This window comes from Pseudomonas sp. DC1.2 (assembly GCF_034351645.1).
Taxonomy (GTDB): domain Bacteria; phylum Pseudomonadota; class Gammaproteobacteria; order Pseudomonadales; family Pseudomonadaceae; genus Aquipseudomonas.
Map to the genome: position 1 here is coordinate 3220116 of NZ_CP133782.1, position 57671 is coordinate 3277786.

The following is a 57671-nucleotide window of genomic DNA, read 5'->3' on the forward strand; positions in this document are numbered from 1 at the left end:
TCTGGGTCTTCATGAAAAGTCTTTCTCCACATTTTTGTTGGTTTTATGGATAAGGCGTGACGCATTCAGTCAGCGGGCAAACGGACAATCGGTGCGCCTGGAATACAGCAGACCAGGGCGCCGTTGCGTTCAACGCACAGCAAGCGGGTAACGAACAGGAACGAGGCGCGAGGCAGGTCGCGAAAGAGGTGTTGCACAAGACGTGGAACAGGCAGAACGCAGTGGACGGTTTTCATCGACAGTACCTGGCTTTTGATTCTTGTTTTTGGTTCGTCCTGCACCCGCTCAATGTTGACTTGAGCGAGATTGGACGTTGATCGTCGGCAACCTGGAAATGACTTTATTGGAAAATAATTTCTATATCAACTCATTTTAGAATTTTATTCTGTTTTCATTCCATGGCTGTCAAACGAGGTCAACTCCATCACTTCTCCGTGCTCGAAGCTGAGTCGTGCGGCGTCCAGTACGCGAGTGGTTGCCAGTGCATCACGGGGCTCCACCGGCAGTGGGCCACCGCTCTGTAACGCGGTTTGTAGCTGCACATAGAACTGCTGCCAGCAACCCCGCTCGGAGGGCACGCGCTCGCGCACCTCGCCGTGTTCGAACCAGCCCCAACGCCGATGTTCTTCCACCCCCCAGCGTTCACCTTCAGATTGGGGTGACATCCCGGCCAGCGCCGAGGCTTCCTGCCCGTCCAGTCCATCGACGCTGTAGCAACCCTGAGTGCCAGTGACCCGAAAGCGCGGTCCCGGGATGTTTTGCAGGCAACTGCCGCCCAGGTGCGAGATCACGCCGCTGGCGTGGGTCAGGCACATAAAGAAACCGTTGTCGAAGACCTGATCTTTATCCAGGTAGTCCAGTTCGGCATAGACTTTTGCCACAGGACCGAACAGCAGCAGCGCCTGATCCACCAGATGGCTGCCGAGATCGCGCAAAAAGCCGCCGCCGCTGGCGTTGTTCACTGAACGCGGCGAGTAGCGTTCGACCCGCGACTCGAAACGAGTGATTTGCCCTAGCGCGCCCGACTCAATGAGTTTGCGCACGGTGAGGAAGTCCGAATCCCAGCGACGGTTCTGGTAGACGCTCAGCCGCACGCCCTGGCGTTCGGCCATGGTGATCAGGGTTTGCGCTTGTTGCGCATCGGCGGCGAACGGTTTGTCGCTGACCACGGCCACGCCGTGCTCGATAGCATCGAGCACCAGCGCCGGTCGGCCCTTGAGTGGCGTGGAAATCACCAGCACATCGATTCCGGCCTCCACCAGTTGGCCAATGCTGTCGAATGCCGGCACGCCGGGGTGTTCGGTGACCAGCAACTGTCGGCGCTCCGCTGAGCGGGTGACCACACCGACAAACGTGGCGCCCGGCAAACTGCTAATCAGCGGCGCATGAAAAAACCGGCCGCCATGGCCGTAACCGACAAGTCCGATACGCATGTATACATTCCTTCTTTTGATCGTTCCCACGCGCTGCATGGGAATGATCGGTTACGGGTTATTGGCACAGTTCGCGGGTTACGCGCTCCAGCATCATCCGGTTGGACTCGTCCGGCCGGTCTTCCCAGGCGAACACCGAGACCGTGGCGATACCGTCGAACTGGATGTCGCGCAGGGTGCCAAAAAACGCCTGCCAATCAACTTCGCCCTGACCGATGTCCAGGTGCTGATGCACGGTGGCGGTGACGCCTGGCGGGTTGACGATGTAGCGCAACCCCGAAGACGCCTTGTGGTTGTAGGTGTCAGCGATGATCAGGTGCGTCAGTTTCGAGCCGGCGTACTTGAGCATCGGGGCGACGTCACCGACGCCGTCGTCGTAGAAAAACGTGTGCGGCGCCGCGTAGAGGTAGTTGATCCAGTCGCGATCCAGCCCGCGGATGATGTCCACCGACTCGTTGTTGCGCTCGCAAAAGTCATACGGATGCGCCTGGATATCGAGTTTGATGCCTTCGCGCTCAAATTCGGGCATCAACTCGTCCATGGAGCGCATGAACTGGTTCTCGCACACCAGCGGGTTGTCCGACTGGCCGGTGAACTCGGTGTTGACCAGTTCGCAGTCCATTTCCACGGCGATCTGAATCGCCCGTTTCCAATTGCGTACTGCTGCAACTCGCAATCCTTCATCGGCCGCCGCCCAGTGGTACATCGGTAACAGCGATGAGAGTTTGACCCCGGCGTCGCTCAGGACTTTGCGAAACTCCCTGATCCGCGCCTTGTCGACCCGTGGCGCTTTGTAAAACGGCAGGAAGTCTTCACGGGGCGACAGTTCGATGTGTTCGTAACCGAGTTCGGCGACCTTATCGACCATCTTGCCCAGGGACAGGTTGCGATACATGTAGGGGTCTAGTGCGATGCGCATTGGTTGCTCTCCCTCACCTGACAATGATCATTCCCACGCGCAGCGTGAGAATGATCATTAAACGGATTAGCCGTAGAAGCGTGGGCGCTCCGGGAGGCCGACCTTGATGATCTGGCCACTGTTTTGCGCTTCGATACAGGCGTCTGCCGCGACGGCAGCGGCGAAACCGTCCCATGCGGACGGGCCACCCACCTGACCGGCTCGAACGCCGTCGATAAACGCCTGCAACTCGACGTCATACGCCGCGATAAACCGGTCCTTCCAGTCCATCAGAATGGCACTCGACAGCTTTGCCCCGCTGCGCATCTGTACCTGGGAAGGCTCAGGCAGTTTGGCAATGCCGGTCTCCCCTACCACTTCGCACTGGATGTCGTAGCCGTATTGGCAGTTAACGAACACCTCCACGTCGATGCGCGTGCCCTTGGCGGTTTCCAGCAGAACGATTTGTGGGTCTCTCAGGTGAGCATGGGCCTTGCTGGTCTTACGTGGAAACACCACCTGCACCGAGACGTAATCGTCGTTAAGCAACCAGCGCAGCACGTCCAGCTCATGGATCAGCGTGTCGGTGATCGCCATGTCAGTCTTGTAGTTTTCGCCCACGGTCGGGTTGCGATGCGCACAGTGCAGCATCAGCGGCTCGCCGATCTGGCCACTGTCGATCACCGTTTTGAGGGCGCGATAACCTTCATCGTATGGACGCATGAAGCCGACCTGCACCAAGCGTTTGCCGTGGGCCACTTCAGCTTCGACGATTTTGCGGCAGCCTTCGGCGGTGACGGCCAGGGGTTTCTCGCAGAACACCGGTTTGCCGGCGGCAATCGCAGCCAATACGAACTCTTCGTGGCTCGGGCCCCATGAGGTGACCAGGATCGCCTCGACTTCGGGCGATTTGATCAGCGCGTGGCCGTCAGGGTAAACCTCGGCCGTCAGCTTCAAATCAGCAACGACTTTGGCCGCTTGCTGCACGTTGATGTCGGTGACGGCAACGACCTGGCTATTGAGCAAGGTCTGGCTGCAACGACGGATATGGTCCTGGCCGATGGCTCCGGTGCCGATAACTCCCAGCTTCAAAGACATGTAGATTCTCCTGTGAAAAATTGTTGTTGGTTTTCAGGGGCAATCAGTACTGGCGGGCCTTGGCCAGTCGTTCGTTCAGCGTCTTGGCCACCGCGTCGGTGCGGGCGCTGGTGGAGACTTGCGCCACGCCGACCCGCCACCACGACAGGTATTTGTGAATCATCGTCTTGGGCAGAACCTTGATATCGATCAGCGTCGACACCGTCTGTAACCGCGCATCAGCCAGTGCTGCTTGCAGCGCTTCAACCGTATTCACTTTGTAAGTCTTGCAGCCATAAGCCGCCGCACTCATGGCGAAATCCACGGGGACGAAACCGCCATCGAGCTTTCCTGTTTCTGGATTGCGAAAACGGAACTCCGTGCCGAAGCTGTCCATGCCGTGTTCCATTTGCAGGTTGTTGATGCAGCCGAACGTCATGTTATCGAGCAGTACCACGTTGATCTTGCGTCGCTCCTGAATCGAGGTCGCCAGCTCCGAGTGCAGCATCATGTAGGAGCCATCGCCGACCAGCGCATAGACCTCACGCTCCGGTTCGGCGAGTTTCACGCCGAGAGCGGCGTTGACCTCGTAGCCCATGCACGAATAACCGTATTCGACGTGGTAGGTGTTCACGCCCTTACTGCGCCAACTGCGCTGTAAGTCCCCCGGCAGGCTGCCGGCGGCGGCAACGATCACCGCGTCGTCGGCCAGGGTTTCGTTGAGCACGCCGAGCACGCGGCTCTGAGTCAGGCAGGAACCGGTCAGCTCGATGAATTCGCGCAAGACTGCCGGGTCCATGTGGTCGTTGATTTCCGGGACAAAATCCTTGAATTGATAGTCGACTTGATAGAGCCGGTCGACCTCCTCCTCCAATTTCGCCTTGGCCTGGCGGGGTTGATCGCCCCAGCTTGAACGGTAATCACCCAGCGCTTCGCCCAGCGCCTGCAAACCGGTTCTGGCGTCTGCCAGCAGTTGCACGCCGTCCAGTTTCAGGGCATCGCACGGGCTGATATTGAGGTTGAGAAACTGCACGTCCGGGTGCTGAAACAGCGACTTCGATGCCGTGGTGAAGTCGCTGTAGCGGGTGCCGATACCGATGATCAAGTCAGCTTCTCTCGCCAGCAGATTGGCCGCCAGGCAACCGGTCTCACCTATGCCACCGACGTTCAGCGGATGACTGGACACCACCGCACTTTTGCCCGCTTGGGTTTCGGCGAACGGAATATCAAAGCGCTCGGCAAACGCCTGCAAGGCTGCGTTGGCACCGGAATACTTGACCCCGCCACCGCAAATGATTAGCGGTTTGCGCTTGCCCTCGATGAGCGCCAACGCATCCCTCAGCATCGCGTCTGTGGCCGGGCGACGCTCGATACGGTGAACGCGTTTTTGCAGGAAATAATCCGGATAGTCATAGGCTTCGGCTTGCACGTCTTGCGGCAAGGCCAAGGTCACAGCACCGGTTTCGGCGGGATCGGTGAGCACGCGCATGGCGTGGATCGCGGCGCTCATCAGTTGCTCAGGACGGTTGATGCGGTCCCAGTATTTGCTCACCGCTTTAAAAGCATCATTGGTGCTGATGCTGAGGTCGTGGAACTGCTCGATCTGTTGCAGCACCGGGTCCGGCTGCCGACAAGCGTAGACATCGCCAGGCAACAGTAACAATGGAATACGGTTGGCGGTGGCAGTCGCGGCAGCGGTCAGCATGTTCGCCGCGCCGGGACCGACCGATGACGAGCACGCGTAAATCTTGCGCCGCAGATGCTGTTTGGCGAAACCGATAGCGGCGTGAGCCATGCCTTGCTCGTTGCGACCCTGATGGACGATCAGGTCGCCGCTGTCCTGCTCCAGCGCCTGGCCCAGACCGAGTACGTTGCCGTGGCCGAAAATGGTAAAAAACCCGGCGACGAATTTGCTTTGAACCCCATCGACCTCGATGTACTGGTTATCGAGGAATTTCACCAAAGCCTGGGCCATGGTCAGTCGTGTTGTGGTCATAACCGATCCTTCAATAAACGAAGAAACCTCTGTGGAACAGGGCATCTTCATTAGCCTTGAGTTTTTTGCAGGTGATCCATGCTCGCGCCGATTGCCTGTTCGATATCCGCCAGACCCTGCACGCTGTCGGCAAACGGCTCGAACGACAGGTAGCCGCTGTAACCGCTGCCCAGCAAGGTTTCGATCTGCGCGGCGTTGCCAAGGATGTCGCCCTCACCCACCAGCACGCGGTGGCCGTCGCGGATGCTGTTGAGCGGCGCGTCGGCATCCTCGACACCCGAAATGTGCATCAGTCCGGTCAGCTCAGGGAAGAATTCCTGCTCGCTGGCCAGGTGATGGTGGAACGTGTCATGCACCAGCCGGAACACATCCAGCCCGCCGACGGCTTTGATCGCGTCCACCGCTGTGCGCTTGCGGCGCAGCGAGCACTCTTCGAAACCCAGTGGTTCGATGAAACCGAGAATCCCGTGGTCACGCAGGATGGGCGCCAACGCAGTCAACGCCGTGCGCAAACCCGAAGCGCGTTGCGCTTCGCCGCGCGTATCCGAACGGTCATTCAACGGGCACATAACCAGCCCCTGCGCGCCGCAATCACGGGCATACGCGGCAAGCTTCAAGGCCTGGGCACGGCGCTCGTCATTCCACACATCAAACGGGTACAACGCATTGATCGACAGCACGGTGATGCCTTTGGCCGCGCACAATTCACGCACCTTTTCAGGCGCGGTGCCGTCTTCGATCTCAACGCCTTTAAGGTCGTTGCGGATCTCGATGGCGTCGGCCTTAAGGCTCACCGCCAACTCGATGAACGCCGGCAGCGACAAACGGGGGGCGACCATACGGTTCAGGGCGAAACGCAGGGGCTTGCTCATTATTTTTGTTCTCCGCAGGGGTGAGTTAATGGGCGGTCGGCATGCTGAATTCCGGGCCTTTGGCGATGCTGTCGGGCCAACGCTGCATCACACTTTTGTAACGGCTGTAGAAACGAATGCCTTCTTCGCCGTAGGCGTGGTGGTCGCCGAACAACGAGCGCTTCCAGCCACCAAACGAATGCCAGGCCATCGGCACCGGAATCGGCACGTTGATGCCGACCATGCCCACCTTGATCGTGCGGGCAAACGCACGAGCAATGCCGCCGTCACTGGTGAAACACGACACACCGTTGCCGAATTCGTGGGCGTTGATCAACGCGACGGCACTGGCAAAATCTGGCACCCGCACGATGCCCAGCACCGGGCCGAAGATCTCTTGCTGGTAGATGCTCATCTCGGTCGTGACGTTATCGAACAGCGTCGCACCGACGAAGAAACCGTTCTCGGCGCCGGGCACCTTGAAATGGCGGCCATCGACAATCAACTGCGCGCCCTGGGCCACGCCTTGATCAATAAAACCCTCGACCTTGGCTTTGTGCTCGGCGGTGACCAGCGGCCCCATGTCGCTGTCACCCTGCATACCGTTGCCGACTTTCAGTTGATCAATACGTGGCAGCAGTTTGGCAATCAACTGATCGCCGACATCACCGACTGCGACGGCAATCGAGATCGCCATGCAGCGTTCACCGGCCGAGCCGTAAGCTGCGCCAATCAGGGCGTCGGCAGCTTGATCGAGATCGGCGTCGGGCATCACGATCATGTGGTTCTTCGCCCCGCCCAGCGCCTGTACGCGCTTGCCGCGAGCGGTGGCCTGCTGATGGATGTACTCGGCAATCGGCGTCGAACCGACAAAGGAAATCGCCTCGATGTCCGGGTGTTGCAGCAAGGCATCCACTGCGACTTTGTCGCCCTGAACCACGTTGAACACGCCGTCCGGCAACCCGGCTTCGGTGAGCAAGCGGGCCATCAGCAAACTGGCCGACGGATCACGTTCGGACGGCTTGAGGATGAAGCAATTACCGGTGACCAGCGCCAGCGGGATCATCCACAGCGGCACCATCACCGGGAAGTTGAACGGCGTTACCCCGGCGCAAACGCCCAGCGGCTGGCGCAGGTTCCAGTTGTCGATGCCGCCGCCGATGTTGTCGCTGAAATCGGTTTTCAGCAGGTTTGGCGCACCGCAGGCGTACTCGACGATTTCGATGCCGCGCGTCACTTCACCCTTGGCGTCGGAGAACACTTTGCCGTGTTCGCGGCTGATGATTTCTGCCAGCTCATCGTGATGGCGGTCGAGCAGTTCCTTGAACTTGAACATCACCCGCGAGCGACGCAGGGACGATTGCTCAGACCAGGCAGGGAAAGCTTTCAATGCTGAGGCAACCGCTTCGTCGACAATCTTTTGGCTGGCCAGACCGACGTGTGCCTGGACGGCGCCGGTGGCCGGGTTGAACACGCTGCTGAACCGCTCACTGCCGGTGTCTTGCACCTGACCATCGATGTAATGGCCTAAAACCGGGGCGTTGCTCATTGTTCTTGTTCTCCGTGCAAAAGGTCGAATTCAGAGATCCAGTAGCCAGCTGTGCTGCGGATCGTTATGGAACTGCCAAACACGTTTCGGGCCGGCCATCACGTTCAGGTAATACGACTCGTAACCGTAGGGCACGCTGACTGGGTGATAGCCTTTGGGGACGACCACAAGGTCGCTGTTCTCCACGGCCATGGCCTGATCGATGCTGCGGTCGTCGGTGTAGACCCGCTGGAAGACGAAGCCTTGGGGCGGGTTGACCTGGTGGTAATAGGTTTCTTCGAGAAAGCTCTGGTGTGGCAGGTTGTCGGTGTCGTGCTTATGCGGCGGGTAACTCGACGAATGCCCGGACGGCGTGCGCACTTCCACCACCAGCAGCGAATGAGCGGGCTCGGTGTCCGGCAGAATGTCGCAGACGTACCGAGTGTTGGCGCCCTTGCCGCGCACGCTACGCTTCATGGTTTCAGGCCTGATCAGACGCGGCCCGAGGTTTTCAGCGGTTGAGCCGGGGGCGGCGCAGACGGCGATTTGCACGTCACTCAGCGCAACCACTTGAGCGTGGCTGCCTGGAGGCAAGTAGGCGGCGAACGGGGATTTGTCCTCGAACACCGATTGGCGATCACCGAGGTTGTCCCAGTTGAACGCGCCCTGCCCCGGCGCTTCGCCGTGGACGCTGACGCGCCCGCTGAGTAGCACCAGGCACAGTTCTTTATCGCCCGCTGCAACCGGCAGGGTTTCGCCAAGACTCAGGCGATACGCGGCGAAGCCAACGTATTCCAGCTCATTTTCGCCCAACTCGACCATGGTCCGGCCTCGGGCATTGCTCTTGACCAGCAGGCTCATCACACACTCCTCGCGTCGAGCAACCCACGCAGGGTGTCGAAGCCTTTCTTGGCATAGGCATAGCTGGGGGCGACTGCCGGGTCTTGCTCGGCTTCAACCACCAGCCAGCCGTGATAATCAGCGGCCAGCAAGACGTCGAGCAAGGCGCCAAAATCGATATCGCCATCGCCGGGCACAGTGAAAGTGCCGTTAATGATGCAATCCGGGAAGCTCCAGAGGTTGTTGCGCGCCAGTTGCACCACCGGTTTGCGCACGTCCTTGAAATGCACGTGACAGATCCGTTCGATGTGTTTGCGCAGCACCTGCAAAGGCTCGCCGCCGCCCATGTAGCAGTGGCCGGAATCGAACAGCAGGCCGACTTCGCTGCCGGTCAGCGCCATCAACTTGTCGATGTCAGTCGGGGATTCGACGTAGGCGCCCATGTGATGGTGGTACGCCAGACGCACACCTTGGGACAGGGTAAAACGCGCCAGTTCGGTGAGTTTGTCGGCGTATTCCTGCCAGGCTAGCTCGGTGTGGAAACGCGGACGCTCAACCAGCGGAATGCGCTGGCCTTGAATCGAGTCAGCGACTTCGCCGTAGACCAATACCTTAGCGCCGTTCTTCGCCAGCAGTTCGACATGGCTGCCGATGGCGTCGATTTCCTCGGCCACCGAACGGCGAGCCAGACGGCTGGAGTACCAACCGGAAACCAACGCCAGACCGTAAGGCCGCAGCACATCGCCGACGCCTTGGGCGTCCTTGGGGAATTTGCCGTTGAGTTCAAAACCTTCGTAACCGATTTCCTTGCCTTCGCTGAGGGCGGTGCTCAGCGGCGTCTCGCCGCCGAGAGACGGCAGGTCGTCGTTGCTCCAGGAGATCGGGTTGATGCCAATTCGGATAGCGGGCATGGCTGCACCTATTATTGTTTTTACAAAGCTGTAAGACCGACACAGGCCCCTTGCGGGAACGAGCCTGCTCGCGCATGGGTTCAGGCCCGGGCTGCGCGCCAGGCATCGATCAGTTCGACAAACGTGCGCTGCACCTGATGAATCAGCGCCTCATCGTCGATTTCACCGGCCATCCAGGCGCGGCTCGGCTCCTGGAAAATCGTCCGGCCGACCGCGAAGCCACGGCACGTCTGGCTCTGGCTCGCTTGCTTAAAGCCTTCGGCCAGGGCCGCCGCCGGGGCATTCAGGCCCAGCAGTACGACGCCGCGGCAATACGGGTCGCGCTCCTGAATCAACGCGTCGAGCTGTTTCCATTGTTCGGCACTTTGCGCTTCGATCTTCCACCACGCCGGGTAGATGCCCAGGTTGTAGAGGCGTTTCAGCGCACGATAGAGCACCTCGGGATGGGCCGAAGGGTGATCCTTGGGCGGGATGATCTCCAGCAGCAGCTCATGACCACTGACCTGGGAAGCTTGATACAAACCCTTGATCTGCGCTTCCTGCTCCAGGCGCAGTAGCGGCTCGTCATCCGGGTGAAATTGCACCAGGCACTTGATGATTTGTTCTTGCGGCCAGGCAATCAGGTTGCTGCCAATGGAGCGCCCATGTTCAAAGGCTAACGGCCGCGAGCCTTGTACCTCAACCGGGCGCGCCACCCACCAGCCACGACCGGTGGCGGCGTTCAGCGAGTCCTGGCCGAAGCGTTGATCGGCCAGCAAGCCGACATCGGCATCGATGCCTTGACCGCGTAAATCGGCTTCGACCCGCTCCACCGCTTTGATAAAAAGCTGTTTGAGTTCACAGATACTGCTCAGATCGCGGCCGCCCTTGTGGGCCAGTTCGACCAATTGCCCACGATGATCGAAGGCAAAAATGAACAGCTGCTTCCACTGTTTACGCGCCACGCTAACCTGATGCAGGCGTTGCAGCGTGGCGTCCTGATCCGGTCGGGTGATCGGCTCCGGGCTGTTGAACAAGTAGTCGAGTTCGGCACGCGTCGGCATCGCCGGGGCACACGCATGACGCGACACCACCAGCCCGCCGCAGGCATTGGCCAACTGGCAGCAACGATCGTCGCTGGCGTCTTCAAGCCAACCGGCAAGAAAACCAGACATGAACGCATCGCCCGCCCCCAACACGTTGAGCACTTCCACACGAACGCCGGGATAGATCGCGCCGTCTTCGAGACGGACCGGAATCACCCCGTGAATCACCGTGCAACCTTGTGGACCGAGCTTGACCACCAGCGTGGCTGCGCTCATGCGCCGGATATTACGCAGCGCGGTGAGCAAATCCTCGGAACCGCCGGCAATCAGAAACTCTTCTTCGGTGCCGACAATCAGGTCGAAACGCGGCAGGATTTTCTGCACGTGCTGGCTGACGTTCTGGTCGGCCACAAAGCGCGTTTCGCCGTCCGCCTTGCCCACCAGGCCCCAGAGCACGGGGCGGTAATCAATGTCGAGAACGCGTTTGACGCCATGTTTCTCGGCGTATTCCAGCGCCTGGATGCTCGCCTTGTACACGCCGTCAGTGGAGAAGTGGGTGCCGGTGATCAGCAACGCTTTGCTGGAAGCGATGAACGCTTCACTGATGTCTTCGGCCCGCAGCGCCATGTCAGCGCAGTTTTCGCGGTAAAAGACTAAAGGAAAGGTTTCACGGTCTTTGAGGCCCAGCAGGACCATCGCGGTAAGGCGCTCCGGATCGACCTTGATGCCGCTGACATCGCAGCCTTCGCGGGCCAGAGATTCGAGGAGGAAGCGCCCCATGTGATCATCGCCCACCCGGCTCAGCATGGCTGATTTGAGCCCCAGGCGAGCGGTGCCGAAGGCGATGTTCGCAGAAGAACCACCGAGGTATTTGGCAAAGCTTGAGACATCCTCAAGCCGCGCCCCGACTTGCTGCGCATAAAGGTCGACGCCAAGGCGCCCCAGGCAAATCAAATCCAATTGACGCCCATTGGCAAAACGAGTCTGGCCCATGCTGGCTCCTGTTATTTTTATCAGCCTGCGTTCAGGGCGATGGCCGCGCCGAACGTTCTTGGTGGATGCAGACTAAAACGAGCAGGGCCGAATAATCAATATTTATTCTATATAATTTTTACGTGGAATATTTTTTCCAATAAGCCCCTGTGCGAGCGCTCCAGACGCGGTGCATCGATTCAGCAGGCGCAGCGCCCACTGCAAGCTCAAGATTTTATTCCGGCCTACCCTGTAGACTGCGCACAGCCCACCTATTGTCAGCGGATGAGCTGCTTGTCATTCCTGTGAGAACACGCCAGAAGGATTTTTTATGTCCCGCACCGATCAGCCGGCTACGACCGAGAACACGCCTGAGAGCGAACTCGCCAGCCCCCCGATCAATGCCGAGCGTCTGCTGCAACTGATCACCAACGAATACGAAAGCCTGCCGCGCCAACTCAAACGCATCGCCAGCTACATGAGCCAGCAGAGCGACCGGATCATGGTCGATCGCATCAGCGACATCGCCCGTGAGTGCGAAGTGCATCCTTCGGCGATCGTGCGTTTTTCCCAACGGTTCGGGTTCAGCGGTTTCAGCGAGATGCAGGCCTTGTTCCGCGAGGCCTACACCCACAAAACCACGCCGGTACAGAACTACCAGCAGCGCATTCGCAGCATGATTGCCAACAAGTCGCAGAAAGCCAGCGGCGGCGACCTGGCACGCGAGTGCATCGACGCCACCCTGTCGGGCATCGAGCGACTAGGGCTGGAGCTCGACGATGCGGCTTTCGACAAGGCCGTGGACCTTGTCGTCAACGCGGACAACATCTACGTGGTCGGGGTGCGCCGCTCGTTCGCCGTGGCCGATTACCTGGTCTACAACCTGCAACACACCAACAAGCGCATTCACTTGGTCTCCGGGCTTGGCGGCAGCTACCGCGAGCAGATGCGCAGCGTGCGCGCCAATGACCTGGTGATCGCCATCAGCTTCACGCCCTACGGCAAAGAAACCCAGCATTGCCTGCGCATAGCGCAACACCATCAGGCCAAAACCCTGATCATCACCGACAGCAACCTTTCACCGTTGGCTAAACGTGCGAGCACAGTGTTGCTGGTCAACGAAGGTAGCTCGTTTGCATTTCGCTCGTTAAGTGCGACGTTGTGCCTGTGCCAGGCCTTGTTTATCGCCGTGGCGTATCGACTGGAGTTAAAGGTCGATGAGATTCATGAACAGGTCGGTTTCGACGATTAGCGCCGTGGTTGCAGGTCCGTGAACCTCAGCTAAGGTCGTTCATCGCAACATCGCCAACGGAAGGAGAGGCTCTATGAAACTGATCGGCATGCTGGATTCGCCCTATGTGCGACGCGTGGCCATTTCTGCCAAATGCCTGGGCATTAACCTGGACCACGAGGCGGTTTCGGTGTTTCGGCATTTCCAGCAATTCCAGCAGATCAACCCAGTGGTCAAGGCCCCGACGCTTTTGCTGGATGACGGCAATGTGTTGATGGATTCGACGCTGATTATCGATTACCTGGAGGCGCTGGCAGGGCCCGGCAGGAGCCTGATGCCGAGTGATCTTCAGCAGCGGGTGCGGTCATTGCAGTTGATCGGACTGGCATTGGCCGCTTGCGAAAAATCGGTTCAGCTTTATTACGAACGCCACTTGCGACCCGTCGAGAGTCAGCACCAGCCATGGGTCGAACGGGTAGAAGGCCAACTGGCGTCAGCTTATTTAGCCCTGGAGCAAGCGCTGACAAAACACCCGCTGAAAACCGATGGCTCGATTGCTCAGGATGGCCTCACGGTGGCGGTGGCCTGGAGCTTCACCCGTTTGGTGGTGCCGGATCAAGTGGAGCCCGCGCACTTCCCGCAAATCAGCCAGTTCACTGCATATGCGGAAAAGCTTGAGGCGTTCCTCAGCACCCCTATGACCTGAGGCCCTGTGCATCGGACGCGAGCGCTAACCACTGCTGACACCTGAGCCACGGCATTGAAGAAAATTCAACACCAGCGCCAACACCTGCGACGCCGGTCAGCAGCGGGTTGGCGATTATCCCTGACGGTGTTTGACACCGGCGGCGGATCGCCACGGCAACATCCGCGCCAAGGTGTTATCACGCACCCAGTAGTGATGGAACAGTCCCGCCGCCGCGTGCAAACCGATCAGCCAGTAGCCGGTACTGCCGAGCAATTCGTGCCAATACTTGAGCTGTTTGGCCAGGTCCGGATCAACCGCCACTGGCGCCGGCAACGCGAAACCGAAATAGGGCATCGGTTTGTCTGCCGCTGCCAGCATCAACCAACCCAACAACGGCGTGGCAATCATCAGTCCGTAGAGCGCCAGGTGCATCAGGTGTGAAACGCCGGTTTGCCAGCTCGGTGGCGCCGGGGTAATCGGCGGACGCGGCGTCAGACGCCCAAGTAAACGGACCCAGACCAATACAAAAATGCTCACCCCGAACAGCCCGTGCAGCCCCAGAAACAGGGTTCTTGCGGCATTTCCACGGGGCAGCAGCCCTTTGATTTCGATGCAGGCGTAGACACCAACAAATAGCGCCAGCATTAGCCAATGCAAAGTCATCGACAGTTTTCCATAGCGTTGTCTTACTGAATCTCGGGTCATGAAGAGCCTCGTGAACGTTATTGCCGACTGCCGACTGATTCGCACAGCCTCGATCCGGCCTGTCACCGAACCGGCAGACGCTACCCTGCCCGCAAAGTCTTAAGGCAATCTGAAGAAGCCTCAACAGACTGCCAACGAACCGGAATATGATCGTTCGCCGGCCTCAGGCATTCGATAACGGACACCTTGAGCGCTGAAAAAAATCATCGGTGCAACGCTGTACTTGTGAGGTCACGCGCTCTACCGTTATCGGCGTTACGCCGCCGCACAGGTCAGCGCTGGTGCGGCTCGATGCCTGGAAAATCTCAACTGAGGGGCCGCTGTGCGTTTATTACTGATCGAGGATGACGAGGCGCTTGGCGAGGGAATTCAGCAGGCATTGAGTCGTGAGGGCTACACCGTCGACTGGCTGCGCGATGGCAGCAGCGCGTTGCACGCGCTACTCAGCGAAACCTTCGATCTGGCGGTGCTCGACCTCGGCCTGCCGCGCATGGACGGGCTGGAGGTGCTGCGCCGTTTGCGTGACAGCGGCTCCAACCTGCCGGTGTTGATTCTCACCGCACGGGATGCCACCGAAGACCGTATCGCCGGGCTTGATGCCGGGGCCGATGATTACTTGATCAAGCCCTTTGACCTGGCCGAGTTGAAAGCCCGGTTGCGCGCTCTGCTACGCCGCAGCGCCGGCCGTGCCCGCGTGGTGATCGAGCATGCGGGCGTTCGTCTCGATCCCGGCACGCAGCAGGTGACGTATCAAGACGAGCCCGTGGCGCTAACCCCTAAAGAATATCAATTGCTCTACGAGTTACTCTCGCCGCCGGGTCGGGTCATGACGCGCGACCATCTGATGCAGTTGCTCTACGGCTGGAGCGAGGAAGCGGAAAGCAACACCTTGGAAGTTCACATCCATAACCTGCGCAAAAAGTTCTCCAGCGAGCTGATCCGTACCATTCGTGGCGTCGGTTACCTGGTGGAGGAGCGTCGATGAGTTCGATCCGGCGTCGTACCCTGACGCTGATCATTGGCCTGATGCTCACCGGCCTGGCGGTGATCAGTGTGTTCAACCTGCACGACAGCAATCACGAAATCGCCGAAGTCTATGACGCCCAACTGGCCCAGAACGCCCGACTGCTACAAGGCGTGATGCGCATGCCGCTGGCCGGTAACGAGCACGCCAATCTGTATCAAGCGTTCAACGAGGCACTGGGCGAAGCCGAATCCAGGGCCGATGGCCATCCCTATGAAAGTAAAATTGCCTTTCAGGTCTGGAACGCGAAGGGCGAAGTGCTGGTACACAGCGCCAGCGCGCCCTCCTTCACCGTCCTTCCGACCACACCGGGCTTCAGTGATGTGGTGGACCTGAACAACCGTCACTGGCGCGCGTTTGTCCTGCAAGACCCACACAATGATCTGCGGGTCTGGGTGGGCGAACGCGACGACGTGCGTTCGGACCTGGTGGACCGCATCGTCAGCCACACGTTATGGCCCAACGTATTGGGCAGCCTGATCGTCGCCGTCATGGTCTGGCTGGCCATCGGCTGGGGACTCAAGCCGCTTGAGGACCTGGCGGCGACTCTGCGGGCACGGCACAGCGGCTCTCTGGAGCCGTTGCACATGGCCCCGCTGCCCAGCGAACTGGAGCCAATGCAAGCGGCGCTCAACCAGATGCTGGCGCAGATCCAGGAAGTTTTGGGCAGGGAGCGGCGTTTCATTGCCGACGCCGCCCACGAAATGCGCACGCCCCTGGCGGTGCTGCGGGTGCATGCACAAAACCTGCTGGAGGCCGGTACGGAACAGGAGCGCCGGGAGTCACTGCAATTTCTGATATCGGGCGTGGACCGTACCAGCCGCCTGGTTAACCAGCTCCTGACCATGGCCCGCCTCGAACCCAACGCCGTGGCGCCGTTACTGCGCACCATCGACCTGGTCGCCACCGTCCGCGACAGCCTGGTTCAACTCACGCCGTGGTTGTTGAGCAAGCACCTGGAACTGGCCTTCGACGTCAATGAACGACCGTTGCGGGTGGTCGCCGACGCGGCTGCAATCGATATCGCGCTGAACAACCTGATCACCAACGCCGCCAATTTTTCCCCGGAGCAAGGGGTTATCACAGTGCAGTTGAGCCACGCAGACGGGTTCTACTCGCTGAGCGTCGACGATCAAGGGCCAGGCATTGACGAAGCAGATCGAGACCGCTTGTTCGAGCGCTTTTACAGTCGTGGAAACGCTCGGGGTGCGGGGTTGGGGCTGACGATCGTCAATACCATTGCAAGGCGCCTGGGTGGGCGAATCACCTTGGTGAATCGCCCGGAGGGCGGACTGCGGGCAACCCTCGACATTCCCGACGGCTCACACCGCAGCCGCTTGGCAAACGAAACGTTGCCGCCCGCCCCGGAGCGTTATTGAGGCCCTAGGAGTAACGCTTGCTCGCGCTCACATAACGCCACCACGTAATCCCACAACACCCGCAGCCGCACCGACTTGTGCAACTCGCGCCGGGTGCTGATCCAGTAGCTGCGCTGAATACTCTCCTCAGGCAACAATGGCACCAGCCCCGGATCGGTGCTGGCCATGTAGCACGGCAGCACAGCAATCCCCAGGCCCGACCGTGCGGCTTGGTGCTGAGCAATCACACTGGTGCTGTGGAACACCACTTGGGGGTTGCGACAAAAGCTGTTGAGGAACATCAGTTCCTGACTGAACAGCAAGTCATCGACATAGCCGATCCAGGCATGGCGACCGAGGTCTTCACGACTGCGCAGCGGCGGCGCGTTGTCGAGGTAGGCCTGGCTGGCATAGAGCGCGAGGCGATAGTCGGTGAGTTTGCGGGTGACCAGCATGTCGGCGGCCGGGCGTTCCAGGTGAATACTGATCTCGGCTTCGCGGTTCAGAATGCTGACAAAGCGCGGCACCGCCACCAACTCGACTTCCAGCCCCGGATAACGCTCGAACAGGCCGTTCATGCGGCTGGCGAGAAACATGATGCCCAGCCCTTCGGTCACGCCAACGCGAATCTTGCCCAGTGGCGCAGTGGATTGGGTGATCTCCTCTTGCGCCAGCAGCGCAACGTTTTCCATGGCCTCGGCGTGTTTGAGCAACGCTTCACCGGCCGGAGTCAACTCGTAGCCTTGAGCATGCTGCACGAACAGCGCGGTGCCGAGGCTCTTTTCGACGGCTTCAATGTGTCGCGCCACGGTGGCGTGCGTGGTGTTCAAGCGGCGGGCGGCAGTGAGTAAGCGACCGCTGCGCTGCAATTCAAGAAAAAACCGCAGGTCATTCCAGTCGAACATGATTCATCCTTGGGACTAAGCTGTTTAAACGGCTGTCTAAAAACGCACAGCAGCTGAGCAAAAACTAACATTCTTTTGACGAAAGCTAACAACTAGGATGACCGGCAATAAGAACAACACTAAGAGGTCAGGGATGCAGACTTCCCTTGATGAGTACGACTACATCGTGGTGGGCGCCGGGCCGGCCGGGTGTTTGCTGGCCAATCGGCTGTCAGCCAATGCGCAACACCGAGTGCTGCTGCTCGAAGCCGGCGGCCGCGATAACTACCCATGGATTCACATTCCCGTGGGTTACCTCTTCTGCATCGGCAACCCGCGTACCGATTGGTGCTTCAAGACCGAAGCACAGCCGGGTCTGCAAGGCCGCGCCCTCAGTTATCCTCGCGGCAAAGTGCTCGGCGGCTGCTCCTCCATCAACGGCATGATCTACATGCGCGGTCAGGCCAGCGACTATGACGGCTGGGCGGCCGAGGGCAATCCTGGCTGGGCCTGGGAACAGGTGTTGCCGCTGTTCAAGCACAGCGAAAATCATTTTGCCGGCAGCAGCGAGTTCCACGGTGCCGACGGCGAATGGCGGATCGAGCGTCAGCGGCTGTCGTGGCCGATTCTCGATGCCTTCCGCACCGCCGCCGAGCAAAGCGGCATCGCGCGCATTGATGACTTCAATCAGGGCAACAATGAAGGCTGCGGCTATTTTCAGGTTAATCAGAAGGCCGGAGTACGCTGGAATGCAGCCAAGGCGTTTCTCAAACCGATCCGCAATCGCGCCAACCTCACGGTGCTGACCGACGTTGAAGTGGACCGCGTGCTGTTGGAAAACAGCCGGGCCTCGGCGGTGAGTGCGCGCTGGCAGGGTCAAGCGAAAACCTTCAAGGCACGCAAGGAAATCGTCCTGTGTGCCGGCTCCGTCGGCTCGCCGAGCATCCTGCAGCGCTCCGGTATCGGCCCTCGGCCATTGCTGCAAAAGCTTGGCATCGGCGTGGCCCACGAACTGCCGGGCGTGGGCAGCAACTTGCAGGATCATTTGCAACTGCGGCTGATCTACAAACTGGAAAACGCCCGCACCCTGAACCAGATCGCCGGCAGCCTGTGGGGGAAAATGAGCATGGGCTTGCGCTATCTGTATGACCGCAGCGGGCCATTGTCCATGGCGCCCAGCCAACTCGGCGCGTTCGCCCGTTCGGGGCCGGAGCAGACCTCGGCCAATCTCGAATACCACGTGCAACCACTGTCACTGGAGCGCTTCGGCGAACCGTTGCACGCGTTCCCGGCGTTCACCGCGTCGGTCTGCGATCTGCGGCCGCACAGTCGGGGTCGGGTGGAGATTCGCTCGACCGACCCACAGGACGCACCGTTGATTCAGCCCAATTACCTGAGCCACCCCGAAGACCTGCGCGTGGCGGCCGACGCCATCCGCCTGACCCGGCGCATCGTCGGCGCGCCGGCCTTGAGCGCTTTCAAACCGGTGGAATACTTACCCGGTGAGCACCTGCAAAGCGAAGAAGAGTTACGCGAAGCCGCCGCCCGCATTGGCACGACGATCTTCCACCCGGTGGGCACCTGCCGCATGGGCCGCGATGCACACGCGGTGGTCGACGCCGAGCTGAGAGTCCACGGCATACCAGGGCTGCGCATTGCCGATGCCTCGATCATGCCGCGCATTACCTCGGGCAATACCTGTTCACCCACGCTGATGATTGCCGAGAAGGCGGCGCAGCTGATACTCGACACCTCAGCAAGGCGTTTTGCAACGCCAGAAAAAGTACCTACCGCAGTCTCTTGACCGATGGAACAGCGGCACCGGCCCACAAGGCCGGTGCCGACAGTGGAACAACAAAAACAATCACTGTGAGGGATACCGATATGTCAGAACATGTTCAGCCTATGGGCGCTACGCGCAGCGTCGGCACCCGCAACGACACACAAAAAGTCATCTTCGCCTCCTCACTGGGGACGGTGTTCGAGTGGTATGACTTTTTCCTCTATGGCGCCCTCGCCGCCGTCATCAGCAAGCAGTTCTTTGCCGGAGTCAACGACACCACTGCGTTCATATTCGCGCTTATGGCGTTTGCCGCAGGGTTCATCGTGCGACCGTTCGGGGCGCTGGTGTTTGGCCGATTGGGAGACATGATCGGGCGTAAATACACTTTCCTCGCCACCATCATCCTCATGGGCCTGGCGACGTTTTGCGTCGGCTTGTTGCCGACCTACGCCAGCATCGGTATCGCGGCGCCGATCATCCTCGTGGTGCTGCGCATGCTTCAGGGCCTGGCCCTCGGCGGTGAGTACGGCGGCGCGGCGACGTATGTGGCTGAACACGCCCCCATCGGCAAGCGCGGCTTCCACACCAGCTGGATTCAGTCCACCGCGACCCTTGGCCTGCTGCTGTCGTTGCTGGTAGTGCTGGGGTGCCGCTACTTCACCGGCGACCAGTTCGAAGTCTGGGGCTGGCGCATTCCGTTTCTGTTTTCCATCGTGCTGCTGGGTATCTCGACCTGGATTCGCCTAAGCCTGCACGAGTCGCCGGCCTTCGTGAAAATGAAAGAGGAAGGCAAACTCTGCAAGCAGCCCCTGCGCGATTCGTTCGGTAAATGGGACAACCTCAAAGTGGTGCTGATTGCGCTGTTCAGTATCAACGCCGGGCAAGCCGTGACGTTTTACGCGGCGCAGTTTTATGTGCTGTTCTTCCTCACACAGTTTCTGAAAATGGACCCGGCGCTGGCCAATAGTCTGCTGATTGTCAGTGTGATCATCGGCGCGCCGTTCTTTATCTTTTTCGGCTGGCTATCGGACAAGGTTGGACGCAAACCGGTACTGATGATCGGCCTGTTGCTGGCCACGGCGCTGTATTTCCCGATCTTCAAAACCCTGGCCCACTACGCCAACCCGGCCATCGACCAGGCCAGCCGTCAGGCACCGATCACCGTACTCGCCGACCCGACCACTTGCACCTTCCAGTTCGACCCGGTAGGCAAGGCGAAATTTGACAGCCCATGCGACAAGGTCAAGACCTTCCTGATTAAACAGGGCCTGCCTTACAACAGTGCCGCCGCACCTGCCGGCAGCGGCGTACAAGTCAGCGTCGGCGACATAAAAATAGAGGGTTACGACGAAGCGGCCCTGCGCGGTGCAGTGACGTTGTCCGGGTATCCGTCGCAAGCCGATGCACAGCAAATCAACAAACCGATGATCGTGGCGCTGATTGTCGCGCTGATCATTATCTCGGCCATGTGCTACGGGCCACTGGCGGCATTGATGGTCGAATTGTTCCCGACGCGTATCCGCTATACCTCGATGTCCCTGCCCTACCACATCGGCAATGGCTGGTTTGGCGGGTTCCTGCCAACCGTGTCATTTGCGTTAGTGGTGTACACCGGGGATATTTTCTATGGGCTGTGGTATCCGGTGGTGATTACCGGGGTGAGCCTGGTGGTGGGGATGATCTGCCTGCGTGAGACAAAAAACGTGGATCTCGATACCAACTGACGGTTTGCCTGTGTGGTAAGGGGCGTGAGCGATCCCCTCGCCACGCTGCGAATCCCGGCACAACCACGGCGTTGTGCCTGGGCACTGAATTCGCTGAACGGACCTCTGGCGCACGCTTGTTTGGGGTGGAGTGAGGTCTGTCATCAATAGCAACGCCTTAACTGTACATCCATACAGATAAAGATTGCCCCTTCGCTCCTCACCCGCCATTCTGTTGACCTTTCGAACATTGATCGACGAGCGTGGTCATGCAGCTGTACCTCTGTGAAAAACCGTCCCAGGCCAAAGACATCGCGGCCGTACTCGGCGCCAAGCGTCGGGGCGACGGCTGCTGGCTGGGAACCAACGTCACGGTGACCTGGTGCATTGGCCATCTGCTGGAAACGGCGCCGCCAGACGCATACGACGCCAAATACAAGCGCTGGGTACTGGCGGACCTGCCGATCATTCCCGAAAAGTGGAAGATGACCGTCAAACCCCGTACCGCCAGCCAGTACAAAGCGGTCAAACGCCTGCTTGGCGAAGCCAGCGAGCTGATCATCGCCACCGATGCCGACCGTGAGGGCGAGATGATCGCTCGGGAACTGGTGGAGCATTGTCGGTATCGTGGACCGATCCGGCGCCTGTGGCTGTCGGCGCTGGACGATGCCTCGATCCGCAAAGCATTGGCCGCGCTCAAGCCAGGGGTCGAGACGTTCAGCCTCTATCATTCGGCGTTGGGCCGTTCAAGGGCCGACTGGCTGATCGGGATGAACATGAGTCGCCTCTTCACCTTGCTCGGGCGCCAATCCGGTTACCAAGGCGTGCTACCAGTCGGTCGGGTGCAAACGCCGACCCTGCGCCTGGTGGTGGATCGCGACCGCAGCATTGCCGACTTCGTCCCGGTGGCTTACTGGGCCATTGAGGTGCAATTGCTCCACGACGGTACGGTTTTCACCAGCCAGTGGCGCGCCGCCGCCGATGCCTGTGACGACCAGGACCGCTGCTTGAATCCAACGCTGGCACGTAACGCCGCTGAAGCGATGGGCGCCGCCGCGAGCGCACGGGTGATCAGATTACGCACCGAGCGGATGCGTGAAATAGCACCTCTGCCGTTTGACCTGGGCACCTTGCAGGAAGTCTGCTCGAAGAAACTCGGGCTAGGTGCCCAGGAAACCCTCGATATTGCCCAAGCGCTGTACGAAACCCACAAGCTCATCACCTACCCGCGCAGCGACTGCGGCTACCTGCCCGTGAGCCAGCACTGCGAAGCACCCGGTATTCTCGCGGCACTTCGCCAAGCCGATCCGAGTCTCAACGCCCTGCACGATCATCTGGAGCCTCAACGACGCTCAAGGGCCTGGAACGATGCCAAGGTCAGCGCTCACCACGGCATCATTCCCACGGCCGCGGCAAAAAATCTCGAGCGGTTGGCAGGTAAACAACGGGCGGTCTATACCTTGATTCGCGCACGGTATCTGGCGCAGTTCCTACCCAACCACGAGTTTGACCGTACCCAGGCCGATTTCGACTGTGCTGGCGAGGCCTTGCGCGCCGTGGGCAAGCAAATCGTCGAGCCGGGCTGGAAGCGTGCGTTGCCCGAGGCGCTGGCCCCGGCCAAGGGCCGCGAAGCGCCGGCCCCACAAACACTGCCGGCATTGGTCGAAGGACGCGACTGCGCCATCGCCGAGGTAAAGCTCAAGGACCTCTGGACCCAACCGCCCAAGCCGTTCACCGAAGGTGACTTGATCAAGGCGATGAAGAACGTCGCCAAACTGGTGGAAGATCCACTCCTGAAGCAGAAACTCAAGGACACCACCGGGATCGGCACCGAAGCGACCCGCGCATCAATTATTCAGGGTTTGCTGGATCGGGGTTACCTGATCAAAAACGCTAAAGCGCTGGCCGCGACCTCGGCGGCCTTCAGCCTGATCGACTCGGTGCCCAGGGCCATCGCCGACCCAGGCACCACGGCAATCTGGGAACAAGCGCTAGACATGGTACAAAGCGGCGAAATGAGCCTGGAAGAATTCGTGACCAAACAAGCGGCGTGGATGAGCAAACAGGTCGCCCGCTGCGCCGGCCTGAGCCTGACCATCAGCGGGGCGGCAAGCCCGGCCGGGAATGGCTCCGCGCCCTGGAAGAACAAACGCAAACCGAGTAAACGCAAGCCGTCGAGCAGCACCCAACGCGTCTCGAAACCGACCCGTAAAGCGTGAGGGCACTTCAATGAGGCCAGGATGGTCTAGTGTTCCTCAAGCCCCAGCGACCTCCCGACTTTTTAAAAGGCCTCGACCATGATCATCGTCCATCACCTGAACAACTCCCGTTCCCAGCGTATTTTGTGGCTGCTGGAGGAACTGTCCGTACCTTATGAACTGAAACTCTATCAACGCGACCCGAAGACCAACCTCGCCCCGCCGGAACTTAAAGCGATCAATGCCTTGGGCAAATCGCCGGTGATCGAAGACGGCCCACAGAAACTGATCGAGTCCGCCGCCATCATCGACTACCTGATTCGTCGTCATGGTCAAGGCCGCCTGCAACCTGATCCAGCCACTCCTGCCTACGATGCCTACGTGCAGTGGCTGCACTTTGCCGAAGGCTCGGCGATGTTGCCGCTGATGCTCAACTTGTACGTGGGCCGTCTCGGTGAGGCCGGCGCACCGTTACATCCTCGGATCAACTCGGAAGTGGCCAACTACCTTGGTTATCTGAACAACGCCTTGAGCCAGTCCGAATACTTGCTGGGCAGCGAACTCAGCGCAGCCGACATCCAGATGAGTTTTATCGGCGAAATTGCCAGGGCTCAGGGCAAACTTGCCGAGTACCCTCATGTCGCCGCCTGGGTTGCGCGCTTTCAGGCCCGCCCGGCCTACATCGCCGCGTTGGAAAAAGGCGGCAAATACGACTTTGCGCCCCACTGATGCATCTTGCGTTGGCCACGGACGGCCGACGGAATAGGGAGCCTGCCATGCCATCGATAGAGCTGCATGCCGCTCAACGTGAAGAATGGGACACGATTGAAAACCTGATGCAGTTCTACCTGTATGACTTCAGCGAATGGCTGCCGCTGAAACTGGGGGAGCATGGGTTGTTCAAGATACAGCCGAAACTGGACTACTGGCGCCAACCGGCCACGCAGCCGTTTCTTATCAAGGTCGCTGGCGAACTGGCCGGTTTTGTGACCGTGGATAATGAAACCCATGGGGAAGGCGCCGAGTTCAACATCGGCTATTTCTTTGTAAGCAGACGCTTTCGTGGCCAAGGCGTCGCGAGGTTTGTCATTTCCACCCTCTTGAGCCGATTACCCGGTCAATGGCAAATTTTCCACATCGATGACAACAAGACTGCCCGGTTATTCTGGGCCAGCGTAATACCCGATCTCAGCGGCGGCGACTTCACCGTTCGTTCGCTACCGGTGGATGGCTACCCCTGCACCCTCTACCGCTTCCATAGCGCTTCCTAATGCCCAAAGCACTTTGTCCGACAATATGTAGTGCCAAAAAATAATCACTACATAATCGTTGACGTCTCCGATTTGCCCTTGCATGATGCGGACGTCTCCCCGATCGGGAGTACCCGCAACACGCTTGAGCAAGCTCGTCTGACCGCCGAGCTGTTTTTCCCGGATACACGCTGCCCACAAGGCAGATTGAAGAAGCTGACCTGGCCAGAACGTCCAGTACAAGGACGAGAAACGCCGGCGAAAAGTTCTCATGAAGCTTGTGGCCGACCCTGAAAACGTCGGCAGTGGCCTCCAGGTTTTCGCCGCTTCTCTTCGTTGTGACGCTATTGCGTAGCAGTTATTCAGCACGACTACATGCAACAGATGCGAGACCCCGTCACTGCCGTTTTTAACAGCTGATGGCCACCGCGGATGTCCTGGTTTCGGTGCCAGGGATCAACTAACCGATGGGCTACCTGTATTAGCGAATCAACTTTGAAAGATCACCAAATGGTCAAGGGGCTTAACCATGAATCTGAACAATCAACCTACTATCGATGAACTGGCTCGTATGTTCGCTGCGCAGAAAGACAGCCAGGACAGCCATATTCTGTGGATCAGCAAGTCGGGCCAGGTACACATTGACTGCCTGTCCCCACACGCCCATGAAGAAGAGTTCGACAAGAACAACCATAACCTGCTGGCCCGACTGAAGATGTACCGTCGCGGCCAAGGCTATGTCGGCAAAAAAGCCGCGGCGGACAAGGATTTCATCGGTCGTGTTCTGCAAACACTGAAACACGCATGGGCTTCGATGCAGAACCAGAATGAAGTTCGGGTGATTGATCAGCTCTACTGAGTTACATGGTTCAACACTAAACTAAGCGCCTCACAAAAAAGGGCCTGCTCCAGATAAGGAGCAGGCCCTTTTTTTAATCCAGTGACCGACGGATGACGCTTGCGCCAGACGTCACTGTTGCGTGGACTTAGGCACCGTAAACCGAAACTCCGTGCCATTACCGAGTTCGCTCTCAGCTTCAATGCGCCCGCCGTGCGCCTCAACAATACCTTGCGTGATGTAGAGCCCCAGCCCAATACCGGTCGGGTTACCCTCCTTGACCGTCCAGTAGCGATCAAACACATGAGGCAACTGATCTTGCGGAATGCCTTCACCGGTGTCACGAATGCTGAAAACAATGTCATCGCCCGCCGACATCGCCGCCACGCCGACTTTGCCCAGCCGCGGTGTGAACTTGATGGCGTTGCCGACCAGATTCGACAGCACCTGAAACAGTCGCTCGGGGTCGGCCTGGATCTTCAGTTGCGGCTCGGCGTGGAAGGAAATTTCGATGTCCTTATCCATCGCTAACGGCGAGAGCAGCGAATAGGCTTCTTCAAAAATTTGCCCGACATCCAGCGGCTGCGGGCTGATGGTGTAGCGTCCAGCGTCGATTTTCGAGGTGTCGAGCAAATCGTCCAACAGCGTATTCATCCGGCCAGCGGCCTGTTGCAGGGTGTCGATAGCCGTGGAGATGCGGCGAGAGGTGTGCGCGCCCTCAGAGCTGAAGGACTTTTGCATCATTGCGCAGAGCATCGAAATAACGGTCATTGGGTTACGCAGGTCGTGAGACACCACGGCCACCAGTTCATCTCGGGCCTGTACCGCTCGCTGCTCACGCGCGACCTGACGCGCCAGGTCGTTTTCCAGCGCCGACCGTCGCAGGTCGTTGGCGGCGAACAGGTCGCCATGGCTCCACTTCGCGCAAATACCCGTCATCTCGACTTTCCAGATCTCGAACGAGGCCCTCGGTCGCAGACGCAGGCCGGCATCGGAGTTCTCAAGGTCCAGCGGCTTTTTCGGATCGCCACTCCATTGAATGTTTTCTTTTACTTCAGGGCGAAACCACAGCACACCGTTATCCACCGGTTTGGGCAAACTCATGGCAAGCACGCCACTGGCGACCTGTTGATAGGCCTGCGCCGGCGGATACTGCGACGACAACTCGTGGCTGGCAAACACAGGCTGGGGGCACGCTTGCAGCCACTTATGCAAAGCGCGGATCTGCTCCGGCTCGGGGCACTGGCCATAGCGGTGCAATTGCTTGTCCTGAATGATCGCAACGCCCCCGGCATCGGTCAGCGCCATCAGCACCTCTGGCTGATGCGTCAGGCCGTCGAGCACGTTTTCCGTTGAATCGACCATGGCCTGATGCAGCACCGTCAACGCCTCGACCTTTTCGTCGCGCTGGCGACTGACCTCTAGCGCTTCCATCGCGCTGATCTGCAACGACAGCACTTGGCCGATGGTCTGGCAGGCACTGCGCAGCGCATGAGGCACATGCAGCGGCTGACGGTTGCCGCAACTGATCAAACCCCACAGCTTGTCGCCCTTGAGCAGTGAAATGCTCATGGAAGACAGCACGCCCATGTTTTTCATGTACTGACAATGAATCGGCGACACACTGCGCAGGCTGGCATAGCTCAGGTCGAGCGGCTGCCCGGTGTCGGGCCGCAACGTGGGCACCAGAGGCACCGGTTGATAATCGGCGTTCGGGATGATCCGCAACCAGTTAGTGCGATACAGCTCCCGCGCCTGTTCAGGAATATCGGACGCAGGGAAAAACAAACCCTGGAACGCCTCCATGGATGCAGACGAGGCTTCGGCGATTACCTGGCCGTGCCCTTCCTCCTCAAAGCGATAAATCAATACCCGGTCGTAACCGGTAAGCGCCTGGATTTCCTGAACACTGACTGCGTACAGCGCTTGCAGGCTCTTCGCCGCTTGCAGACGTTGCAACATGCGCCCCAGGCTGTTGATGTTGCCCGTGCGCGGCTCATTGTCTTTGGCCTGAACTTCCAGCTCCAGCAACAGCACGCCGTCGTGCCGATGGATAAACCCTTCGAACATTGCATGGTTAAGCGTGAACCGCATGTCGGCGACATCCAGCGGATTTTCCTGCCGGGAAGCCTCACGTACCACCTCGGCATTAATCTCCCCAATCAAGCTGTGCAGCGTTGCACCTACCACCTCGCCGGGCGTGCGACCCAGCAACGTTTCGACATTGGTACTGACCTGCACCACGCAAAAGTCCGGCTCGGACAGCGTCAGAAGCACACCGTGAGGCTGGATCGCGCCGGGCGTGCGAATCGGCTCGTCGGCACAGTTGGCCAGCAGTTCTTCAAAGGCTTCTTTGTCCAGCGGGTTCATAGCAGCACCTCAGCGCGGTCTAGCCAGCGTTCGAAGCAGGAGAATGTGTCTTGTGCGGCGCTCACTGCGGCGTGCCGTTCGCCAGCGTCCAAACGTTGAGCGCACAGATAGTCCGTGAATTCGCGCCAGAATCGCCCCGTGGCGGCGCCATAAATCTCCAGAAACGCAGCGCCTGTGTCGGCATCAAGGTGCAATCGGGCCGCGATCTCACGACGCAAAATCTGCCCGCCAAGCGTCGCGCCTTCCAGCACATACAGCACGCCCAGGCACGAGCCGGTCGAGACAATCGCTGGCAGCACCTGGCACACCGGCAGCCTCGCGATGACGTCATCCGCCAGGCCCAATGCCTGCAAGTCTCGGCGCAGGGTCGCCGTCTTTAGCCGCTCGCTCAAATCGAAGTCGTGCGGTATCAGGCCGCTGGCTTCGAGGCGTTGTTCAAGGACGTGGTAAAAGCCGTAATAGGCTTGGATCAGAAGCCGGTAATGGCCGGTGTTCAGTGTCGCAGAGAAGAACGGAAGGCGTTTTTCCAGCGCGATGTGCAACTGGGCTGTCCCGGCCCGAAGGTCCTGAAGCAGCAAGGGCACATCAACGCTACGGGCCTTTGAATGCATGTAGATAAGCTCGAGCAGTGGGCCGGTAGAGGGCCGTGTGGTTCAGTATGAAAAAACTGGGGGACATCGAGGACGATTTTCTAAGAGCCGAGCGATTGCCAAAAAGTTCGGTAATTTTGAGGCCGCTGAAGTGAGTAAAGCGGCCAAAGCAATCCATGCGCCAGCACCAGAAGCGACTCAGGAAACGTCTACGGACGGCCGTTTTCTTAAACACCCACGTGACAACAACGCCATCACGAAAAGAGCATACGTCGGCTTCTCATTGTTATTACTCAAAACTTACAGGAATTTTATGTTTTTGTAACATTTCGAAACGTATAATCACCCGCGCCCAACCGGTACATCGGCGCCAGACTCAATCCTCCCTGCACGCAGGGCCCGATGGCATCATCAGGCTCCCAGTCCAAATACGTATTTCAACCTGCCAAAGGAGCCTCCGCCCATGGATCCCGCCCATTCTCGGTGGGTCATGCAGACAGAAGCTAAGCTCAAAAAAGCCGCGCGCAGTGTTTACCCGGTAAGTAGCCTTATCGATTAAACGTAGTGTTTGTGCTTCTACCTTTAGCGTTCGCTTGCGTGACCTCACTCTGCTGTTTTGCCAACCCTCAAGAGTGTGCCGTGCTGTCGCCGCGTACTGAGCTTAATCAGACGTGCACGCTCAAGAAAGTATTGACTTGTGGTCATGCCCTTCCACTCAGAACGCTGCTGGAATCACTGCTTATGAACAAAGTGTTCCGTCACTACATCCCGGCCACGACGCTGCGGTTGCTGCCCAACCGCTGGGATTTGATCGCCTTACCGCTGGTGATCGGCTTTTTGCTGTTCTTCTCGATCGGTGCGCACGAAACCTGGGCACCGATTTCAACGTTGCAGAGCGAAGAAATATCGCTCGATCCGGCTAACCTGCCTGAATATGCAATGCGCACCACCCTGCGGATGCTCGCGGCGATGGTCGCATCCTTGGTGTTCACCCTGATTTACGGCACGCTCGCCGCCAAGAGCCGGCGCGCTGAAAAGCTGCTGGTCCCGGTGCTGGACATCCTGCAATCAGTGCCCGTACTGGGCTACATCTCGTTCACGGTGACATTTTTCCTGCTGCTGTTTCCGGGCCGGGTACTCGGTGCTGAGTTCGCCGCGATTTTTGCGATCTTTACCAGTCAGGCCTGGAACATGACGTTCAGCTTCTACCAGTCACTGCGCATGCTGCCCAGCGATCTGGAAGAAGTGTCCAGCAACCTTCAACTGTCCGGCTGGCAAAAGTTCTGGAAGCTCGACGTGCCTTTCGCCATACCGGGGCTGGTCTGGAACATGATGATGAGCATGTCCGGCGGCTGGTTCTTCGTGGTGGCCTCCGAAGCCATCACCGTCGGTGACAAGAGCGTCATGCTGCCTGGGGTCGGTTCTTACCTGGCGATCGCTATCCAACAGCAAGACCTGCACGCCGTGGGCTACGTGATTGTGGCAATGGTCGCGGTCATCCTGATCTATGACCAATTCCTGTTCCGGCCTCTGGTGGCCTGGGCCGACAAATTCCGCATGGAAACCACCGCGTCCCAGTCCGGCGCGCCGGAGTCCTGGGTGTTGAAGCTGATCCAGCGCACCCGGATGGTCCAGCGTATCTTGCGGCCGATCACCCGCACCATTGGCCGAATCGGCAATAAGCGCTTCAGCCTGCCGCGTTCAACGTTCAAAGGCATACCCTCCAGCCCAGCCACTTCGCGGGCGATTGATTGGGTCTGGGGATCGCTGATTGCAGCACTGACGCTGTACGCGCTGTACCACATTGCGCGCTACGTCGGCAGCGAGGTCACACTCGCCGAGGTCGGGCATGTGATCGTTTTGGGCCTGATAACCCTGTTACGGGTGGTGCTGTTGATCGTGGTGGCTTCATTGATCTGGGTGCCGCTGGGCGTGCTGATCGGCTTGCGCCCGCATTTGGCGGAAAAAATCCAGCCACTGGCCCAGTTCCTCGCCGCCTTCCCGGCGAACCTGCTGTTTCCGGTGTTTGTCATCGTGATTCTGCGTTATCAGTTGAACCCGGATGTCTGGCTGAGCCCGCTGATCGTGCTGGGTACTCAGTGGTACATCCTGTTCAACGTGATTGCCGGGGCGAGCGCGTTCCCGAATGACTTCCGGGAAGCGGCGGCCAACTTCCGCATCCGCGGCTGGCTGTGGTGGCGCAAGATCATGCTGCCGGGCATCTTCCCCTATTACGTGACCGGTGCAATCACGGCCTCTGGCGGTGCGTGGAACGCCAGTATCGTTTCCGAATTCGTTTCATGGGGCCAGGACAAAGTCGTCGCTCACGGTTTAGGCGCCTATATCGCCCAGACCACCGCTGACGGTGATTTCCCGAAAATCACGCTGGGCGTGGTGGTGATGTCGATCTTTGTCGTGGCTTTCAATCGATTGGTATGGCGGCCGATGTACGCCATGGCCGAAAACAAACTCCGTCTGAATTAATGGGATTCGATTTCATGAATACCTATACCGAACACACCGCTGCAACCCCCGAGATCTACTCGCTCAATAATGTGAATCGAGCGTTTGGCAAAGGCAAAGACGAGTTGCAAGTGCTCAGCGGAGTTGATCTGACACTGCGCGAAGGCGAGATCGTCGGCATGCTGGGCCGCTCCGGATCCGGCAAATCGACGTTGCTGCGCATTATCGCGGGCCTGATACAACCCTCATCCGGCGAGGTCAGGTACAACGGCTCGTTGCTCACCGGCCCGGCCGAAGGCGTAGCCATGGTCTTTCAGACCTTTGCACTGTTCCCTTGGCTGACCGTCCTCGAAAACGTGGAAGCCGGCCTGCAAGCGCTGCAAGTAGAGCGCAAGGCCTCGCGCCAGCGTGCCCTGGCGGCGATTGACCTGATCGGCCTCGACGGCTTCGAAAACGCCTACCCCCGAGAACTCTCCGGCGGTATGCGCCAACGCGTCGGGTTTGCCCGCGCCCTGGTGGTGAACCCTACCCTGCTGTTGATGGACGAGCCTTTCTCGGCGCTGGACGTATTGACCGCAGAAACGTTGCGCAACGACCTGCTGGATTTGTGGAGCGGTAAACAACTGCCGATCAAATCCATCCTGATCGTGACGCACAACATCGAAGAAGCAGTCCTGATGTGTGACCGTATTCTGGTCTTGTCATCAAACCCCGGACGGGTCGTGGCCGAAATCAAAGTACCGTTTGCTCATCCACGCAACCGGCTGGACCCAACCTTTCGGCAAATGGTCGATGACATCTATGCCTTGATGACCGACCGCCGCAGCGCTGACGCCAGCACCGGTAAAGCCGAGTTGAAGATGAGCAGCCCGCTGCCAGAGGTGTCCACCAACCTGATGGCCGGCCTGATCGAAACCCTCGCGGCCGAGCCTTACAACGGCGGTGCCGGGCTGCCGGATGTGGCAGAACGGCGCTTGCTGGAAGTCGACGATCTGTTCCCCGTAGCCGAGATGCTGGAGCACTTGGGCTTCGCCGAACTCAAGGGCGCCGACATCACCCTGACTGAGGCTGGCAAGCTGTTCGCTGACTATGGCACCCAAGAGCGCAAAACCCTGTTTGCCGAGCACCTGCTCAAACATGTGCCGCTGGCCGCACGTATTCGCCAGGTCTTGCTGGAACGCAACGGACACCGGGCACCACGGGTGCGCTTTGAGCAGGAGCTGGAAGACTCGCTCACTGAAGCGTTTGTGGAGAAAACCCTCGAAAGCGTGATCACCTGGGGGCGCTACGCCGAAATATTCTCGTATGACGACCATACCGAGACGTTCAGCCTGGACGACGTTGAGGGCAGCGTTTAACACCGCTCGCACGCGCCGTCCTACCGCGATAAACAAGCCCCGTCCTTCTAACAAGGGACGGGGCTTTTTTGCAGCCAAGGTCCTTGACGCCGGCAAACAGGACGGCGTCTTCACCGGCAACGACAGCTCGGGCTTCACCCCTCTTCAGCAGGCGCTTACTCGCAGGCCCACTGGATCAGCACCAAAACATTTCGAAACATAACCAGGCAGGCTTGATGAAGACCTCGCATAGGCGGGATGCCTGGTCCCACACATCAGGCTGGCGCGCTGTTAAAAGACAATGCCTATCAGCCCTGAATACTCATCCTATTAGCCGAGTCGTCCAGACGGGTCTAACCTCCTCCCCACTGCCACGCTGCCGGGAAGAGAGAAATGAGTGACCAATATCGTTAGTCCCGCAGCTTGGCCATTAATTTTGCTCGTCAATACTTAGAGCCCAAACAGGGCCCAATAACCTGATGAACACGACCCGAGGTAGCTAGCACATGGCAACTGAATCGAAATGTCCCTTCAACCACGCCGCTGGCGGTGGTACGACCAACCGCGACTGGTGGCCGAACCAGCTGAATTTGAAAATCCTGCACCAACACTCGTCACTGTCCGACCCGTTGGGTGAGGGTTTCAATTACGCCGAAGCGTTCAAGAGCTTGGACTTCGCGGCGGTCAAACAAGACCTGCACGCACTGATGACCGATTCCCAGGACTGGTGGCCAGCGGACTTCGGCCACTACGGCCCGTTCTTCATTCGCATGGCCTGGCACAGTGCCGGCACCTACCGTACCGCTGACGGTCGTGGCGGCGCGGGTTCTGGGCAACAACGCTTTGCACCACTCAACAGCTGGCCAGACAACGTCAGCCTCGATAAGGCGCGTCGACTGCTCTGGCCGATCAAGCAAAAATACGGCCATAACATTTCCTGGGCCGACTTGATCGTGCTCACCGGCAACGTTGCGTTGGAGTCCATGGGCTTCAAGACCTTTGGTTATTCCGGCGGTCGTCCAGACGTCTGGGAACCGGACGAAGACGTCTACTGGGGCTCCGAAAACACGTGGCTGGGCGGCGACGTGCGCTACGGAAAAGATAAACAAGCGATGCAAGCGCCTGGCGACGGCACACTTGTCGCCGAGCCGGACCTGCATGGCAGTGAGCAGAGCCGTACCGATCAGGGCCGTAACCTGGAGAACCCGCTCGCCGCCGTACAGATGGGCCTGATCTACGTAAACCCGGAAGGTCCGGAAGGTCACCCGGACCCGGTCGCGTCGGCAAAAGACATCCGTGAAACCTTCGGTCGCATGGCAATGAACGACGAAGAGACCGTCGCGCTGATTGCCGGTGGCCATGCCTTCGGCAAGACCCACGGCGCAGGTCCGGCTGACCACGTCGGTCCCGAGCCTGAAGCCGCCGGCCTGGAACTGCAGGGCCTGGGCTGGAAGAGCACGTTCGGCACCGGCAAGGGGGGCGACGCAATCACCAGCGGCCTGGAAGTAACCTGGACTTCTACGCCAACGAAGTGGAGCAACGAGTACCTGGAGAACCTGTTCGGCTTCGAGTGGGAGCTGACCAAGAGCCCGGCGGGCGCTCACCAGTGGACGCCTAAAAACGGCGCTGGCGCCGGCACTATTCCGGATGCCCACGACCCGTCCAAACGACGCAACCCGACCATGCTGACCTCTGACCTGGCGCTGCGCTTCGACCCGGCCTATGAGCAGATTTCGCGACGTTTCCTGGCCCATCCAGAGCAGTTGGACGATGCATTTGCCCGCGCCTGGTTCAAGCTGATACACCGCGACATGGGGCCGCTCTCGCGCTACCTCGGGCCAGAACTGCCAAGTGAAGTCCTGCTGTGGCAAGACCCTATCCCGGCGCTTGACCATGAACTGGTCAACGACGGCGACATCGCCGCACTCAAAAGCAAATTGCTGGCTTCGGGGCTGTCGGTCTCGCAACTGGTCTCCACGGCGTGGGCGGCGGCGTCTACCTTCCGCGGCTCCGACAAACGCGGCGGTGCGAATGGCGGGCGCCTGCGTCTGGAACCACAGAAGTCCTGGCACGCTAACCAGCCAGAACAACTGGCGCACGTGCTGGCAAAACTCGAGGGCATCCAGCACGCGTTCAACAGCGGTGGCAAAAAAATCTCGATGGCCGACCTGATCGTGCTTGCCGGCAGCGCGGGCATCGAACAAGCCGCGAAAAATGCTGGCCACAGTGTCACGGTCCCCTTCACACCGGGACGTATGGACGCCACGCAAGAACAGACGGACGTCGAGTCTTTCGGCTTCCTGGAACCGATTGCCGATGGCTTCCGTAACTACCTGAAAACCCGTTACCGCGTACCGGCCGAGAAACTACTGATCGACAAGGCGCAACTGCTGTCGCTCACTGCGCCGGAAATGACCGTACTCATCGGCGGCTTACGTGTACTCAATACCAACGTCGGCCACGCCCAACATGGCGTCTTCACTCAGCGTCCCGAAACGTTAACCAACGATTTCTTCACCAACCTGCTCGATATGAGCGTGGAGTGGAAACCGACTTCGGATACTCAGGAGACGTTTGAAGCGCGAGACCGCAAAAGTGGTGCGGTGAAGTGGACAGGCACCCGCGTGGACCTCGTCTTCGGCTCACACGCGCAGTTGCGTGCCTTGGCGGAAGTCTATGCAAGCAGCGATGCCCAGGAAAAGTTCGTTAAAGACTTCGTCGCAGCATGGACCAAAGTCATGAACCTGGATCGCTTCGACATGCGGTAACGGGTACGTTAGACCGTCTGACAGCCCACTGCACCGATCACGGTCAGTGGGCTTTTTTTTCTTTACGCGTTGACACGTTACGGGGCGACTTCACTCCTTCGCTAGACGTCTTTCTCATCAGGCAATACACGCGGTAAAAGACTTGACGCGTCACCTCGCAAAGTGGGAAAACAGGCGCGGCCCAAACCGGTGACTCAAATCACGAGCTGGGTCACTTCGAGAATCAAGGAAGACTCATCGACGCCATGAAAACTTTAGTGTGTTTACTGATCGCCACCCTGATTGGCAGGGTATTGCAGTACGCCGGTGTCCCGCATGGCCTTCTGTTGGGCTCGATACTCGCGACCGCCCTGATCGTCAGCAATCTGCGTTTTGCTCCCACGCTGCGTTTCGCACTGGGTTATGTGCAAATCGTGCTGGGCATCGCCACCGGCCTGATGTTCGAATCGTGGAACAGCCAAACGGCGGCGACCATGCTGCCCAGTCTCGGCATCATGTTGCTGTGCCTGAGCGTGCAAATCGTGGCGGGCAGTTTCTGGCTGTTCAGAGTCTCGGGATGGAACCTGAAGGACTCACTGTTGGCCGTCTACCCCGGCGCGCTCGCCGCTGTGTTCGACCTGCTGGAATCTGAACGCGCGTCAAACAAGGTCATCGTCGTGCATCTGGTTCGCCTACTGTCGATCACCCTTCTGGTCACCCTTCTGATTCCAGGCTCGACCGAGGTCGCCCTTGCCGAACCCCAACCGCTGGTGATGAGCACACTGCTGACACTGCTGTCGCTGATCGTCTTGTGCCTGGCGCTTGGCCGCGTGCTGCTACGCATCGGCGTCCCGGCACCGTTCATGCTCACGGCGATCGTCAGCACTGCCCTCTACATCAAGCTGGGCTATCTCCACGCCTTCCAGATGCCGCCCTTGAGCATCGAAGCAGCCACGATTCTGCTGGGTGTACTGATTGGCTCGAAATTCAAGGACATCACCTTCGCCGAGCTGATTCGTCATGGACGGGCTGGTCTGCTCGCCGTGGCGCTGATGTTGCTGATTGCAGCGACGTTTGCCGGTGTGGCCGGGCGGCTCATGGGCAATGATCCGCTGTCGTTGTGGCTGGCCTATATGCCGGGTGCCATAGAAACCATCGCCATCGTCGCGTTCAGTGGCGGGCTGAATGTGGTGTTCATCCTGACGCATCATCTGGTACGAATGGTTGCGCTGCACTTCGCGCCGGCATTGATCGTCCAAGCACGGCGCTGGCGGGTCGATGCCTGATCAAGCGCCCCAGCGTCGAGTGTTTCGCCCGTTCGCACAGCGATTTATTTGAGGCGAAACGCTATCTGCCGGTCACCAAAACGCCTCGCAAGGTGGAGGCGTTCTGCGTGTTGCTCATCGTAGAAAAATCTATACGGGAGAAATCGTGGCGAGGGCACCAATCAGAATGGTCAACACCAGAAATCCACCCAGAAAAATTGCCATCTTAGCCATCGGGCCTCCTACAAAATGAATGTGCGGTACAACCGCTAGCGCGACTGCTTAGTGTGCCGCCATTGTGAGCCGCGATCGGGGTGCATTACAGATGCACCTGACGACGAAAAATACGGTGCAGAACAGCCACAGCTCCTAACCAGGCAGGCACCTCTGAATTTTTTGGCGTCAAAACATAATTCTGTTGAGCGCTATTAAGCGCCGCATTCGCTAGCCGATATGGGATTAGGTTCCTTTAGTTTCGGGTCTCACTGGGGTGCGTCATGTTTAATAAAACTCTGAAAAGTGAACTGACGGCAAGGACAGCCGAAGTAGCGGTATACAAGGGATTGATTGGTGCTCTGGAGCGCTCAATGGCGGTGGTTGAATTTAGCCTGGAGGGTAAGGTTCTTCGCGCCAACGATAATTTTTTGAACACGATGGGCTATCGCGCAGACCAGTTGCCAGGAAAATCTCATCGCGACTTTTGTTTGCCGACGCTGACGCGTAGCACCGAATACAGTGAATTTTGGCGCCAGCTTCGCGATGGGAAATGCGTCTCTGGCACCTTCCAGCGTATCGGTGGCCAGGGACAAAATGTTTGGCTGGAGGCCAGCTATAACCCCGTGACGGATGAACACGGGCAAGTCTTTAAGGTGGTCAAGTACGCGCTGGACGTCACCACCCAAGTCGTACAAGAGGCTGAAACCCGTGGCAAGCTGGCGGCACTCGATCGTGCCATGGCGGTTATCGAGTTCGACCTGAATGGCAATATCCTGACGGCAAACGATAACTTTCTCACGACCATGGGTTACGCCATAACCGAGCTGAAGGGCAAGCACCATCGAGTGTTCTGTGAACCCAGCTTGGTAAACAGTGCCGATTACCTCGACTTCTGGCGTCGCCTAAACGCGGGGGAGTTCTTTAGCGGGCAGTTCAAGCGTCTCGCTAAACACGGTCGAATCGTATGGCTGGAAGCGACCTACAACCCTGTCTACGATGCCGAAGGCAAGTTGAGCAAAATCGTAAAGTTTGCGACTGACATCACCGAGCGAGTGGAAAAATTCGAAGAGGACTCACGCGGCGCTTCGCGTGCTTATCACATCTCCGCAGAAACAGAGAAAGTCGCCGAACAGGGCGCGCAGGTGATTCAGCAGACTGCGGCAGAGATGCGTCTGATCGCCGACAACATCGGCGCATCGGCGCGCCTGGTTGGGCAGCTAGGTGACCGCTCCGAACAGATCACCGCCATCGTCAATACCATTCGCGGCATCGCTGATCAGACCAATCTGCTGGCGCTTAACGCCGCGATTGAAGCGGCTCGTGCCGGCGATCAAGGCAGGGGCTTTGCGGTGGTGGCTGACGAAGTCCGGCAACTGGCAGGACGCACCAGCCGTTCGACCGCTGAAATTGCGGAAATGATCGGCAAGATCCTGTCCGAAACCCGCGATGCGGTGTCCAGCATGAACATCACGCAGGAAGGCGCACAACGCGGTGTCACCCTGGCCGACCAAGCCGGTTTGGTTATCTTGCAAATCCGCACTGGCACAAGTGATGCAGTGGCAGCGGTGAGCATGTTCGCCACCAAACTTGACGAGTCCGACGTGATTCCAAAAACGGCTGTCAGCTGGGTGGGCTGACGCACTCAGCGCGAACGAATACCCTGCGCTATTGCGCCTTGCACACTCAATTAGCACAAAAAAGCCCACTGACCGTTACCGGTTCAGTGGGCTTTTGACTGGGCCTCTGGTTACAGAGCCATGTCACTCGCAGCGTTTGGCTTTGCAGCCTTGGCTTTGTCAGCGTCAGCCGGAGCAGCAGCCGGAGCCGCCTGACCAATCACTGGTGGCGGAGTCAGCTGCAACACCTTGGCGGTGTAAGCCCACTCTTCAGCCACTTTCTGAGGGTTACCGTTCAACTGAGTGCCATAGCTCGGCACGATCTGGTGCAGTTTTTCCTGCCACGCAGGGCTGGCAACCTGATCCTTGAAGACTTTTTGCAGCACGGTCAACATGATCGGTGCGGCGGTCGATGCGCCTGGCGATGCGCCCAGCAGGCCGGCGATGGTGCCGTCTGCAGAGGCAACGATTTCAGTGCCCAGCTTCAGTACGCCACCCGCAGCTTCATCACGCTTGATGATTTGCACGCGCTGGCCGGCTTGCCACAAGCGCCAGTCTTCGGCTTTGGCGTGCGGGAAGTATTCCTTCAGCGCGTTCATGCGGTCTTCGTCCGACAGCATCAGTTGGCCTGCAAGGTACTCGACCAGCGGGTATTCCTTGATGCCGACTTTGGTCATCGGCCAGATGTTGTGGGTGGTGGTGCTGGTCAGCAGGTCCAGGTACGAGCCTTCTTTCAGGAACTTGGTGCTGAAGGTCGCGAACGGGCCAAACAGGATGACGCGCTTGCCATCCAGAACACGGGTGTCCAGGTGCGGGACGGACATCGGCGGCGCGCCAACCGACGCTTTACCGTAGGCCTTGGCCAAGTGTTGCTCGGCGATGGCCGGGTTATCGGTGACCAGGAACGAGCCGCCAACCGGGAAGCCTGCATACTCCTTGGCTTCAGGAATACCGGATTTCTGCAGCAAGTGCAGCGCACCGCCGCCCGCGCCGATGAACACGAACTTGGCGTCGGTTTCGGTTTTGCTGCCATCTTTCAGGTTTTTGTAGCTGACACGCCAGGTGCCGTCTTGATTCTTGGTGATGTCTTGCACTTCGCTAGACAGCTTCAAGTCAAACTTGGGTGTGGTTTGCAGGTGGGCGACGAACTGGCGGGTGATTTCGCCAAAGTTTACGTCGGTGCCGATCGGGGTCCAGGTGGCCGCGATTTTCTGGTTCGGGTCACGCCCTTCCATCATCAGCGGAACCCACTTCTTGATCACCGCCGGGTCTTCGGAATACTGCATGCCAGCGAACAGCGGGCTTGCTTGCAGGGCTTCGTAGCGCTTTTTCAAGAACTTGATGTTGTCATCGCCCCACACAAAGCTCATGTGCGGAGTGGAATTGATGAACGAACGCGGGTTCTTCAGAACGCCTTGTTGAACCTGCCACGACCAGAATTGACGAGAGATCTGGAACGCTTCGTTGATCTCGACGGCTTTCGGGATTTGCACCTTGCCGTTTTCGTCTTCCGGGGTGTAGTTCAGCTCGGCCAGGGCAGAGTGGCCCGTACCCGCGTTGTTCCAGCCATTGGAGCTTTCTTCGGCAACGCCGTCGAGGCGCTCAACCATTTCCATCGACCAGTCCGGTTGCAGCTCATTGAGCCACACACCGAGGGTCGCACTCATGATGCCGCCGCCGATGAGCAATACATCGACCTTCTTTGCCTCTTCCGCGTGAGCGGACGCGATCCCCATCGACAAAGCGAGCCCCAGAAGGGCCGTGTTCATTTTTTTAAACATCTATTGCACCTATGATAAAACGCCATCCGCCCTTCCATTCTCACGCGCGAAGCCCTGATTCACGGCACGCAGGCAGCATGTCGTGGGTCACCGCACATCAGAATTTTGGGTGGGCACACAAGGCCGACTTACCGCATCGACCGCAGTTTATATGTCCCTACTGAACTGACTTTTTATCATTATTGGCTTCAGCTACTGGAGCGACATTGATCCTGTCGGCACGCTTCAAGGACGTGCAAACTGAATAGGTCAAACCAAATTGGCGCGCAGAATATCACGACACGGCAAACCCGCGCGTCTGTTCCCGACTTGATGGTCTGTCTCCGTACCTGGTTTTATCGGCGGGCTGTTGCGAAACGTGACTGCAAAATGCGTTTGCCCGCGCCCTCGCCCGACCTCATCAGGATAGACACTGTCGATGAGCAGACCGGCACCGTGCGCCGCAAGGCATACGGCCTTTTCCAGAGACCTGACGGCGCTTGCAGACAAAACGGAACTAATAATAAGGGGCTCACCTCCTAAGCTATGCAGCCTTCCTTTTTGCATATTGCTGTTGGAGGAATTCATCATGCGCCGCCTGTTAGTGACTTCATCTCTTATCCTGTGCCTGCCTTTCGGCTCGGTGCTGGCCAGCGTTCACGCGAAAGATGTGGCAACCTCGGCCGGGGTTTCCGCGTCGCTTTACTCAACGTTTAAAGACCACAAGACAGTGATCGCGGCCAGAGACGATCTCTCTGCGTTTGTCGCCAGTGGCGGCGCCATTCGCGGGGTGTACCTGGAGTCGGTGCTACAAGAGATTCGCCAGCAGCGGCCCGGCCTCGACGCCAGCGACGAAGAGTTGGCCAACGCCATCCTCGTTCACTACGAGGCGCCAGCGGATCAGTAACCCAGTGGTGACTGTGAACGCCTGGCCATTGCTGATGCTGCCCCGCGCGCGGTGAATCGCACCATGGTCAAAACCGTGCGCGGGCCACTATGATTGGGCGCATGACAAACTCTGCGCCCATTCGCTCCCCCTGCCCGCCCGGCGCCTGTATCTGCGAGCGTGATTCATTGCTCCAAACGCCAGGTGCAGACGTGCGAATCCTGTGCCTGACCCGCCAGGAAGAAAAGCGCTTGCTTGATCGTCTGGAAAACCTGCAAAGCCTGGAAGACCTTGAGCGTCTGCAACAGAAGATGCTCCAGCAGTTGGGCATTCGCGTGTCGCTGGTGCCCGGCTTCAACGAGGTCAGAACCATGCGCGGCATCGGTATTCAAATCGAAGCGCTACCAGGTCTCTGCCGAAAAACCCGCGCCTCCATTCCGGCAGCGATTCGTCGTGGCCTGGAAAAACACCCGCAAATTGCCTATGAACTGCTCAACGCCAACGACTTGTTGCGTGACGCATAAGGCCGTTTTATGAAGTGCTAAGTACACGGTAGGCGTGGGCAATATTTTTGCGTTTTTCGACTAATCCCTCGTGCAGAAAATATATTCAGGCAGGCCATGATTCGCCTTTATTCCACAGAACTACCCCACCTCTATCAATAACTATTAGCGATAGACCTAATAATAAAATCACTCCACATCGATTCATTTAAACCCCTACTTTCTTCTGTATATCTGCACAACAAGACAACACTAAATCGCGTTATATCGCCGACCGACCATGAATAAAATTCCCGTTATTGTGCAAAACGTTGATTCGACTGTAACCCTTTTGAGACAAGGGATCCGAGCAAAAACTATTTACTGGCTAATTCATAATTCCTACCTACTCTCTTGCGTGGAGCAAACACTCTACAACTGGTCGGGGGGCCATACAGAAAACTAACGCGGGTGTACAGGAGCGCAACATGAACGGGACACTTCTATCCAGGGCATTCACGCTATCGGTACTGTTTTCGGCAATGCTTTTACCCATCATCACTCACGCGGCTGATAAACCCGCACCGAACATTGTCGTCATCATGGGCGACGATATTGGCTGGTCCAATATCGGTGTTTACAACCAGGGTTTAATGGCAGGCCGTACACCCCACCTCGATACACTCGCTAACGAAGGCATGCGCTTTACCGACTATTACGCCGAAGCCAGTTGCACCGCCGGGCGTGCCAACTTCATCACGGGTGAACTGCCTATTCGCACCGGCATGACCACCGTGGGCCAAGCCGGTTCGCCGATTGGCATTCCGGCCCAGGCCGTGACCATCGCCACCGCACTCAAATCCATGGGCTACGCCACCGGCCAGTTCGGCAAAAACCACTTAGGTGACTTGAATGAGTTTCTGCCGACCGTACATGGCTTTGACGAGTTCTTCGGCTACCTCTACCACCTCGATGCCATGGAAGACCCGGCGCATCCCAATTATCCGCAGGAGCTGCTGCCTACCATTGGCCCGCGCAACATGGTTCACAGTTGGGCAACGACGGTCGATGACCCGACCGTGGTGCCACGCTGGGGCAAGATTGGCAAACAGAAAGTCGAAGATGCCGGCACGCTTTACCCAGAGCGCATGAAAACCGTCGACGACGAAATCCAGGCAAAAGCCTTCAGCTTCATCGACAAGGCCAAGCAGGACAACAAACCGTTCTTCCTGTGGCTCAACCCGACCCGCATGCACATCGTCACGCACCTCTCCGACAAGTACGAAGCCATGCGCAATTCGCAAAATGGTTGGTCGGAACAGGAAGCCGGCATGGCACAACTCGACGATATCGTCGGGGATGTCATGGCCAAGCTGAAAAAAGAAGGCATGGATGACAACACCATCGTGGTGTTCACCACCGACAACGGTGCGGAAAACTTCACGTGGCCCGATGGCGGCACCACACCATTTGCCATGGGCAAGGGCACGGTCATGGAAGGTGGCTTCCGGGTTCCGGCCATTATCCGCTGGCCGGGCACTGTACCCGCCGGTCAAGTTGCCAACGGCATCATCTCCGGCATGGACTGGTTCCCGACCTTCCTCACAGCGGCCGGTAATCCAAACATCACTGCCGAACTGCTCAAAGGCAAACAACTGGGTGATACCACTTACAAGGTGCATTTGGATGGCTACGATCAGACGCCAATGATCACCGGCAAAGGCCCGTCAAACCGCCACGAGATCTTTTACTTCGGTGAAAGTGTGCTGGGCGCCATCCGTATAGATGACTTCAAGTACCGGTTTATCGATCAACCCGATGGCTGGCTCGGCGCCAAAGTCGCGATGGACATGCCGATCCTGACCAACCTGCGGCTCGACCCCTTCGAACGGATGGGCTGGACCGATAATCAGGCGGCCAGCGGTTCACTGTCCTATTTCGAATGGTTCAAGTATCAATTCTGGCGCTTCGTGTTTGTACAGGATCAGGTGATCAAACTGGCGCAGACAGCCATCGAATATCCGCCGATGCAAAAAGGCGCGAGCTTCAACCTCGATGCGGTCAAGGCGAAAATCGAAGCCGCTCGTGCGGCGATGGGCAAGTAAATCGCAAAGCGTCTATCGGGTGCCCTGAGGGGCATCCGTTTTCGTGTCGCTCCTTGATTGAGGTAACGCTATGCGATTGAAAAAATCCGCGCTGCCCGCCTTCACCCTCCTCGCCCTGTGCTGCCAACAGGCACAGGCTGGCGGCATTATCCTCTACGAAATCGGCACCGATAACGCCGGCCTGGCCAACGCTGGCGCCGCCGCTCGGGCGCAAGGCCCGTCCACCATCGCCAGCAACCCGGCGGGCATGAGCTATTTGTCGGGCACACAAGTCACCGGAGGTTTGCAGGTGCTGTACGGCAACCTGACCTTCAGCCGTGACGGCAACACCAATGGCTCCGGTACCGGCAGCGGCAATGCCCTTGACCCCATTCCCGGAGGTAGCTTTTTCATCACTCATCAGTTGGACGATAACTGGAGCGTCGGCTTCGGCGCTTACGGCGATTTCGGGTTAGCCGCCAACTATAAAAACGACTGGTCTGGACGCTACTTTGCGCAGGATGCAAGCCTCGGCGGTTTATCTCTGGTGCCCAGCGTGGCCTATCGCTTTAACGAGCAATGGTCGGTGGGCCTTGGTGTGAAAGCCATGTACGGCATGCTGCAAACCCAGACCGCCATCGACCGCTCGCCGTTTGGCCTGACTGATCGCAACGACGGCCAGTTCAAATACCAGGACACCACGTGGGGCTACGGCGCGAACCTGGGGGTGATCTACGCGCCACAGCCCGGCACACGCATCGGCCTGGCTTACACCAGCAAAGTCGATCTGAACTTCGAGGACAAGCTCAACGTCCACGGCGACGGCCCGTTGCTGCAACGCCTCGACGGGCTGAACACCAAGCTCGACATGCAAGTGCCTCAGACCGCGACCTTGAGCTTGTTCCAGCAACTCGACGCGCAATGGGCTTTCCTGGCGACGGTCAACTGGCAGGACTGGTCGCAGTTTGGGAATGTAGCCGTGCAAGTCGATACGACAGCGGTCGGCGCGCAATCGACTACAGTCAATGCTCACTACAAGGACACTTGGCAACTGGCCTTGGGCACGCAGTACCAGGCGACACCCAAACTGCTGTGGAACGCAGGCGTGGCGTATGACAGCAGCGCGGTGTCAGACGCCAACCGCACGTTTACCGCGCCCATGGGCGAATCCTGGCGGCTGGCGACCGGGGCGACTTATGCATTGAACAAGGACACCGACGTCAACGTCAGTTGGGCGCTGGTCTGGCTCGGTGACATGCCGGTGGACCAGACAAAATCCACATCGGGCATTAGAACCTCCGGCCAATTCGACAATGCCTGGATTCAAGCTATAACAGGCAACATGACGTGGCGCTTTTGACGCCACTTGAAGCAACTTACCCCCTGGAGCACACCACAATGAGCCTGTCTCGAAAACTGTTTTTCGGCGTTGCCCTTGCTAGCCTGGTATTGGGCGGTTGCACCTCTAAAGTCACCGAACGCGAACAGTACTCGGGCTTTTTGCCCAACTACAACAACCTTCAGGAAGTGACCACTGCCAGCGGCGAGAAAGCCATGCGTTGGGTGACCCCGTCCTGGAACCCCAACGCCTACGACACCGTGGCGTTCAAGCGTCTGGAGCTCTACCCGACGCCGCAGCCCAACGAGCGGATTAATCGCCAGACCCTTGATGAACTGCAGAACTACATGACCAATAACGCCAAAGGCGTACTCGGGCAGAAATACCGCATCGTGCCGAATCCTCAATCTGCCCCGGCCGGTTCGAGAACCCTGATTCTGCGCGCAGCCATCACGGGGGTCAGCGCCTCCAACGAAGGCATGAAATGGTACGAAGTGATTCCGGTCGCCGCCGTGGTCGGCGGTGTGTCCGCCGCCACCGGCCATCGCGATCAGGACACGGAGCTGTTCATCGAAGCCGAACTGATCGACGCCAGCAACAATCAGACGGTGGCCAAAGTGGTGCGCAAGGTCTTTGGGCAACAGTTGAAAAACGCCAGTCAGACCATCACCGCCAATGACTTCAAAGCAGCGATCAACAAGCTGACCAGCGATTTGCAGGCATTTATCCGCTAAAACACTGCACGTTTTTCAGCGCCATGCGTGGCGACAGTGATGGGTTTGAGCCCTGCGCATAGGGCTTGAACACCTCTAGGCCAGCTTGCTCATTCGCGCAGGCACCGAGCTTTCCCTCAAGCAACTGTCCATAAAGCCGACTGCACAGACACGGGAGCACCCAGCCCTCGGCGCTGATGTAGTCGGCTTACATCGCCAGCCACTGCCGGGGAGACAGCTTGGTCACCATCACCGCGACGATCACAAACATACCGGCAAACCCCAGTACACCCATCCAGAACCACTGGCGATAAATCGCGGCGTACTCGGCATCGAGTTTTTTTCCCGCCTCGACGGCGCTCACCGCCAGCACCTGCATGCGCTTTTGCAGTAGCAGCACCGGCAACCACAACGCCCCCACGCACAGCACGATCAGCAACGCGGTCACTACCCATTCGGTGGTCAGCGACACGCCAGCGACAGTCACCAGACCAAAACCTGTTGCGACCTGAATCAAGCCTGCCGGCGTAGTGATCCATGTGTCGAACCGCACCACCATTCGAGCCACATGAGCGATCACCAACGGATTGGCGGTGCGGCTAGCGGCAATCAGGTAAAGGTAGGAACCCATACCGAAACCGAACAAAAAAATCGCGGCAATGATGTGCATGTATTTCAGGCTGAGGTACAGCATGCTCAACGCTGCCCCTCTGAAAATCGAACCGACATCTGCAGGTTTTGTGAATCGTTGATCGCCGCCAGGTATTCATCGACAGTGATTTCGCCCACACAGGCACGTGCGCCGGGTGACGGCAAATAACCATTGAGCATCTTGATCGCCAGCGCCACCGATGCGCAGCTCGGAATTTGCGGCCCTTGGTCATTGAACGCGGTGAGTTGAACCGTCATCGACAGCGGTTGGTCATCCACGCCAACCCCCTCGACATCAAGGTACATGGCACTTTTCCCATCGCCCAGGCGCTCGAACCCGGTGCCCCAGCGATGCAGGCGCACCGCCCATGGCGTCGGGTCATTCACCCAACCGACTTTCACCGCTTGCGCTAACAGAAAATTGGCCACACCACCCAGTTTAAGGCCAGCCCCCGCCTTGAAACGCAAGGTATGGGCGCCGTAGCGGCCGGCGAAGATATCCATATCCGGCACATCGACATTGGCCAGCACTCGCCACCCCAGTGGCGGCATGCTGCGCAAGGTCAGGCCCTGCCACCCCAGCACCTCATGCACCTGCCCATTTTTGAGTTGTTTGATCGGTCTACCGGCGTATGCGAGTACCCCTTTAACGGTCGATAACCCAGGCATCTTGGCGGATGAGGAAATGCCATGCTCGATCGTGTCGATGCGTTTGAACCGGGCGCGGTGACTATCGACGATGGCGGACGACAACGTCGGCACCGAACTGCAACCGCTGAGGATTGATACTCCGGCGGCCTTCGCTTGCTCGTCGAGAACAGAAATAGCATTGACGAAGGTGCGGCAATCCGCCAAGTCGCAGTAGTTAGCACCGGCCTCGATACAGGCTTGCGCCACGGCATACGATTGCCCCTGAAAGGGGCCGCCCGTGTGAATAACCAGTTGAATGCCCCGCGAGGCCAACACAGCGTTGAAACCTGGCGCCATCGCATCGCCGCACCAACTTGCGCAGGGCACACCGGCCAAGGCATCCAACACATCGACCTGGCGCGACAGTTTGAGTGAGTCTCGACCCGAAATGACCAGACTGATGCCTGGAATGACAGCGAGGTGTCGGCAAACAATGCTGCCGAAGTTTCCATAGCCACCGATGACCAATACCCTAAGTGTCATTGACTGCTTCCCTGAAGTGTTTGCCCGCGTGGCGGATTTGGCCGGGGCACAAGCCTCCACGATTTCGATGGCACCGGCAAGATGGCGCGACGTCCTCCTTGAGTACCCGGTCCCACCCAGCGCACTATCGCCCTCGCCTTGGCAACCCTTGACCTTGATGGCCGTCGGCTGCGAGTGTTCAACCCTTGCCCAGCCACCACAGGACCAACCCACATGGAACTTCATCAGATCGTCGTCAGCGACGAGATCGACCCGCACGTGAGTCAACTCATCAGCGCCGGGCTCAACACCTTCAACGATCAGGTCACGGGGATCAATGATCGCCAAGCCTTGGCGGTGACCGTGCGCGATGCCCTGACTCAGCAGGTGCTGGGCGGTATTACCGGACGCACGTCTCTTGGTCTATTGTTTATAGAGTTGTTTTATTTACCTGACGCGTTACGCGGCTCTGGGCTAGGCTCGCGGCTGCTGCAAGCTTATGAAGAGGAAGGCCGAAAACGTGGCTGTCGTTCGGCAGTTCTGTATACCTTGAGTTTTCAGGCGCCCGGCTTTTACGAAAAAAACGGCTGGCAGCGATTCGGCGAAATACCGTGTGATCCCGAGGGCAGCAGCCGGGTGTTCATGAGCAAAACGTTGTAAGGGATTAGCAGCATCGCGAGGTGAACCTTATCCCCACAAACCCGGTCGATACCTGCAACCCGACCCCGTTTGCCGACGCCCCCCTGTAGAGGGCGATGACTGGCTCGCTTCACTTTATGGAGAACGCCCCCGTGATATCGACCGTACACATTGCCAGGCTAAAAGCCTGGGGCGCCCATGGTTTTACCGCCACCGGCGTGGTCACGGCCTTCCTGGCCACCCTCGCCCTGCTGGAAAACCAGCCGACCAATTGCCTGCTATGGCTGGGTGTAGCGCTGATCGTCGATGGACTGGACGGCGCACTCGCACGCAAGGTCAACGTGCAATCGGTCCTGCCCAGTTTCGATGGCTCGATTCTGGACCTGGTGATCGACTACCTTACGTATGTCTTCATTCCGGCGCTGTTCATCTATCGCTACGTTCCGTTGCCCGACTACACCCTGTTACTGACCGTGTCGCTGATTCTGGTGTCGTCGCTGTTTTGCTTCTGCAACGTCAACATGAAGAGCAAAGACAACTACTTCCAAGGCTTCCCCGCCGCGTGGAACGTGGTTGCCCTGTGTTTTTACATCATTGCCCCAACGCCCTGGATCACCCTGCTCACCGTGATTGGCCTGGCCCTGTTGACCGTGACCCGAATGAAATTCCTGCACCCGTTTCGCGTGCGCAAATTCATGCCGATCAACATTGCGGTTACCGCCATCTGGCTGCTGTGCAGCTTGTCGCTGGTGATCAACCATCCGGTCATCAACCCGCTGGTGATGGGGCTTTGGCTACTGATGTCAGCGTACTTTCTGGGGATCTGCTTCTGGCGCACGGCCATGGAATGGTTTGAAGGAACGCGGCTCAAATAGCCTGGCCCTGGAACGCCACCTCACGCCATGCAAGGCCGCACCATGACCCAGATAGTCGATTACAACAACGCCAGGCACCGCGCCTCAGTCACTGCGCTTTGGCACAACGCGTTCGGCTACGAAACGGCGCACAACAGCCCAGGACTGGCGATCGACAAAAAAGTGGCCTGCGGCGACGGGTTGTTTTTTGTGGCGCTGGCAGAGGATGTCGTCGTTGGCACCGTGCTGGCCGGTTACGACGGCCATCGCGGCTGGTTGTATTCGATAGCCGTACACCCGTCATTACGCAGGCAGGGGCTGGGCGCCAGGCTGGTTCGCCATGCCGAACAGGCGCTGACCGAGCGAGGTTGCATGAAGATCAATCTGCAAGTGGTCAGCAGCAATGAAGGCGTAACGGCATTTTATGAAACCTTGGGCTACTCGGTGGAGCCGCGTATCAGCCTGGGGAAAAAGATTGAGTCGAATATCCCGCGCTAAGGATTACGCGCAGAGTGGGCGTTTCAAGAATTGGCACACTGGTGGCCATTGCTACGCTGCGATCACTCATGCCACGTTGGAGTGTTGAAGATGCTCGACAGCCCCCTTCGCGAACAGCTCGACCGGTTGGTGCAACGAATGGCCGACCAACCCTTCGCGGCCCTGACCGGTGCGGGTATTAGCACCGCGTCGGGCATTGCGGATCACCGCGACAAAGAAGGTGTGCGCCGAGGCCGTTCACCGATGATGTATCAGGAGTTCCTCGCCACCGCGGAGTCGCGTCGGCGTTATTGGGCCCGAGCGATGCTCGGTTGGCCACGGGTGCGCGAGGCTCGGCCGAATGCGGCCCATGAAGCCCTGGCTGACCTGCAACGCGCGCAGCACATCAGCGCGCTGATCACCCAAAATGTCGATACCCTGCACGATCAAGCTGGCAGTCCTGACGTCATAGAACTGCACGGCAGCCTGCATCGGGTGCTGTGCCTGGACTGCTTGCAGCGCAGCGAGCGGGATGTGATTCAGCACTGGATGGAGGTGCATAACCCCTATCTTTCCGGGGTAGATGCCGTGCAGGCACCGGACGGTGACACCCTCCTTGATCCGGCCTTCGAAACACGCTTTCAGGTGCCACAGTGTCCACATTGCGCCGGTGATCGCCTGAAACCGGATGTGGTTTTTTTTGGTGAAAACGTCGCGCAACAGACGGCTGCCAGCGCGATGGCGGCGGTCAACAACGCAGCGGGGCTGCTGGTGATTGGATCGTCCTTGATGGCGTACTCGGCGTTTCGGTTGTGCAAAGCGATGGTGGATCAGGGCAAACCGGTGATTGCCATCAACTGGGGCAAGACCCGGGCCGATGATGTGCTGGAAATGAAGATAGAGGCCTCCTGTGAACAGCTCCTGCCGCTGCTGACGCAACGCCTTGGCGGCTGATCGCGCCCTGCCCCGCGCGAACACAACCCTGTGTGCGCGCTTAACGAGCGAGGGGAATGCTCAGGCGATCCTCCAGGTTTTGCTCCTTGAAAATATCGAATAACGCCTGGGCTGCCGCCGACAGTTCATGCCCCGGCTTGGTCAACACGCCAATCGCCCGTTCCACCACCGGGTCACGCAGGGTGATGCAGCGTGCCCCCAACTCCTGCATCTGCCCGGCACACAGCGCCGGCACCGCACTGACACCCAGTCCGCTGGCGACCATCCGGCCGACCGTCGCCAATTGATGGCTTTCAAACTCCACCGGCAATTTCATGCCACGGGCCTGTAAATGCTCTTCGAGCATCACCCGCACGGTGGAAGGTCGCTGCAAGGTGATGAACGGCTCCTGCAGCAGGGTTTGCCAGTCAATATCGTCAAGGGTGGCCAGCGGCGAATCTTGCGGCACCACCGCCACAAAGCGATCGATGTACAACGGGGTGAAGGCCAGAGACGAGCTTTGCGTTGGCTCAAACGACACCCCCAACTCCACTTGGCGATCACGGACCATTTCCAGCACCTGCTCGTTGATCACATCGTTTACCGTGACGTTGACCTTCGGGTAGCGAGCGCGGAACGTCTTGAGGATCGGCGGCAGCAAGTTACCGGCAAACGACGGCATTGCCGCCAGCGTCACGCGCCCGCGCTGCAGAGTGAAGCGCTGACGCATTTCGTCTTCGACGTTGTCCCAGTCCGCGACCAGCCGACGCGCCAGTGGCAGCAGCGATTCGCCCTCGGGCGTCAGCGCCACATTGCGCGTGTTGCGACTGAACAACCGTCCCCCGAGGCCCTCTTCCAGGGCCTTGATGGTCAGGCTCAGCGCCGATTGCGACAGGTGCAACCGCTCGCAGGCGACTGCAAAGCTCAGGCTGTGGGCCACGGCCAGGAAGGCGCGGATTTGCTTGACGGTCATGGTCACGTTGCTCCGGTGTTAAGCGACGAGCGATAGTCTGCAAGACAGGCATAGCGCTTTAATGAGCTTTATCAATCAATCGAAGCAAAAAAACAACTTAACAAATGAATACACCAGCGAGACACTCAACCCACACCGGCTAGCCAGCCGCCCATAAAGAATAAAAGAGGTGCATATGGCAGGTTTCGACAAGCGCGTGAGTTCCTACGAGGAAGCTCTTGCAGGACTTGAAGACGGCATGACCGTGATCGCCGGCGGTTTCGGCCTTTGCGGTATTCCGGAAAACCTCATCGCCGAGATCAAGCGTAAAGGCACCCGTGACCTGACCGTGGTGTCCAACAATTGCGGCGTCGACGGCTTCGGTCTCGGTGTGCTGCTGGAAGATCGGCAGATTCGTAAAGTGGTCGCCTCTTACGTCGGCGAGAACAAGATGTTCGAAGAGCAACTGCTGAGTGGCGAAATCGAAGTCGACCTGACGCCACAAGGCACTCTGGCCGAAAAAATGCGCGCTGGCGGCGCCGGCATCCCGGCCTTTTTCACCGCCACGGGCGTCGGCACGCCGGTCGCTGAAGGCAAGGAAGTGCGCGAGTTTCACGGTCGCCAGTACCTGATGGAAGAATCCATTACGGGTGACTTCGCCATCGTCAAAGGCTGGAAAGCCGACCATTTCGGCAACGTGATCTACCGCCATACCGCCCAGAACTTCAACCCGCTGGCGGCCACCGCGGGCAAGATCACCGTGGTCGAAGTCGAAGAAATCGTTGAACCCGGCGAGCTGGACCCGTCGCAGATCCACACCCCTGGCATCTACGTCGACCGGGTCATTTGCGGCACGTTCGAGAAACGCATCGAACAGCGTACCGTGCGCAAGTGACCCCCTGCCCCCTGGCTCGATAACGGAGAACAATCAATGGCACTTTCCCGCGAACAAATGGCTCAACGCGTCGCCCGCGAAATGCAGGACGGCTTTTACGTAAACCTGGGCATCGGCATTCCGACCCTGGTCGCCAACTACATCCCTGAAGGCATGGAAGTCATGCTGCAGTCGGAAAACGGCCTGCTGGGCATGGGGGCTTTCCCGACCGACGATCAGGTGGATGCGGACATGATCAACGCCGGCAAACAAACCGTGACCGCACGGATCGGTGCGTCGATTTTCTCCTCCGCCGAATCCTTTGCGATGATCCGGGGTGGCCACATCGACCTGACCGTACTCGGCGCTTTTGAAGTGGACGTGGAAGGCAATATTGCCTCTTGGATGATCCCCGGCAAAATGGTCAAGGGCATGGGTGGCGCGATGGACCTGGTGGCCGGTGCGGAAAACATCATCGTCACAATGACGCATGCGTCCAAGGACGGCGAGTCTAAACTGCTGCCGCGTTGCAGCTTGCCGCTGACCGGTGCGAGGTGCATCAAACGCGTCCTGACCGACCTCGCCTACCTGGAAATAAAGGACGGCGCGTTCATTCTCAAAGAACGCGCACCAGGCGTCAGCGTTGAAGAAATTGTCGCCAAGACCGCCGGCAAATTGATCGTGCCGGATCACGTGCCCGAAATGCAGTTCGCTGCCCAGTGAGGAATCATTCCATGCAAGACGTTGTTATTGTTGCCGCCACCCGTACCGCCATCGGCAGTTTTCAGGGTTCGCTGGCCAGTGTTTCTGCGGTCGACCTGGGCGCCGCGGTGATCCGTCAGTTGCTGGCGCAAACCGGCATTGACCCGGCGCTGGTCGATGAAGTGATCATGGGCCAGGTGCTCACGGCCGGCGCCGGGCAAAACCCAGCGCGTCAGGCGGCAATCAAGGCTGGCCTGCCCTTCGCTGTGCCGGCCATGACCCTGAACAAGGTCTGCGGCTCGGGCCTCAAGGCCCTGCACTTGGCGGCCCAGGCGATTCGCTGCGGCGATGCCGAGGTGATCATCGCTGGGGGTCAGGAAAACATGAGCCTGTCCAACTACGTCATGCCCGGCGCCCGCACCGGCTTGCGGATGGGCCACGCACAGATCGTCGACACGATGATCAGCGACGGCCTGTGGGATGCATTCAACGATTACCACATGGGCATCACTGCCGAGAATCTGGTGGAGAAATACCACCTGACCCGCGAACAACAAGACGCTTTCGCCGCCGCCTCCCAGCAAAAAGCTACGGCTGCCATCGAGGCCGGACGCTTTGTCGATGAGATCACGCCGATCCTGATCCCGCAGCGCAAGGGCGATCCGATCGCCTTCCAGGTGGATGAGCAGCCTCGCGGCGACACCACCGAGGCCTCCCTGGCCAAATTGCGTCCGGCCTTCAAAAAGGACGGTAGCGTCACCGCCGGCAACGCATCGTCGCTGAATGACGGCGCGGCGGCAGTGTTGCTGATGAGCGCGGCAAAAGCCAAGGCCCTGGGCCTGCCGGTGCTGGCGAAAATCGCCGCATACGCCAACGCGGGCGTGGACCCGGCCATCATGGGCATCGGCCCGGTCAGCGCCACTCGCCGCTGCCTGGACAAGGCCGGCTGGGCCATCGACCAACTGGACCTGATCGAAGCCAACGAAGCGTTCGCCGCGCAATCACTGGCCGTGGCCAAGGACCTGGAATGGGATACCCGCAAGGTCAACGTCAACGGCGGCGCCATTGCGCTGGGTCATCCGATTGGTGCATCGGGTTGCCGGGTACTGGTGTCGTTGCTGCATGAAATGATCAAGCGTGACGCCAAAAAAGGCCTCGCAACGCTGTGCATCGGCGGCGGTCAAGGCGTGGCACTGGCCATCGAAAGGGCGTAAGCCAGCCGCGTTGAACAGGCGGCACGGGGACCCACGAAGAACCGTCCACCGCCTGGCAACGCACACGCGGCAACTTACCTCACAAACTCCAGGATCAACCAGCCGTTCGCACCGCTGATCACCACAAACAAGCCCCACGCCAACACGCGGGTCGGTAGACGATTGACAAAAGGCCCCATGAGTTGGTGATCGTTGGTCATGCGAATCAACGGATACAGCGCAAACGGCAGTTGTAGGCTCAAGACCACCTGGCTCAAAACCAACAGCTTGCCAATCGCGCTATCGCCCATCAGCCAGACCCCGATGAACGCCGGAATCAGCGCCAGCCCTCGCGTGATTAAACGCCGCTGCCAGCACGGAATGCGCAGGTTCAGGTAACCCTCCATGATCACCTGCCCGGCAATGGTCCCGGTGAAGGTCGAACTCTGCCCCGAAGCCAGCAATGCCACGCCGAACAACACGCTGGCCAACGTCCCGCCAACCAGCGGATCGAGCAGGTGGTAGGCATCCTGGATCTCCACCACGTCGGTGTGCCCGGTTTTGTAGAACGCTGCCGCAGCGAGGATCAGGATCGCGGCGTTGACCAACAACGCCAGCGCCAGCGAGCCGATGGTGTCGATGCGTGCCAGCTTCACCGCGTCCTGCTTGCTGGCCAGGTCCTGACCGATCAAACGCGTCTGGACGATTGAGGTGTGCAAGTACAAGTTATGCGGCATCACCGTCGCGCCGAGAATGCCGATGGCCAAGTACAGCGGCGCTGCACCGCTGATCGCCGAGAGCGACGGCGTAAAGCCACGGGCGACGTCTGGCCAGTAAGGTTTGATTAGCAACAGCTCGACAAAGAAACACACGCCGATGGTCGCCACCAGCACCAGCATGATCGCCTCCAGCCGGCGAAAACCGCGATTCTGCAAGGCCAGGACTAACAACGTATCAAACGCAGTGAGGGCGATGCCGACGGTCAGTGAACACCCCAACAGCAAATGAAACGCCAACGCGCAGCCCAGCACTTCGGCGAGGTCAGTGGCGATGATCGAGATTTCCGCCAGGACCCATTGCGTCCGTGCAGCGGGCTTGCTGTAGCGCTCCCGGGACAATTGCGCCAAGTCCCGGCCAGTGGCGATCCCCAGCCGCGAACACAGGCACTGCACCACCATTCCCGCCAGACTTGCCAGCAACACCACAAACAACAAGCTGTAACCAAAACGCGATCCGGCTTCGATGGCCGTGGCCCAATTACCGGGGTCCATGTAACCGATCGACACCAGCAAGCCAGGGCCGGCGAACATCAGCATGCGTTTAAAGAACGAGGCCGCCGGGTCGACGACCACACTGCCAGCCACTTCCGGCGGACAGAATGGCGCCGTGGCAATCTTGGGCAAACTGAATTTCACGCAATCATCCATTTACAGGTGAGAAGGAGCAGCTTAGGCGTTTCAGGCGTGACGCCCAAGGGGAACCATCAGACCGTGATGCGGCCCGTGCAGTATCAGGCGCCATGTCGGCGGAAAAACAACGTCACCTGCCCTAACTCAAAGCCGAATTTGGTCATGGCCGAACGGTTGGCAATGGTGTTTTCATCGAGCAGGTACATCCAGTCATCGAAGTTCACTTGATACACTTTGTCGTCCACCGGCAGGTTCAGCACGTAACGCCAATGCAAGGCATTGCCTGCCACTTCGCCACTGGACTCACCAACCACATCTGCCGCCGTCCCACGCCAGCGCCCCGGACCGTCGGGGTGCAACGTCCAGACGCGGGTCTGTTTAACGCCGTCGCTGTAGGTAAAGTCCTCATGCATGATCAGGTTTGCGCCGTCCATGCGGCTGTTGATCAACACATGAAAGCGTTTGATCACCTCACCCGAGCGCTTCTGGAACATGCCCCAGCCATCCACTTGCCCGACAAAAAACTGTGGCAGATCGAGCTTGGGGTTCTGTTCGCTGTAACGCTGCACATCGATCCCGCCGCAACCGGCCAGGCACACGAATAGGACCAGCAAAAGCTTTTTCAGCATGACGATGTCCTCAAGGCTGAGTAGCGCCCAGCAACTGCTGACGCAACTCGGGGTTTCGGGTTCGGGGGTCGAGCCAGATGTCGAAAAACGCCCGGGCGAACTGTGGGTCTTTCACTTCGTGCTGCAACTGTTGACCGACAAAAAAGCGCGCGCCTTGCCCCGGCAGGTAAACGCCGGTAATCCGGGTGCCGGCTTGGACATCGACAAACGACTGCTGCATCTGGGCTTGCCAACTCGCCAGTTGCTCGGCGCTGACTGCGGCACCTGACAAACGCTTGATTTCTTCGGTGCTGGCCTGCACCAAATCATCGCGGGAAATGCTGCGCTGGTAGATAAGTTCGAGCGCGAACGGCTGATCCGTCGACAATGGCCGCGCCGCGCTCCAGAGCCGGGCGTTATAGACGTTGAAGCCATACACTCGAAACTCGCCCGTTCCGATGATCTGCGCACCGGGTAACGCCTCCTGCCAATTGGCAAGCGCTTGAGTCGCCAGCAATGCCAGCAGCCACAGGCCATGGCGCAGGCGCGATCGTAGTCTGTTCATGGGTGTCACTCACCGTGGGGGCCTGATAAAAACTTATACGCAAACGACTTGTTTGTACAATTATTGACGACTTAATTTTCATTGCCCCCTCGACCGTTGGCGCAATCCGGGCCAAGCCAATACCGACGCCGCCGAGCGCTAAGCAGCCTGAGGTGGAATGCTTGACTGTCGCCATGGGATGATCGCCGCGAAAGTGCAACCATTCTGGAGAGTTCGAATGTCATTGTTGAGTCAAAAAGCCGTTGCCCTGCTACTGACAGCGGTCGCCAGCCTGGGTGCCTTGGAGGCGCAAGCGGCAAAGGCCAGTGCGGGCGCCGATGCGCCGGCGCAGAACGTCTCGCTGCTGGCCGGCAAGTTCACGTTCACCCTGCCCAAGGGTTTTATCGCCTCGGCGCTGCCGGGCGGTGACGCCGCCAATGGCACCGCTGGCGCAAAAGGCACGCTGTACACTAACGCCGCCAGCAAAACCGTGGTGATCGCAGCGGAAAATACCATCCCGAACGGTGTCACCGTGAAGGATAACGACGGTGATTTTCTCGACAGCTCTGCCGCCGACTTCGTCGCCCAACAAACCAAAGCCCTGCCGGACTTCAAGCTGCTTAGCGAGAAAAGCCTCTCCAAAAAAGCGCAAGGCCTGGGCGTTCGGCAGATCGACAGCCGCGTCACTCAAGGTGGCGGCCCGACGCTTGACACCACGCTGCTGACGGCATCCGGCACACGCATGGCGTTGGTGCAAGTGATCTCGCGCCCCGGCGACACGTTGGTTCACGAAGCACTGGTCAAAAAAATCCTGACCGAGCAGTAAGCCCACTCAAGGATTAAGGTGCCGTAACCAAGCGCTCAAATCCTCAACTTCGGCGGCACTGATGTTGTGGCCCAGGCCAGGGTAGCCATGAAACTCAGGCTTGAGTGACAGGCCCAGTAACAGGCTTTGGGCGTCAGTGCCATCGGTATACGGCAAACGCTTGTCCAGCGTGCCATGACCGATGAAAATCGCCAGTGACTGGCGTTTTTCATCCGGTTTCAGTTCGGACTTGAGCACCGGCAGAATCCGCCCACTCAAGGCCGCAATCCCGCCCACGGCTTCGGGATGACGCAACCCCACCTCGTAGGCCATGATCGCGCCTTGGCTGAACCCCACCAAGAACACTTTGTTAGCCTCGGTGTGATATTTCTTCGCCGCCTGGGCGATGAAGTCCAACAAGCGTTTGGCGCTGGCCTTCAGATCATCCGTCTCACCGTTATAAGCGCCTTCGCCTTTCTTGCGAAACCACTGGTAACTGCCCGCTTCGAGCGTCACTGGGGCCTGGACCGACAGCACGTTGTACTGCGACGGCAACTCGTCCTTGATGCCAAACAGGTCCTGCTCGTTACTGCCGTATCCGTGAAGGAAAATCACCAGCGGCTGATGACGGCTTTCAGGATTAGCCTGCTCCAGGTACTTGAGCGGCAGATCGGTTTGCAGCGGGATTTGAGCGTGGACCGTGGTGGAGGCCAGCAGCATCAGCAACGTCAGACATTTGAACATGGACCTTCCTTCAAAAAGCGCAGGGTTCGCGGCAAAGCCTAACACTGCGAAGCCGTTGGGAGCCCACGAAAAT

Annotated in this window: 52 protein-coding genes (1 of these 52 only partly in view); 29 read left to right on the forward strand and 23 right to left on the reverse strand. The window is 58.8% G+C overall.

What is annotated here, in order from left to right; all coding sequences use genetic code 11:
* The 11 genes from RHM68_RS14435 to RHM68_RS14485 form a co-directional block, all read right to left on the reverse strand.
* Positions 1–13 carry the 5' end (the start) of a sugar ABC transporter substrate-binding protein gene (locus RHM68_RS14435; RefSeq protein WP_322215797.1) on the reverse strand. The gene continues 914 nt to the left of window position 1, outside the view, so 13 of the gene's 927 nt are visible here — the first part of the coding sequence; it begins with the start codon at positions 11–13; the stop codon falls past the left edge of the window.
* Positions 14–65: 52 nt separating this feature from the next.
* Positions 66–236, reverse strand: a complete 171-nt coding sequence (locus RHM68_RS14440; RefSeq protein ID WP_322215799.1) for a hypothetical protein — start codon at positions 234–236, stop codon at positions 66–68.
* 144 nt (positions 237–380) lie between these two features.
* Positions 381–1433, reverse strand: a complete 1053-nt coding sequence (locus RHM68_RS14445; protein ID WP_322215800.1) for a Gfo/Idh/MocA family oxidoreductase — start codon at positions 1431–1433, stop codon at positions 381–383.
* 58 nt (positions 1434–1491) lie between these two features.
* Positions 1492–2352: a sugar phosphate isomerase/epimerase gene (locus RHM68_RS14450; RefSeq protein ID WP_322215804.1), complete on the reverse strand. Its 861-nt coding sequence runs from the start codon at positions 2350–2352 to the stop codon at positions 1492–1494.
* Positions 2353–2418: 66 nt separating this feature from the next.
* Positions 2419–3429: a Gfo/Idh/MocA family oxidoreductase gene (locus tag RHM68_RS14455; RefSeq protein WP_322215806.1), complete on the reverse strand. Its 1011-nt coding sequence runs from the start codon at positions 3427–3429 to the stop codon at positions 2419–2421.
* A gap of 43 nt (positions 3430–3472) precedes the next feature.
* Positions 3473–5404: a 3D-(3,5/4)-trihydroxycyclohexane-1,2-dione acylhydrolase (decyclizing) gene (gene iolD / locus RHM68_RS14460; protein ID WP_322215808.1), complete on the reverse strand. Its 1932-nt coding sequence runs from the start codon at positions 5402–5404 to the stop codon at positions 3473–3475.
* Between the two features lie 50 nt (positions 5405–5454).
* Positions 5455–6276, reverse strand: a complete 822-nt coding sequence (locus tag RHM68_RS14465; RefSeq protein ID WP_322215810.1) for a TIM barrel protein — start codon at positions 6274–6276, stop codon at positions 5455–5457.
* A 25-nt stretch (positions 6277–6301) separates the two neighbouring features.
* The gene (locus tag RHM68_RS14470; RefSeq protein WP_322215811.1) at positions 6302–7804 is read right to left on the reverse strand and encodes a CoA-acylating methylmalonate-semialdehyde dehydrogenase; all 1503 of its coding nucleotides are present in this window, start codon (positions 7802–7804) and stop codon (positions 6302–6304) included.
* A 30-nt stretch (positions 7805–7834) separates the two neighbouring features.
* A complete protein-coding gene (gene iolB / locus RHM68_RS14475) occupies positions 7835–8644 on the reverse strand; it encodes a 5-deoxy-glucuronate isomerase (protein ID WP_322215813.1) in 810 nt (269 codons plus the stop codon).
* The gene (iolE, locus tag RHM68_RS14480; RefSeq protein WP_322215815.1) at positions 8644–9534 is read right to left on the reverse strand and encodes a myo-inosose-2 dehydratase; all 891 of its coding nucleotides are present in this window, start codon (positions 9532–9534) and stop codon (positions 8644–8646) included. The genes iolB and iolE overlap by 1 nt, the downstream gene beginning before the upstream one ends.
* Positions 9535–9614: 80 nt before the next feature.
* Positions 9615–11552, reverse strand: a complete 1938-nt coding sequence (locus RHM68_RS14485; RefSeq protein ID WP_322215817.1) for a bifunctional 5-dehydro-2-deoxygluconokinase/5-dehydro-2-deoxyphosphogluconate aldolase — start codon at positions 11550–11552, stop codon at positions 9615–9617.
* 310 nt (positions 11553–11862) lie between these two features.
* Here RHM68_RS14485 and RHM68_RS14490 point away from each other — a divergent pair, with 310 nt between their 5' ends.
* Complete coding sequence (locus RHM68_RS14490; RefSeq protein WP_322215819.1) at positions 11863–12783, forward strand: MurR/RpiR family transcriptional regulator; 921 nt, start codon at positions 11863–11865, stop codon at positions 12781–12783.
* A 73-nt stretch (positions 12784–12856) separates the two neighbouring features.
* Entirely contained in the window at positions 12857–13468 is a 612-nt protein-coding gene (locus RHM68_RS14495; RefSeq protein WP_322215821.1) for a glutathione S-transferase, read from the forward strand.
* Between the two features lie 114 nt (positions 13469–13582).
* Here the strand turns inward: RHM68_RS14495 and RHM68_RS14500 are convergent, their stop codons facing one another.
* Complete coding sequence (locus tag RHM68_RS14500; protein WP_322215824.1) at positions 13583–14155, reverse strand: cytochrome b; 573 nt, start codon at positions 14153–14155, stop codon at positions 13583–13585.
* A 322-nt stretch (positions 14156–14477) separates the two neighbouring features.
* On the opposite strand from RHM68_RS14500, the gene RHM68_RS14505 reads away from it, so the two are divergent.
* Positions 14478–15140: a response regulator gene (locus RHM68_RS14505; protein WP_322215825.1), complete on the forward strand. Its 663-nt coding sequence runs from the start codon at positions 14478–14480 to the stop codon at positions 15138–15140.
* Entirely contained in the window at positions 15137–16558 is a 1422-nt protein-coding gene (locus RHM68_RS14510) for an ATP-binding protein (RefSeq protein WP_322215828.1), read from the forward strand. Before RHM68_RS14505 ends, RHM68_RS14510 begins: the two co-directional genes overlap by 4 nt.
* Here the strand turns inward: RHM68_RS14510 and RHM68_RS14515 are convergent.
* Positions 16552–17442, reverse strand: coding sequence for a LysR family transcriptional regulator (locus tag RHM68_RS14515; RefSeq protein ID WP_322215829.1), 891 nt, complete (start codon positions 17440–17442; stop codon positions 16552–16554). The two genes, RHM68_RS14510 and RHM68_RS14515, sit on opposite strands and share 7 nt — an antisense overlap.
* Positions 17443–17575: 133 nt before the next feature.
* Between RHM68_RS14515 and RHM68_RS14520 the strand changes: the two genes are divergently transcribed.
* The 6 genes from RHM68_RS14520 (at position 17576) to RHM68_RS14545 (ending at position 25214) form a co-directional block, all read left to right on the forward strand.
* Complete coding sequence (locus tag RHM68_RS14520; RefSeq protein ID WP_322215831.1) at positions 17576–19225, forward strand: GMC family oxidoreductase; 1650 nt, start codon at positions 17576–17578, stop codon at positions 19223–19225.
* 80 nt (positions 19226–19305) lie between these two features.
* Positions 19306–20928 (forward strand): MFS transporter, encoded by a 1623-nt coding sequence (locus tag RHM68_RS14525; protein ID WP_322215834.1) that lies wholly within the window; start codon positions 19306–19308, stop codon positions 20926–20928.
* A gap of 248 nt (positions 20929–21176) precedes the next feature.
* Positions 21177–23126, forward strand: coding sequence for a DNA topoisomerase III (locus tag RHM68_RS14530; protein ID WP_322215835.1), 1950 nt, complete (start codon positions 21177–21179; stop codon positions 23124–23126).
* A 78-nt stretch (positions 23127–23204) separates the two neighbouring features.
* Positions 23205–23834, forward strand: coding sequence for a glutathione S-transferase (locus tag RHM68_RS14535; RefSeq protein ID WP_322215838.1), 630 nt, complete (start codon positions 23205–23207; stop codon positions 23832–23834).
* Positions 23835–23881: 47 nt separating this feature from the next.
* Positions 23882–24376 (forward strand): GNAT family N-acetyltransferase, encoded by a 495-nt coding sequence (locus RHM68_RS14540; protein WP_322215840.1) that lies wholly within the window; start codon positions 23882–23884, stop codon positions 24374–24376.
* Between the two features lie 508 nt (positions 24377–24884).
* Positions 24885–25214, forward strand: a complete 330-nt coding sequence (locus RHM68_RS14545) for a hypothetical protein (protein ID WP_322215843.1) — start codon at positions 24885–24887, stop codon at positions 25212–25214.
* Between the two features lie 111 nt (positions 25215–25325).
* Here RHM68_RS14545 and RHM68_RS14550 read toward each other — a convergent pair whose 3' ends face one another.
* Entirely contained in the window at positions 25326–27563 is a 2238-nt protein-coding gene (locus RHM68_RS14550; RefSeq protein ID WP_322215845.1) for an ATP-binding protein, read from the reverse strand.
* Complete coding sequence (locus RHM68_RS14555) at positions 27560–28174, reverse strand: biliverdin-producing heme oxygenase (RefSeq protein ID WP_322215847.1); 615 nt, start codon at positions 28172–28174, stop codon at positions 27560–27562. The genes RHM68_RS14550 and RHM68_RS14555 overlap by 4 nt, the downstream gene beginning before the upstream one ends.
* A 37-nt stretch (positions 28175–28211) precedes the next feature.
* Here RHM68_RS14555 and RHM68_RS14560 point away from each other — a divergent pair, with 37 nt between their 5' ends.
* The 6 genes from RHM68_RS14560 (at position 28212) to RHM68_RS14585 (ending at position 37818) form a co-directional block, all read left to right on the forward strand.
* Positions 28212–28478 carry a hypothetical protein gene (locus RHM68_RS14560; protein WP_322215849.1) on the forward strand — a complete coding sequence of 89 codons (267 nt, stop codon included), beginning with the start codon at positions 28212–28214 and terminating at the stop codon, positions 28476–28478.
* A 416-nt stretch (positions 28479–28894) separates the two neighbouring features.
* Positions 28895–30637 carry an ABC transporter permease subunit gene (locus RHM68_RS14565; protein ID WP_322215851.1) on the forward strand — a complete coding sequence of 581 codons (1743 nt, stop codon included), beginning with the start codon at positions 28895–28897 and terminating at the stop codon, positions 30635–30637.
* A 14-nt stretch (positions 30638–30651) separates the two neighbouring features.
* A complete protein-coding gene (locus RHM68_RS14570) occupies positions 30652–31974 on the forward strand; it encodes a nitrate/sulfonate/bicarbonate ABC transporter ATP-binding protein (RefSeq protein WP_322215854.1) in 1323 nt (440 codons plus the stop codon).
* A 485-nt stretch (positions 31975–32459) separates the two neighbouring features.
* Positions 32460–34721 (forward strand): catalase/peroxidase HPI, encoded by a 2262-nt coding sequence (katG, locus tag RHM68_RS14575; protein ID WP_322215855.1) that lies wholly within the window; start codon positions 32460–32462, stop codon positions 34719–34721.
* 245 nt (positions 34722–34966) lie between these two features.
* Positions 34967–35986, forward strand: coding sequence for an AbrB family transcriptional regulator (locus RHM68_RS14580; protein WP_322215857.1), 1020 nt, complete (start codon positions 34967–34969; stop codon positions 35984–35986).
* Positions 35987–36462: 476 nt separating this feature from the next.
* On the forward strand, positions 36463–37818 hold the full coding sequence (locus RHM68_RS14585; RefSeq protein WP_322215859.1) for a PAS domain-containing methyl-accepting chemotaxis protein: 1356 nt from the start codon (positions 36463–36465) through the stop codon (positions 37816–37818).
* A 110-nt stretch (positions 37819–37928) separates the two neighbouring features.
* Here the strand turns inward: RHM68_RS14585 and mqo are convergent, their stop codons facing one another.
* Positions 37929–39578, reverse strand: coding sequence for a malate dehydrogenase (quinone) (gene mqo, locus RHM68_RS14590; protein WP_322215861.1), 1650 nt, complete (start codon positions 39576–39578; stop codon positions 37929–37931).
* Positions 39579–40146: 568 nt separating this feature from the next.
* On the opposite strand from mqo, the gene RHM68_RS14595 reads away from it, so the two are divergent.
* The 5 genes from RHM68_RS14595 (at position 40147) to RHM68_RS14615 (ending at position 45082) form a co-directional block, all read left to right on the forward strand.
* Complete coding sequence (locus RHM68_RS14595; RefSeq protein WP_322215864.1) at positions 40147–40464, forward strand: DUF2388 domain-containing protein; 318 nt, start codon at positions 40147–40149, stop codon at positions 40462–40464.
* A 101-nt stretch (positions 40465–40565) separates the two neighbouring features.
* Positions 40566–40967, forward strand: a complete 402-nt coding sequence (locus RHM68_RS14600; protein WP_322215866.1) for a hypothetical protein — start codon at positions 40566–40568, stop codon at positions 40965–40967.
* A gap of 446 nt (positions 40968–41413) precedes the next feature.
* Positions 41414–43030 (forward strand): arylsulfatase, encoded by a 1617-nt coding sequence (locus RHM68_RS14605; RefSeq protein WP_322215869.1) that lies wholly within the window; start codon positions 41414–41416, stop codon positions 43028–43030.
* 70 nt (positions 43031–43100) lie between these two features.
* A complete protein-coding gene (locus tag RHM68_RS14610; protein WP_322215871.1) occupies positions 43101–44369 on the forward strand; it encodes an OmpP1/FadL family transporter in 1269 nt (422 codons plus the stop codon).
* Positions 44370–44407: 38 nt separating this feature from the next.
* Complete coding sequence (locus tag RHM68_RS14615) at positions 44408–45082, forward strand: DUF3313 domain-containing protein (RefSeq protein ID WP_322215872.1); 675 nt, start codon at positions 44408–44410, stop codon at positions 45080–45082.
* A gap of 187 nt (positions 45083–45269) precedes the next feature.
* Here the strand turns inward: RHM68_RS14615 and RHM68_RS14620 are convergent, their stop codons facing one another.
* Both RHM68_RS14620 and RHM68_RS14625 read right to left on the reverse strand, forming a co-directional pair.
* On the reverse strand, positions 45270–45755 hold the full coding sequence (locus RHM68_RS14620) for a DUF2269 domain-containing protein (protein WP_322215873.1): 486 nt from the start codon (positions 45753–45755) through the stop codon (positions 45270–45272).
* 2 nt (positions 45756–45757) lie between these two features.
* Positions 45758–46885, reverse strand: a complete 1128-nt coding sequence (locus RHM68_RS14625) for a saccharopine dehydrogenase family protein (RefSeq protein ID WP_322215875.1) — start codon at positions 46883–46885, stop codon at positions 45758–45760.
* A 213-nt stretch (positions 46886–47098) separates the two neighbouring features.
* Here RHM68_RS14625 and RHM68_RS14630 point away from each other — a divergent pair, with 213 nt between their 5' ends.
* From RHM68_RS14630 to RHM68_RS14645, 4 genes are all read left to right on the forward strand, one after another.
* Positions 47099–47524, forward strand: a complete 426-nt coding sequence (locus RHM68_RS14630; protein ID WP_322215878.1) for a GNAT family N-acetyltransferase — start codon at positions 47099–47101, stop codon at positions 47522–47524.
* A gap of 131 nt (positions 47525–47655) precedes the next feature.
* Positions 47656–48378 carry a phosphatidylcholine synthase gene (pcsA, locus tag RHM68_RS14635; protein ID WP_322215880.1) on the forward strand — a complete coding sequence of 241 codons (723 nt, stop codon included), beginning with the start codon at positions 47656–47658 and terminating at the stop codon, positions 48376–48378.
* A gap of 42 nt (positions 48379–48420) precedes the next feature.
* Positions 48421–48855, forward strand: coding sequence for a GNAT family acetyltransferase (locus tag RHM68_RS14640; protein ID WP_322215883.1), 435 nt, complete (start codon positions 48421–48423; stop codon positions 48853–48855).
* A gap of 90 nt (positions 48856–48945) precedes the next feature.
* Positions 48946–49788 carry an NAD-dependent protein deacetylase gene (locus RHM68_RS14645; RefSeq protein WP_322215885.1) on the forward strand — a complete coding sequence of 281 codons (843 nt, stop codon included), beginning with the start codon at positions 48946–48948 and terminating at the stop codon, positions 49786–49788.
* A 40-nt stretch (positions 49789–49828) separates the two neighbouring features.
* Here the strand turns inward: RHM68_RS14645 and RHM68_RS14650 are convergent, their stop codons facing one another.
* Positions 49829–50740, reverse strand: a complete 912-nt coding sequence (locus RHM68_RS14650) for a LysR family transcriptional regulator (protein ID WP_322215887.1) — start codon at positions 50738–50740, stop codon at positions 49829–49831.
* A 175-nt stretch (positions 50741–50915) separates the two neighbouring features.
* Between RHM68_RS14650 and RHM68_RS14655 the strand changes: the two genes are divergently transcribed.
* The 3 genes from RHM68_RS14655 to RHM68_RS14665 are packed head-to-tail and all read left to right on the forward strand — an operon-like array spanning position 50916 to position 53509.
* Entirely contained in the window at positions 50916–51614 is a 699-nt protein-coding gene (locus RHM68_RS14655; protein WP_322215889.1) for a CoA transferase subunit A, read from the forward strand.
* A 36-nt stretch (positions 51615–51650) separates the two neighbouring features.
* The gene (locus tag RHM68_RS14660) at positions 51651–52316 is read left to right on the forward strand and encodes a CoA transferase subunit B (RefSeq protein ID WP_322215891.1); all 666 of its coding nucleotides are present in this window, start codon (positions 51651–51653) and stop codon (positions 52314–52316) included.
* Positions 52317–52327: 11 nt separating this feature from the next.
* On the forward strand, positions 52328–53509 hold the full coding sequence (locus RHM68_RS14665; protein ID WP_322215893.1) for an acetyl-CoA C-acetyltransferase: 1182 nt from the start codon (positions 52328–52330) through the stop codon (positions 53507–53509).
* A gap of 74 nt (positions 53510–53583) precedes the next feature.
* On the opposite strand, the gene RHM68_RS14670 is transcribed toward RHM68_RS14665, so the two are convergent.
* The 3 genes from RHM68_RS14670 to RHM68_RS14680 all read right to left on the reverse strand — a co-directional run bounded on the left by RHM68_RS14670 (position 53584) and on the right by RHM68_RS14680 (position 56070).
* A complete protein-coding gene (locus RHM68_RS14670) occupies positions 53584–54903 on the reverse strand; it encodes an Nramp family divalent metal transporter (protein ID WP_322215896.1) in 1320 nt (439 codons plus the stop codon).
* Positions 54904–54998: 95 nt separating this feature from the next.
* Positions 54999–55526 carry a DUF3833 domain-containing protein gene (locus RHM68_RS14675; protein WP_322215898.1) on the reverse strand — a complete coding sequence of 176 codons (528 nt, stop codon included), beginning with the start codon at positions 55524–55526 and terminating at the stop codon, positions 54999–55001.
* A 10-nt stretch (positions 55527–55536) separates the two neighbouring features.
* Positions 55537–56070 carry a chalcone isomerase family protein gene (locus RHM68_RS14680; RefSeq protein ID WP_322215900.1) on the reverse strand — a complete coding sequence of 178 codons (534 nt, stop codon included), beginning with the start codon at positions 56068–56070 and terminating at the stop codon, positions 55537–55539.
* A gap of 217 nt (positions 56071–56287) precedes the next feature.
* Between RHM68_RS14680 and RHM68_RS14685 the strand changes: the two genes are divergently transcribed.
* Positions 56288–56875, forward strand: coding sequence for a hypothetical protein (locus RHM68_RS14685; protein WP_322215902.1), 588 nt, complete (start codon positions 56288–56290; stop codon positions 56873–56875).
* A 6-nt stretch (positions 56876–56881) separates the two neighbouring features.
* Here the strand turns inward: RHM68_RS14685 and RHM68_RS14690 are convergent, their stop codons facing one another.
* Positions 56882–57598 (reverse strand): alpha/beta hydrolase, encoded by a 717-nt coding sequence (locus tag RHM68_RS14690; protein ID WP_322215905.1) that lies wholly within the window; start codon positions 57596–57598, stop codon positions 56882–56884.
* Positions 57599–57671: the final 73 nt, after the last annotated feature.

Coding starts and splice junctions, on each gene's coding strand:
- iolB (WP_322215813.1), bottom strand. CDS start 8,644: ATGAGCCTGCTGGTCAAGAGCAATGCCCGAGGCCGGACCATGGTCGAG.
- RHM68_RS14585 (WP_322215859.1), top strand. CDS start 36,463: ATGTTTAATAAAACTCTGAAAAGTGAACTGACGGCAAGGACAGCCGAA.
- RHM68_RS14440 (WP_322215799.1), bottom strand. CDS start 236: ATGAAAACCGTCCACTGCGTTCTGCCTGTTCCACGTCTTGTGCAACAC.
- RHM68_RS14625 (WP_322215875.1), bottom strand. CDS start 46,885: ATGACACTTAGGGTATTGGTCATCGGTGGCTATGGAAACTTCGGCAGC.
- RHM68_RS14555 (WP_322215847.1), bottom strand. CDS start 28,174: ATGCATTCAAAGGCCCGTAGCGTTGATGTGCCCTTGCTGCTTCAGGAC.
- RHM68_RS14580 (WP_322215857.1), top strand. CDS start 34,967: ATGAAAACTTTAGTGTGTTTACTGATCGCCACCCTGATTGGCAGGGTA.
- RHM68_RS14520 (WP_322215831.1), top strand. CDS start 17,576: ATGCAGACTTCCCTTGATGAGTACGACTACATCGTGGTGGGCGCCGGG.
- RHM68_RS14615 (WP_322215872.1), top strand. CDS start 44,408: ATGAGCCTGTCTCGAAAACTGTTTTTCGGCGTTGCCCTTGCTAGCCTG.
- RHM68_RS14525 (WP_322215834.1), top strand. CDS start 19,306: ATGTCAGAACATGTTCAGCCTATGGGCGCTACGCGCAGCGTCGGCACC.
- RHM68_RS14500 (WP_322215824.1), bottom strand. CDS start 14,155: ATGACCCGAGATTCAGTAAGACAACGCTATGGAAAACTGTCGATGACT.
- RHM68_RS14620 (WP_322215873.1), bottom strand. CDS start 45,755: ATGCTGTACCTCAGCCTGAAATACATGCACATCATTGCCGCGATTTTT.
- RHM68_RS14650 (WP_322215887.1), bottom strand. CDS start 50,740: ATGACCGTCAAGCAAATCCGCGCCTTCCTGGCCGTGGCCCACAGCCTG.
- RHM68_RS14690 (WP_322215905.1), bottom strand. CDS start 57,598: ATGTTCAAATGTCTGACGTTGCTGATGCTGCTGGCCTCCACCACGGTC.
- RHM68_RS14675 (WP_322215898.1), bottom strand. CDS start 55,526: ATGCTGAAAAAGCTTTTGCTGGTCCTATTCGTGTGCCTGGCCGGTTGC.
- RHM68_RS14610 (WP_322215871.1), top strand. CDS start 43,101: ATGCGATTGAAAAAATCCGCGCTGCCCGCCTTCACCCTCCTCGCCCTG.
- RHM68_RS14660 (WP_322215891.1), top strand. CDS start 51,651: ATGGCACTTTCCCGCGAACAAATGGCTCAACGCGTCGCCCGCGAAATG.
- iolD (WP_322215808.1), bottom strand. CDS start 5,404: ATGACCACAACACGACTGACCATGGCCCAGGCTTTGGTGAAATTCCTC.
- RHM68_RS14465 (WP_322215810.1), bottom strand. CDS start 6,276: ATGAGCAAGCCCCTGCGTTTCGCCCTGAACCGTATGGTCGCCCCCCGT.
- RHM68_RS14570 (WP_322215854.1), top strand. CDS start 30,652: ATGAATACCTATACCGAACACACCGCTGCAACCCCCGAGATCTACTCG.
- RHM68_RS14540 (WP_322215840.1), top strand. CDS start 23,882: ATGCCATCGATAGAGCTGCATGCCGCTCAACGTGAAGAATGGGACACG.
- RHM68_RS14630 (WP_322215878.1), top strand. CDS start 47,099: ATGGAACTTCATCAGATCGTCGTCAGCGACGAGATCGACCCGCACGTG.
- RHM68_RS14605 (WP_322215869.1), top strand. CDS start 41,414: ATGAACGGGACACTTCTATCCAGGGCATTCACGCTATCGGTACTGTTT.
- RHM68_RS14600 (WP_322215866.1), top strand. CDS start 40,566: ATGACAAACTCTGCGCCCATTCGCTCCCCCTGCCCGCCCGGCGCCTGT.
- katG (WP_322215855.1), top strand. CDS start 32,460: ATGGCAACTGAATCGAAATGTCCCTTCAACCACGCCGCTGGCGGTGGT.
- RHM68_RS14680 (WP_322215900.1), bottom strand. CDS start 56,070: ATGAACAGACTACGATCGCGCCTGCGCCATGGCCTGTGGCTGCTGGCA.
- RHM68_RS14565 (WP_322215851.1), top strand. CDS start 28,895: ATGAACAAAGTGTTCCGTCACTACATCCCGGCCACGACGCTGCGGTTG.
- RHM68_RS14595 (WP_322215864.1), top strand. CDS start 40,147: ATGCGCCGCCTGTTAGTGACTTCATCTCTTATCCTGTGCCTGCCTTTC.
- RHM68_RS14515 (WP_322215829.1), bottom strand. CDS start 17,442: ATGTTCGACTGGAATGACCTGCGGTTTTTTCTTGAATTGCAGCGCAGC.
- mqo (WP_322215861.1), bottom strand. CDS start 39,578: ATGTTTAAAAAAATGAACACGGCCCTTCTGGGGCTCGCTTTGTCGATG.
- iolE (WP_322215815.1), bottom strand. CDS start 9,534: ATGCCCGCTATCCGAATTGGCATCAACCCGATCTCCTGGAGCAACGAC.
- RHM68_RS14550 (WP_322215845.1), bottom strand. CDS start 27,563: ATGAACCCGCTGGACAAAGAAGCCTTTGAAGAACTGCTGGCCAACTGT.
- RHM68_RS14545 (WP_322215843.1), top strand. CDS start 24,885: ATGAATCTGAACAATCAACCTACTATCGATGAACTGGCTCGTATGTTC.
- RHM68_RS14535 (WP_322215838.1), top strand. CDS start 23,205: ATGATCATCGTCCATCACCTGAACAACTCCCGTTCCCAGCGTATTTTG.
- RHM68_RS14645 (WP_322215885.1), top strand. CDS start 48,946: ATGCTCGACAGCCCCCTTCGCGAACAGCTCGACCGGTTGGTGCAACGA.
- RHM68_RS14455 (WP_322215806.1), bottom strand. CDS start 3,429: ATGTCTTTGAAGCTGGGAGTTATCGGCACCGGAGCCATCGGCCAGGAC.
- RHM68_RS14640 (WP_322215883.1), top strand. CDS start 48,421: ATGACCCAGATAGTCGATTACAACAACGCCAGGCACCGCGCCTCAGTC.
- RHM68_RS14450 (WP_322215804.1), bottom strand. CDS start 2,352: ATGCGCATCGCACTAGACCCCTACATGTATCGCAACCTGTCCCTGGGC.
- RHM68_RS14655 (WP_322215889.1), top strand. CDS start 50,916: ATGGCAGGTTTCGACAAGCGCGTGAGTTCCTACGAGGAAGCTCTTGCA.
- RHM68_RS14510 (WP_322215828.1), top strand. CDS start 15,137: ATGAGTTCGATCCGGCGTCGTACCCTGACGCTGATCATTGGCCTGATG.
- RHM68_RS14665 (WP_322215893.1), top strand. CDS start 52,328: ATGCAAGACGTTGTTATTGTTGCCGCCACCCGTACCGCCATCGGCAGT.
- RHM68_RS14470 (WP_322215811.1), bottom strand. CDS start 7,804: ATGAGCAACGCCCCGGTTTTAGGCCATTACATCGATGGTCAGGTGCAA.
- RHM68_RS14445 (WP_322215800.1), bottom strand. CDS start 1,433: ATGCGTATCGGACTTGTCGGTTACGGCCATGGCGGCCGGTTTTTTCAT.
- RHM68_RS14495 (WP_322215821.1), top strand. CDS start 12,857: ATGAAACTGATCGGCATGCTGGATTCGCCCTATGTGCGACGCGTGGCC.
- RHM68_RS14485 (WP_322215817.1), bottom strand. CDS start 11,552: ATGGGCCAGACTCGTTTTGCCAATGGGCGTCAATTGGATTTGATTTGC.
- RHM68_RS14685 (WP_322215902.1), top strand. CDS start 56,288: ATGTCATTGTTGAGTCAAAAAGCCGTTGCCCTGCTACTGACAGCGGTC.
- RHM68_RS14530 (WP_322215835.1), top strand. CDS start 21,177: ATGCAGCTGTACCTCTGTGAAAAACCGTCCCAGGCCAAAGACATCGCG.
- RHM68_RS14490 (WP_322215819.1), top strand. CDS start 11,863: ATGTCCCGCACCGATCAGCCGGCTACGACCGAGAACACGCCTGAGAGC.